Origin of the sequence: Microbacterium sp. B35-04 (assembly GCF_010634885.1) — a bacterium.
GTDB lineage: Bacteria > Actinomycetota > Actinomycetes > Actinomycetales > Microbacteriaceae > Microbacterium.
The window spans coordinates 1-56,291 of record NZ_MWLP01000037.1 but is presented as its reverse complement, the minus strand read 5'-3'; the positions used below and the strand labels follow the sequence as shown (position 1 = coordinate 56,291).

General features: G+C 69.0%; 55 protein-coding genes, 1 tRNA gene and 1 pseudogene. 34 read left to right on the top strand and 23 right to left on the bottom strand.

Annotation, left to right across the window (positions count from 1 at the left end; genetic code table 11):
* Positions 1-585 precede the first annotated feature (585 nt).
* Positions 586-879: an ImmA/IrrE family metallo-endopeptidase gene (locus B1729_RS10455; RefSeq protein WP_204318903.1), complete on the top strand. Its 294-nt coding sequence runs from the start codon at positions 586-588 to the stop codon at positions 877-879.
* A 27-nt stretch (positions 880-906) separates the two neighbouring features.
* On the opposite strand, the gene B1729_RS10450 is transcribed toward B1729_RS10455, so the two are convergent.
* The 5 genes from B1729_RS10450 to B1729_RS10430 form a co-directional block, all read right to left on the bottom strand.
* Complete coding sequence (locus B1729_RS10450; protein ID WP_163632632.1) at positions 907-2,025, bottom strand: FtsX-like permease family protein; 1,119 nt, start codon at positions 2,023-2,025, stop codon at positions 907-909.
* Entirely contained in the window at positions 2,022-2,657 is a 636-nt protein-coding gene (locus B1729_RS10445; RefSeq protein WP_239539591.1) for an ATP-binding cassette domain-containing protein, read from the bottom strand. The genes B1729_RS10450 and B1729_RS10445 overlap by 4 nt, the downstream gene beginning before the upstream one ends.
* A 1-nt stretch (position 2,658) precedes the next feature.
* Complete coding sequence (locus B1729_RS10440; RefSeq protein WP_239539590.1) at positions 2,659-3,741, bottom strand: peptidoglycan-binding domain-containing protein; 1,083 nt, start codon at positions 3,739-3,741, stop codon at positions 2,659-2,661.
* A gap of 173 nt (positions 3,742-3,914) precedes the next feature.
* A complete protein-coding gene (locus B1729_RS10435) occupies positions 3,915-4,517 on the bottom strand; it encodes a hypothetical protein (RefSeq protein WP_163632626.1) in 603 nt (200 codons plus the stop codon).
* Between the two features lie 20 nt (positions 4,518-4,537).
* Positions 4,538-4,867, bottom strand: a complete 330-nt coding sequence (locus B1729_RS10430; RefSeq protein ID WP_163632624.1) for a hypothetical protein — start codon at positions 4,865-4,867, stop codon at positions 4,538-4,540.
* Positions 4,868-5,057: 190 nt separating this feature from the next.
* Here B1729_RS10430 and B1729_RS10425 point away from each other — a divergent pair, with 190 nt between their 5' ends.
* On the top strand, positions 5,058-5,921 hold the full coding sequence (locus B1729_RS10425) for an AfsA-related hotdog domain-containing protein (protein ID WP_163632622.1): 864 nt from the start codon (positions 5,058-5,060) through the stop codon (positions 5,919-5,921).
* On the opposite strand, the gene B1729_RS10420 is transcribed toward B1729_RS10425, so the two are convergent.
* Positions 5,884-6,585, bottom strand: a complete 702-nt coding sequence (locus B1729_RS10420) for a ScbR family autoregulator-binding transcription factor (protein ID WP_163632620.1) — start codon at positions 6,583-6,585, stop codon at positions 5,884-5,886. The genes B1729_RS10425 and B1729_RS10420 overlap by 38 nt on opposite strands.
* Positions 6,586-7,131: 546 nt before the next feature.
* On the opposite strand from B1729_RS10420, the gene B1729_RS20750 reads away from it, so the two are divergent.
* Positions 7,132-7,482 (top strand): hypothetical protein, encoded by a 351-nt coding sequence (locus B1729_RS20750; protein WP_239539589.1) that lies wholly within the window; start codon positions 7,132-7,134, stop codon positions 7,480-7,482.
* 82 nt (positions 7,483-7,564) lie between these two features.
* On the opposite strand, the gene B1729_RS10410 is transcribed toward B1729_RS20750, so the two are convergent.
* Together B1729_RS10410 and B1729_RS10405 are read right to left on the bottom strand one after the other, a co-directional pair.
* Positions 7,565-7,828: a hypothetical protein gene (locus B1729_RS10410; RefSeq protein WP_163632616.1), complete on the bottom strand. Its 264-nt coding sequence runs from the start codon at positions 7,826-7,828 to the stop codon at positions 7,565-7,567.
* 71 nt (positions 7,829-7,899) lie between these two features.
* Positions 7,900-8,496 (bottom strand): hypothetical protein, encoded by a 597-nt coding sequence (locus tag B1729_RS10405; RefSeq protein WP_163632614.1) that lies wholly within the window; start codon positions 8,494-8,496, stop codon positions 7,900-7,902.
* A 617-nt stretch (positions 8,497-9,113) separates the two neighbouring features.
* Between B1729_RS10405 and B1729_RS10400 the strand changes: the two genes are divergently transcribed.
* Together B1729_RS10400 and B1729_RS10395 are read left to right on the top strand one after the other, a co-directional pair.
* Positions 9,114-11,873, top strand: coding sequence for an AAA family ATPase (locus tag B1729_RS10400; RefSeq protein ID WP_163632612.1), 2,760 nt, complete (start codon positions 9,114-9,116; stop codon positions 11,871-11,873).
* 99 nt (positions 11,874-11,972) lie between these two features.
* Positions 11,973-12,629 (top strand): hypothetical protein, encoded by a 657-nt coding sequence (locus tag B1729_RS10395; RefSeq protein WP_163632610.1) that lies wholly within the window; start codon positions 11,973-11,975, stop codon positions 12,627-12,629.
* On the opposite strand, the gene B1729_RS20870 is transcribed toward B1729_RS10395, so the two are convergent.
* Positions 12,616-12,744 carry a hypothetical protein gene (locus B1729_RS20870; RefSeq protein WP_275575842.1) on the bottom strand — a complete coding sequence of 43 codons (129 nt, stop codon included), beginning with the start codon at positions 12,742-12,744 and terminating at the stop codon, positions 12,616-12,618. The two genes, B1729_RS10395 and B1729_RS20870, sit on opposite strands and share 14 nt — an antisense overlap.
* A 21-nt stretch (positions 12,745-12,765) precedes the next feature.
* Here B1729_RS20870 and B1729_RS10390 point away from each other — a divergent pair, with 21 nt between their 5' ends.
* Positions 12,766-13,407, top strand: coding sequence for a nucleotidyl transferase AbiEii/AbiGii toxin family protein (locus B1729_RS10390; protein WP_163632608.1), 642 nt, complete (start codon positions 12,766-12,768; stop codon positions 13,405-13,407).
* 56 nt (positions 13,408-13,463) lie between these two features.
* On the opposite strand, the gene B1729_RS10385 is transcribed toward B1729_RS10390, so the two are convergent.
* On the bottom strand, positions 13,464-13,676 hold the full coding sequence (locus B1729_RS10385; RefSeq protein WP_163632606.1) for a helix-turn-helix domain-containing protein: 213 nt from the start codon (positions 13,674-13,676) through the stop codon (positions 13,464-13,466).
* Positions 13,677-13,771: 95 nt separating this feature from the next.
* On the opposite strand from B1729_RS10385, the gene B1729_RS10380 reads away from it, so the two are divergent.
* From B1729_RS10380 to B1729_RS10370, 3 genes are all read left to right on the top strand, one after another.
* Positions 13,772-14,497: a hypothetical protein gene (locus B1729_RS10380; RefSeq protein ID WP_163632604.1), complete on the top strand. Its 726-nt coding sequence runs from the start codon at positions 13,772-13,774 to the stop codon at positions 14,495-14,497.
* On the top strand, positions 14,484-15,632 hold the full coding sequence (locus tag B1729_RS10375) for a site-specific integrase (RefSeq protein ID WP_163632601.1): 1,149 nt from the start codon (positions 14,484-14,486) through the stop codon (positions 15,630-15,632). Before B1729_RS10380 ends, B1729_RS10375 begins: the two co-directional genes overlap by 14 nt.
* 731 nt (positions 15,633-16,363) lie before the next feature.
* Positions 16,364-16,681: a hypothetical protein gene (locus B1729_RS10370; protein WP_163632599.1), complete on the top strand. Its 318-nt coding sequence runs from the start codon at positions 16,364-16,366 to the stop codon at positions 16,679-16,681.
* Between the two features lie 236 nt (positions 16,682-16,917).
* Here B1729_RS10370 and B1729_RS10365 read toward each other — a convergent pair.
* The 5 genes from B1729_RS10365 to B1729_RS10345 all read right to left on the bottom strand — a co-directional run bounded on the left by B1729_RS10365 (position 16,918) and on the right by B1729_RS10345 (position 21,701).
* Positions 16,918-16,990 (bottom strand) — tRNA-Met (locus B1729_RS10365).
* A gap of 167 nt (positions 16,991-17,157) precedes the next feature.
* Positions 17,158-18,480 carry an FHA domain-containing protein gene (locus B1729_RS10360; protein ID WP_163632598.1) on the bottom strand — a complete coding sequence of 441 codons (1,323 nt, stop codon included), beginning with the start codon at positions 18,478-18,480 and terminating at the stop codon, positions 17,158-17,160.
* Positions 18,481-18,872: 392 nt separating this feature from the next.
* Positions 18,873-19,403, bottom strand: coding sequence for a hypothetical protein (locus tag B1729_RS10355; RefSeq protein WP_163632596.1), 531 nt, complete (start codon positions 19,401-19,403; stop codon positions 18,873-18,875).
* Between the two features lie 2 nt (positions 19,404-19,405).
* Positions 19,406-19,813: a DUF4383 domain-containing protein gene (locus B1729_RS10350; protein WP_163618003.1), complete on the bottom strand. Its 408-nt coding sequence runs from the start codon at positions 19,811-19,813 to the stop codon at positions 19,406-19,408.
* Between the two features lie 280 nt (positions 19,814-20,093).
* Positions 20,094-21,701, bottom strand: coding sequence for an FAD-dependent oxidoreductase (locus tag B1729_RS10345; RefSeq protein ID WP_239539588.1), 1,608 nt, complete (start codon positions 21,699-21,701; stop codon positions 20,094-20,096).
* Positions 21,702-22,005: 304 nt separating this feature from the next.
* On the opposite strand from B1729_RS10345, the gene B1729_RS10340 reads away from it, so the two are divergent.
* The 6 genes from B1729_RS10340 (at position 22,006) to B1729_RS10315 (ending at position 30,567) form a co-directional block, all read left to right on the top strand.
* Positions 22,006-22,644 carry a Rid family hydrolase gene (locus tag B1729_RS10340; protein ID WP_163618002.1) on the top strand — a complete coding sequence of 213 codons (639 nt, stop codon included), beginning with the start codon at positions 22,006-22,008 and terminating at the stop codon, positions 22,642-22,644.
* A gap of 92 nt (positions 22,645-22,736) precedes the next feature.
* The gene (locus tag B1729_RS10335; RefSeq protein WP_163632594.1) at positions 22,737-23,483 is read left to right on the top strand and encodes an EAL domain-containing protein; all 747 of its coding nucleotides are present in this window, start codon (positions 22,737-22,739) and stop codon (positions 23,481-23,483) included.
* 199 nt (positions 23,484-23,682) lie between these two features.
* Positions 23,683-24,672, top strand: coding sequence for an NADP-dependent oxidoreductase (locus B1729_RS10330; RefSeq protein WP_163632592.1), 990 nt, complete (start codon positions 23,683-23,685; stop codon positions 24,670-24,672).
* Between the two features lie 92 nt (positions 24,673-24,764).
* Positions 24,765-25,658, top strand: a complete 894-nt coding sequence (locus B1729_RS10325) for an aldo/keto reductase (protein WP_163632590.1) — start codon at positions 24,765-24,767, stop codon at positions 25,656-25,658.
* A 222-nt stretch (positions 25,659-25,880) separates the two neighbouring features.
* Positions 25,881-26,225, top strand: a complete 345-nt coding sequence (locus B1729_RS10320) for a CU044_2847 family protein (protein ID WP_163617973.1) — start codon at positions 25,881-25,883, stop codon at positions 26,223-26,225.
* Positions 26,212-30,567, top strand: a complete 4,356-nt coding sequence (locus tag B1729_RS10315; protein WP_163632588.1) for a trypsin-like peptidase domain-containing protein — start codon at positions 26,212-26,214, stop codon at positions 30,565-30,567. Before B1729_RS10320 ends, B1729_RS10315 begins: the two co-directional genes overlap by 14 nt.
* A gap of 9 nt (positions 30,568-30,576) precedes the next feature.
* On the opposite strand, the gene B1729_RS20745 is transcribed toward B1729_RS10315, so the two are convergent.
* Positions 30,577-30,957 (bottom strand): heme-binding protein, encoded by a 381-nt coding sequence (locus B1729_RS20745; RefSeq protein ID WP_239525886.1) that lies wholly within the window; start codon positions 30,955-30,957, stop codon positions 30,577-30,579.
* Between the two features lie 66 nt (positions 30,958-31,023).
* Between B1729_RS20745 and B1729_RS20740 the strand changes: the two genes are divergently transcribed.
* Both B1729_RS20740 and B1729_RS10305 read left to right on the top strand, forming a co-directional pair.
* Positions 31,024-31,428 carry a hypothetical protein gene (locus B1729_RS20740; protein WP_239539587.1) on the top strand — a complete coding sequence of 135 codons (405 nt, stop codon included), beginning with the start codon at positions 31,024-31,026 and terminating at the stop codon, positions 31,426-31,428.
* Positions 31,425-32,438, top strand: a complete 1,014-nt coding sequence (locus tag B1729_RS10305; protein WP_239539594.1) for an HNH endonuclease signature motif containing protein — start codon at positions 31,425-31,427, stop codon at positions 32,436-32,438. Before B1729_RS20740 ends, B1729_RS10305 begins: the two co-directional genes overlap by 4 nt.
* Positions 32,439-32,680: 242 nt before the next feature.
* Here the strand turns inward: B1729_RS10305 and B1729_RS10300 are convergent, their stop codons facing one another.
* Positions 32,681-33,703: a YafY family protein gene (locus tag B1729_RS10300; protein WP_163632584.1), complete on the bottom strand. Its 1,023-nt coding sequence runs from the start codon at positions 33,701-33,703 to the stop codon at positions 32,681-32,683.
* A 61-nt stretch (positions 33,704-33,764) separates the two neighbouring features.
* On the opposite strand from B1729_RS10300, the gene B1729_RS10295 reads away from it, so the two are divergent.
* From B1729_RS10295 to B1729_RS10270, 6 genes are all read left to right on the top strand, one after another.
* Complete coding sequence (locus B1729_RS10295; protein WP_163632582.1) at positions 33,765-34,862, top strand: ATP-binding cassette domain-containing protein; 1,098 nt, start codon at positions 33,765-33,767, stop codon at positions 34,860-34,862.
* Positions 34,859-35,653, top strand: coding sequence for an ABC transporter permease (locus tag B1729_RS10290; RefSeq protein ID WP_163632580.1), 795 nt, complete (start codon positions 34,859-34,861; stop codon positions 35,651-35,653). Before B1729_RS10295 ends, B1729_RS10290 begins: the two co-directional genes overlap by 4 nt.
* Positions 35,654-35,937: 284 nt before the next feature.
* Positions 35,938-38,982 (top strand): hypothetical protein, encoded by a 3,045-nt coding sequence (locus B1729_RS10285; protein WP_163632578.1) that lies wholly within the window; start codon positions 35,938-35,940, stop codon positions 38,980-38,982.
* Between the two features lie 90 nt (positions 38,983-39,072).
* Positions 39,073-39,591 carry a hypothetical protein gene (locus tag B1729_RS10280; protein WP_163632576.1) on the top strand — a complete coding sequence of 173 codons (519 nt, stop codon included), beginning with the start codon at positions 39,073-39,075 and terminating at the stop codon, positions 39,589-39,591.
* A gap of 175 nt (positions 39,592-39,766) precedes the next feature.
* On the top strand, positions 39,767-40,225 hold the full coding sequence (locus B1729_RS10275; protein ID WP_163617991.1) for a MarR family transcriptional regulator: 459 nt from the start codon (positions 39,767-39,769) through the stop codon (positions 40,223-40,225).
* Positions 40,226-40,248: 23 nt separating this feature from the next.
* Positions 40,249-40,737 carry a glutathione peroxidase gene (locus B1729_RS10270; protein ID WP_163617990.1) on the top strand — a complete coding sequence of 163 codons (489 nt, stop codon included), beginning with the start codon at positions 40,249-40,251 and terminating at the stop codon, positions 40,735-40,737.
* 9 nt (positions 40,738-40,746) lie between these two features.
* Here B1729_RS10270 and B1729_RS10265 read toward each other — a convergent pair whose 3' ends face one another.
* The 3 genes from B1729_RS10265 to B1729_RS10255 all read right to left on the bottom strand — a co-directional run bounded on the left by B1729_RS10265 (position 40,747) and on the right by B1729_RS10255 (position 43,372).
* Entirely contained in the window at positions 40,747-41,136 is a 390-nt protein-coding gene (locus B1729_RS10265; protein ID WP_163632574.1) for a YccF domain-containing protein, read from the bottom strand.
* A gap of 149 nt (positions 41,137-41,285) precedes the next feature.
* Positions 41,286-41,747, bottom strand: coding sequence for a hypothetical protein (locus B1729_RS20735; protein ID WP_239539586.1), 462 nt, complete (start codon positions 41,745-41,747; stop codon positions 41,286-41,288).
* Positions 41,748-41,755: 8 nt separating this feature from the next.
* Entirely contained in the window at positions 41,756-43,372 is a 1,617-nt protein-coding gene (locus B1729_RS10255; protein ID WP_163632572.1) for a PspC domain-containing protein, read from the bottom strand.
* Between the two features lie 114 nt (positions 43,373-43,486).
* On the opposite strand from B1729_RS10255, the gene B1729_RS10250 reads away from it, so the two are divergent.
* The 4 genes from B1729_RS10250 (at position 43,487) to B1729_RS10235 (ending at position 49,256) form a co-directional block, all read left to right on the top strand.
* Positions 43,487-45,019 carry an ATP-binding protein gene (locus B1729_RS10250; protein WP_163632570.1) on the top strand — a complete coding sequence of 511 codons (1,533 nt, stop codon included), beginning with the start codon at positions 43,487-43,489 and terminating at the stop codon, positions 45,017-45,019.
* Positions 45,012-45,695 carry a response regulator transcription factor gene (locus B1729_RS10245; RefSeq protein WP_163632568.1) on the top strand — a complete coding sequence of 228 codons (684 nt, stop codon included), beginning with the start codon at positions 45,012-45,014 and terminating at the stop codon, positions 45,693-45,695. The genes B1729_RS10250 and B1729_RS10245 overlap by 8 nt, the downstream gene beginning before the upstream one ends.
* 86 nt (positions 45,696-45,781) lie before the next feature.
* A complete protein-coding gene (locus tag B1729_RS10240; protein ID WP_163632566.1) occupies positions 45,782-46,663 on the top strand; it encodes a CHAD domain-containing protein in 882 nt (293 codons plus the stop codon).
* 82 nt (positions 46,664-46,745) lie between these two features.
* Positions 46,746-49,256, top strand: a complete 2,511-nt coding sequence (locus B1729_RS10235; protein WP_163632564.1) for a UvrD-helicase domain-containing protein — start codon at positions 46,746-46,748, stop codon at positions 49,254-49,256.
* 191 nt (positions 49,257-49,447) lie between these two features.
* Here the strand turns inward: B1729_RS10235 and B1729_RS10230 are convergent, their stop codons facing one another.
* On the bottom strand, positions 49,448-50,068 hold the full coding sequence (locus B1729_RS10230) for a MerR family transcriptional regulator (protein ID WP_163632562.1): 621 nt from the start codon (positions 50,066-50,068) through the stop codon (positions 49,448-49,450).
* Between the two features lie 77 nt (positions 50,069-50,145).
* On the opposite strand from B1729_RS10230, the gene B1729_RS10225 reads away from it, so the two are divergent.
* From B1729_RS10225 to ligD, 7 genes are all read left to right on the top strand, one after another.
* Entirely contained in the window at positions 50,146-50,562 is a 417-nt protein-coding gene (locus tag B1729_RS10225) for a hypothetical protein (RefSeq protein ID WP_163617982.1), read from the top strand.
* Between the two features lie 168 nt (positions 50,563-50,730).
* On the top strand, positions 50,731-51,885 hold the full coding sequence (locus B1729_RS10220; RefSeq protein ID WP_163632560.1) for an SseB family protein: 1,155 nt from the start codon (positions 50,731-50,733) through the stop codon (positions 51,883-51,885).
* Positions 51,886-52,102: 217 nt separating this feature from the next.
* A complete protein-coding gene (locus tag B1729_RS10215) occupies positions 52,103-52,480 on the top strand; it encodes a metalloregulator ArsR/SmtB family transcription factor (protein WP_204318902.1) in 378 nt (125 codons plus the stop codon).
* A 37-nt stretch (positions 52,481-52,517) separates the two neighbouring features.
* Positions 52,518-52,994: an SRPBCC family protein gene (locus B1729_RS10210; RefSeq protein ID WP_163632557.1), complete on the top strand. Its 477-nt coding sequence runs from the start codon at positions 52,518-52,520 to the stop codon at positions 52,992-52,994.
* Positions 52,995-52,997: 3 nt separating this feature from the next.
* Complete coding sequence (locus B1729_RS20730; RefSeq protein WP_239539585.1) at positions 52,998-53,174, top strand: hypothetical protein; 177 nt, start codon at positions 52,998-53,000, stop codon at positions 53,172-53,174.
* A gap of 81 nt (positions 53,175-53,255) precedes the next feature.
* Entirely contained in the window at positions 53,256-53,594 is a 339-nt protein-coding gene (locus B1729_RS20725) for a dihydrofolate reductase family protein (protein WP_239539584.1), read from the top strand.
* Between the two features lie 140 nt (positions 53,595-53,734).
* Entirely contained in the window at positions 53,735-54,778 is a 1,044-nt protein-coding gene (gene ligD, locus B1729_RS10200; RefSeq protein WP_163632555.1) for a non-homologous end-joining DNA ligase, read from the top strand.
* 11 nt (positions 54,779-54,789) lie between these two features.
* On the opposite strand, the gene B1729_RS10195 is transcribed toward ligD, so the two are convergent.
* Entirely contained in the window at positions 54,790-55,929 is a 1,140-nt protein-coding gene (locus B1729_RS10195; RefSeq protein WP_163617976.1) for a serine hydrolase, read from the bottom strand.
* A gap of 136 nt (positions 55,930-56,065) precedes the next feature.
* Positions 56,066-56,291, bottom strand: a pseudogene (locus tag B1729_RS10190) (ATP-dependent DNA ligase); the annotation flags it as partial.

Here is a 56,291-nt window from a genome sequence, read left to right as displayed (position 1 = left end):
GTCGATCGGTCATCGCGCAGCCGGCGCCGCTACTTTGGATGACAAGCGGTGGCGCACTTGAGCGGAGAGGGAGACGCTGATGACTGAGTCGGGCCCAAAACCCACGCTTACGCTCTCTTGCGCAGAGGACGCCGAATGGACTCTGCAGATAGAACCATGGGGCAATATTCACACTCTCGCCGCCGACGACCGAGTACTCGTGCAGTCGACCGACATTGCAACCGGCAATGCTGAGGTCAGCTACTGCTCAGGCGGTCTCGCTATCTGGTTCCACTCCGACAACAACCCAGTCCTAACCAATTTGGCGGGGCATCGCCTGGAGCTGTGATCACTCCTCCCGCCTTAGGTCACCAATCCTGGACGTAGCGGGTCGATGAGCGCACGCGTGCCGCCACTGAGGCCACGGGAGTCAGTTGCCGGGTACCGGCTTCGTGCCTCGAATGTGCCCCAGCTGCACCGGGCAGACCTCCGCGGTGGACGCGTACTCTTTCGAGTCCGCGACCCGCCCGGTTGTGTCGCTCAACCTCGTGAAGAGCGACTACTACAGGCAGCGGTTCGACGTCGCTCACGGTCGGACACTTGGTGATGCACCGCGACGCCGAACCCGGCGGCCGCGTTGTGGAGGACCAAGCGAACCGGTTCGCGTCCGAACTGCTCATGCCTGCTCCGGAGATGCGTGACCTTCTGTCGACGTCGATGAACGCCCGCGCGTGGGATGTCCTCGGGACGCTCAAGGAGCAGTGGGGTGTCAGCATCCAGGCGCTTCTCTTCCGGGCACGTCGCCTCGGCACCGGGAGTGACGTGGCGTATGGCAATGTCATTATCACCCTGAGTCAGCGCGAGGCCGTGTTCTTTAATCAGAGCAGAGGTTCTAAGTAAATCGAAGAAAGAAGCGTGGCGCATCGGTCAGGCCACGCGGAGCTCACGGATCGGTTCGCGGGTGCTCGCGAAGACGGCGGGGAGCAGAGCTGCGCCGATGGTGGTCGCGAGGGTGAGCATTGAGATGGCAGCGCCGAAGGAGGGTCCCGGCAGGGGATCTCCGCTTGCGATGAGCGCGATGGTCGACGCGACCATCCCGACGCCGACGCCTGTGAGCGTGAGAACCGCCGTCTGCGTCAGCAGGAGCGCGACGATCAGTCCGCGGGTTGCGCCCAGCGCACGCCGGCGCCCGAAGTCCCTCCGGCGCATCATCACCAGTCCGAAGAGGATCACCGCAACCAGCACCCCGGTCGTCGCGAGGGTGACGAGAACGAGGCCACGTGAGAAGCTCGCGAGCTGACTCTGCACGAGGAGACGAAGCTGTGCGAGCTCCTCTGACGTCTGGATCGTCACCTTCGTGGGGTCGTCGACCGCGAGCACGGACAACACCGCATCCGAGACCGGCCCGACCAACGCCGGATCCTCCGTGATCACCACCAGCGCCGCGACGGCTTCGGAACCTGTTGCGTGGGGTTGCGGGACGAATACGGCGGGCTCGAATCCGCTGAGGAACTCGGGCGGCAAGATCTGGCCCACGACGTCGTAGCTCGAGCCGGTGGTCGTCGTGATGGAGCCGGCGACGTCGGGTAGCCCGAGCAGATCCAGTGCAGCCGGCGACGCGTATGCCACCGCGCCGGGGAGTGGTGAGCCGCGGGGTACTCCGAGCCGCTCGAGGTGCGAGCCGTATGCGAGTCTTGCCGGCACTCGGGCGCCATCGGGAATCACGGTGTTGGTCGCGTCGACCGGCGCCGAGAATGCGGCCGCCCATTCGATGCCGTGGATGTGGGCGATACGGGTCAGCACGTCTGCGGTGAGGCCGGCGTCCGCCTCGGCACGGACTTGCAGCGTGCGAGTTCCCGCGGTGTCGATCGAGGCGAGCACCTTTTGTTCCGCGCCGATCGTCCGTCCCGAGGTGAGCATCACGGTCAGGATCATCCCGATCACCACGAGCACTGTGACGCCCGACGCGACCGGCTGGGCGATGGAGGTCGCCCAGGCCTCACGGGTCAGCGCGATGACCTGAAGTCGGAATCCCGCGACCGTCATAGTTCGATCCGACGGTCGCAGGCGGCCGCGACGTCGGGTGAGTGCGTGACGACGATGACGGTGGCGCCCGTCGCGGCGTGGTCCCTGAGGGCATCGACGACAACCGCCGTCGTGACCGGGTCCAGGTTGCCGGTGGGCTCATCGGCGAGCAGGATCGCCGGCGCGCTGAGCAGAGCCCGGCAGAGCGCGATCCGCTGCGCTTGACCTCCCGATACCTGCCCGGGCTTGCGATTCGACGGCACCTCGACACCGAAGCGGTCCAGCAGCGCACGCCCCCGATGCGCCGCGGCGCTTCGACTCACGCCGCGGTAGAGCGCCGTCTCTGTGACGTTGTCGATGACCGTGCGCGTGGGGTCGAGTGCGGCGTCCTGGAAGACGAAGCCGAACCTCTTCGCGCGGAGGTGCGCCCTGGTCGAGTCATCGGAACGTGACGCCGGCCTTCCGTCGACGAAGATCTCACCCGACGTGGGCCGGAGCATGAGGCCGAGCAGGTACAGCAGTGTGGACTTGCCCCGACCGGAGGGGCCGGTGAGCGCGGTGGTGGTGCCTGCGGTGAACTCCGCGGTCCAGTCCGCGAACGCGGGCTCTGAGGCGTGCGGATAGCCGAACGTCAGATTCTGAGCGCGGAGCACGTCAACGGTCCCTGCCGGGCACGCGCACACGCAATCCCCGTTCGACGCCCTCGATGACAGTCATTCCCCGCGCTGCGGCGACCACGGCGACGGGCATCCGCCTCCCTCCTTCGGTGACGACCTCGATCTGCCCGTGAGCGCCGCTGACCAGGGCGGCGGACGGGACGACCAGCCCATTCACGGTCTCAGCGGTGACGACCCGGGAGGCGAGCAACGACTGCCCGATCACGGGGATCTGGTTGCACTGCTCGCCGCATATCGGCTCGCCGTCAGCTCGCTCCAGGCTGACCGTGATCGTCGACGTCGCCGCTTCGGTGATCTGCCTGGCTGCGGCCCCGACCCATGTCGTCCCGTCCGGCGATGTGATCTCGACCTGGCTTCCCGTCGGGATCATCATCGCCTGGGCCTCGGTGACCGGCATGGAGAACATGGGCGCGGGAGGGAGGCTGTTGACCGCTTCCTCGTCTCCGGCCAGGGTGGCGCCGCGGAAGATGATCGCATCGTCCAGGCTGACGCGAGTCGGAAGGATGGGGACGAAGATGACATCCCCCGTTTCGACGACCCCCGTGGCCGGGATCCCCAGCTGCTGCTGCCACCTCTTGATCGCGGCGACGGTGCTGCCTCCGACCTTGCCGTCGAGCGCTCCGGAGTAATGACCGCGGGCTGCGAGCATCTGCTGCAACTGCGTGACGTCGGCGCCTTCCGTGCCGGTGGTGAGAGATCGGAACGCTGGTACCTCGCCCTGCGCGACGACCACTGGACGCAGGTCGACGCTGTAGAGCACGGATCCCTGCCCGACCTCGTCGCCGGAGTCGGTGTCAACCCCGGTGACCACGCCGACGGCACGATTCGTCCCCGCCGGCTCGGGCTTCCATTCGGCGACAGTGTTCAACTGGATGCTCGCCCCGACCTCGCCGCTCTCGACGGAGACGAAGGTGTACCGGTCGGAATCCAATCCATCGTCGACGGGGGTGAGCACGACGGTGAGCGCCCACCCTACGGCGGCGCCCACGGCCAAGCAGAGTCCAGCCAGCGCCAGCCACAGCCCGACGCGCCGCGTCAGGCCGTTCCGCGTCCTGCTCACGTCTTGTTCCCGCTCCCCGGGCGTCGCCGTGGCTCCCGCGTTCCGGTTGTGGTGGCCGGGAGGATCCTCACCGCCGACGCCCACCGGGAGCCGACTCCGGTGCGGCTCGATCACACGACTGGCAGCCCTCGAGGACGCGGGACCACGTCGGGTGTTCCCGGCTGGCTTCGCGCTCACTGTTCGTAGAGGTCTGCCGGCACCTGAGGGCAGGCTTCGATCACGCGCTTGAGGTCGCCGTCGTCGATCGCCACGCCCTCGTACGGCGACCATTGACCGCCGTCCTCGACGAAGACCTCCTGGCTCGGCGGCTTGCTGGGGACTGTGTATCCCTGGTCTTCCATACACGCCACGAGCTCACCGGCGCGGTATTGGTAGAGGTCCTCGAGCTGGACCGTCGTGAGCGGCGTCATGTACTTCGGGTCGACGGGGTATTTCATCTCGCAGGTGTAGATGGCGAGGTTCCGGTTCTTCGTCACCGCCGTATCGGTCGCTGGTGGATACGTCAGCCCCTCGCCGTCGGCCGTGAGCTGCACATCGAAGCCCGCCTCCCGCAGACACTCGCGCTGCGTGTCAGCCCACTCGTCGAGTTCGATGAGGCGGATCATCTCGACATCGGGAGGGTCTTGGATGCCGTAAGAGCTCGCTAGGGCGGTCGCGTTGGACTCCAGGTATGCCCGGATCGAGGTGTCGCTCGGATCGCCGGCGGTGCCTGCAATACTCTGCGGTCCCGTTCCGCACCCGGCGACCGCGAGTGCGGCGCCGACGCAGAGCGCCATCGCGAAGGGCCGAGAACTCGTCAGAAGCCGCAGTAGGCCGTTCCTGTCTGGATGTCGCCCCCCACACCGGTCAGGAAGGTCTTCCAGTCGGGCACGCTCTTGCCGTGGTTGGTCCACCGCCACTGATACGTCGAGCCGTTGTTCCACGAACCGTAGACGGTCACGCCGGACTGGTGGTTCACGCGTCCCGTGGCCTTCGACTGCACGTTCACGTAGGGCAGGGGTACGGAGCACGTCTTGGCGCCTCCACTGAACGACGGCGCTGCTACCGCGGCTGATCCGATTCCAAGGGTGAGTCCAGCGGTCAGGACTGCGGCTGCGGCAATGCCGACGACACGGGTAGTTCGCATCTTTGCTCGTTTCTTCGTTGGCCGGAGCAGACCACTTCGGCCGTCCGGCGGGGTTATCCACAACCACCGTATCCATAGAAACGTAGTAACTACAATCTTCCCCATGAATGGACTGATGCAGCTCCCCGACGCTGCTGCGCTGCACGCCCGACCGGGACCGTCCGGCCCGAGAACCCGGCCGGATTGGCAGATGGTTCATCGTTCGCTGGTGCACAAGGAGGCGAGGGGGCAGATGCTGCTGCGGCGGGTTCGCCGCAGCTCGGAGGACGTGCTCGAGTTCGACCTCGGCGGTCCACGCGGGGGGATGTCGAGCGCGTTGAGCGATGCGAGCTTCGTCGCCGAGGCTCTTCGACAGGCGACCATCGCGTCTGCCCACCTCCTGCACTCCACAGCGCTGGACTGGGCCTTCATCATGGACCGCATGGTCTTCGATCTGGAGGCGTGTTCGCTGCGATCGCATCCTCCGGACCGGCTTCTGATCGGTGCTCGCGACGTGACGGCGCGAGCGGGTGCGCTGTCCTCGCTGACCAGTGAGATGACGCTGCTGTCGGGCGGTGCGCGCGTGGCCTCAGGTCAGGGGTACCTCAGAGTCGTCGCAGCCAACGTCTACGCCCGGCTCAGATCGAACATCCCTCCACGCGAGCCGGTGCCATCCACCCGCCGCAAGGCCGAGCCGATCACCCTCCGCAATGTCGCCGTCCACCCGCCCGACCGCTCTCGTTGGCGGGTCGAGGTCGACGAATCCGACCCGCTCTTCTTCGACCACGCGGTCGACCACCTACCGGGGATGGTGATCTTCGAAGCAGCCTGCATCGGCGCCGCGACGGCATCCGTGGTCCATGGTCCGCGCATCCAACATTTCGACGGAAGCTTCCACCGCTACGTGGAGTTCGATGAGCGACTGGAATTGGTTGTCGCGTCGAGGGAGGCGCAAGGTCCGGGGGAGCGCATCCGCATCCAGGCTCTGACCGGTGACGACGACGCCATGGCGATGTCGGCGACCGTCCGCGTGGCCCCTACCCGGGCGTGCCTTCCCGCGCATTGTCCCGGATGAGTGCGTCGGCGGAGGAGATGGCGGGATGCCCGGGGTCACGCGCGATTCCAGCGAGGAGGAGGGGCCACATGCGTCCCAGGCGGTCGATGAGGTCGGCGCTGCCGGCGACAGCGGCCGACACGAACTGCGTCCCGGTGAAGGACGCGATCACCAACTCGGCTGCGGCGTCGAGGTCCAGGTCTGCGCGTGTGTCGCCGGCGTCGCGGGCGCGTTCGAGCAGGGCGCGGCAAGCGCTTATCCAGTCGCGGTACGGTGCCTCGGATGCGCCGGCGAGTTCGTCGGCGGACTCGGTGCTCAAACGTAGCCCGGCCTGCACGATCGGTTCGGTCAGGATCTGGTTCGCCAGTCGTCCGGAGAGGCGCACCACGCTCGCGAGCCCTGATTCGCTCGAGATCAGGAACGGCGTACCGATCTCGCTGGACATCTCGTGCTGTCGCCGGATGACCTCTTCGGCGAGCTCGCGTTTGGACTCGAAGTGGAAATAGAGTGCGCCCTGGGTGACGCCGGCTTCCTTGGTGATGTCCCTCAAGGTCGTGGCGCGATAGCCCTGTCGACCGAAGACCGTGGCGGCGGCGTTGACAAGGGTCTCTCGGGTTTCAGCAGCGCGCTGCTGTTGGACCATGACTGCCCCCTTCCATAAGAGCGTAGTGCCTACCTTTTTCATCTCCCGGAATGTGACATGCAATCTCGAACGCTCATCACCGGTGCGACCGGCTTCGTCGGGACCGCGGTATCCCGCGTGGCACGATCACGCTCACTGCGGCTGACCTCTCGCAGCGGTGGCGGCGACGGGTCCGTCGATGCTGTCGACGTCACGCAGTTGTCCGAGGTGCTCGACGCCGCTCGCGGGGTCGACTCGATAGTCCATTGTGTCTCGTATGTCGGAACCGACTCGGCGCTCGCGTGGCATGTCAACGACGGCGGCACGCGTGTGCTCCTTCAGGCGGCGACGCGGCTGGGTATCTCCAACATCACCTATGTGAGCACGACGGGCGTGTACGGTCGGGGAGCGTTCTCGGGCGCGGATGAGTCGACTCCGACTGCGCCGTCGTCGGCGGCGAGTCACAGTCGCCTGTCCGCGGAGCGCCGGATCATCGCCGCCGGGGGTTCGGTGATTCGCCCTCACCTGGTCTACGGCCGAGGGGATCGATGGTTCATTCCGGGACTGCTCCACGTCGCCGCGCGAGTGGGCGGCCTACCGAGTGCGTCCATGATCTCGACGATCAGCGTCGAGAGCCTCGCGTCGCAGGTCTGGGCGCTGCATGAGGGTGCGAGCGCTGTGGTGAACGCTGTCCACGACCTGCCGAGTTCACCTCTCGCGATCCTCTGGGCAACCACCGCGCGACTCGGGCTCGGCCGGACTAGTCCGGCCCAGCCGCTCAAGATCCGCGAACGCCTCGCCGAGGCGGGTCTCTCCGACCACCAGATCGACATGCTGACGCAGCCGAACTGGTTCTCTTCTCAGGGTCAGCGGGGTGCCCTGGCCGGCTTCTCGTCGAGGCCGTTTCGGCTGCAGTCGGACGCGATCGAATGGTACCGAGCGCAATACGGCAAACGGTGACTCACCGACTGCCCGTGGTGGCACGGGGTGGGCGAAGGGTGATGGCGGTGGCCGGTGCGCCGGCGACCGGTGCACCATTCCGTCAGGGTTGGAGCGCCGCGATGAGGATCGCAGCGAACAGAAGCCCATTCAACGTCACGACCACGGCCGGGCCGATCTGCAGACCGCGCTGGGAGATCATGTAGAGCCCTCTCGCGGCGGACACCACTGCAAATGCTGCGGCGATCAGCATCGCCCACGGTGCGAACACGGCACCGACGATCACCGCGAGCACCGTGCCTGCAGCGAGGGCGAGTGCCAGGGCTGACGAATCGAGTGCTGTCGGTGTATCGCGCTCCGCCTGCATAGTTGCCCTTCCTGGTGGTCCGGGGCTGGTGCGGTCGGTACATCGTAACGCCGCACCAGCCCCAGTCGCGGTCAGAGTCCGCAGACGAAATCGCCGAAGTCGGCGCCGCCGGTGTGAACCGTGCGCGCGCAGTAGGTCGGCTGCTGGACATCGACGCCGGCGATGTTCAGCTTGAAGGTGTAGGCGCCGTAGACCTTGCCCACGTTGGAGGAGATGCCCTTGCCTGTCGTCCTGCCGTCGTAGCGCCAGCCGAGCGCGCTCGTCTTTCCACCGCCATCGAGGAAGCTGACGCTGCTCACGGTGCTACCCGTACGGCAGGCCTGTCCCGTCGTCCAGAAGTCCCCGAGCTTCCCTCCGAGGCTGTTGTAGAACGCGCCACGGTACGTGTAGGAGGAGCACGCAGCGGCGGCAACGGCGGCGAGGCTCACGGAGTCCGTCGAGACCGACGGGGCGGCGTTGGTGATGGGCGCGGGGGAGACGGACTTCGACACCTCGACCTTGCCGACCGAGGTCCACGCGTCGAACAGCGCACGATCACCCGTCGACAGGGTGGAGAGCGTCGCCGCCGGGTCCTCGGCGTAATAGACCTTCTCGAAGACCGCTTCCGCCTGCTTGCTCTTGGAGCTGTCGCCTGCGGAACCGGTCGCGGCCTGTGCAGGCGCCGCCATCCCGAAGCAGAGAACCGCTGCTGCTGCCGATGCCAGGACCGCACTCATCACGCCGCGTGCTCGCTTCGGCGTCGCTTGATCAATCATGAAAACCCCTGCCTGAATCTGGTTTTCGGCTCCGCCTAGCGGAGACCGAGAGGTCTGCGGAGACCTCGCTCGAACATGATCGTGCGCTCTACTATGTTTCAAGAACCAATCCGAGCGCATTCGCGACGCGTCGGTTCGGACACGAAGCGCACGGATCTGGAGCAGGTGGGTCGTCAGCGCGGTGCTCGGCCACCCTGCCGCCGTGGTCCCCGTCCGTCGACTGGCCCGTTCAGCCTCTGCTGCTCGATCGGGCAGTCGTTTTGAGGTGCGAGGGTGGCGTGGTGGTCGTCTCGTCCATTCGACGCGAAGCTTGCCTCTGGGCAACCGGCCGGTTGAGGCGAGGGTTCCGCCCGAATAGCCCGCCCGATGAACATGCCCGCCAAGGCGCCTCAAACGCACGCCGACCGTCTCCGGCTCACGCTGAAGCTTCTGCCGCGAAGACACCGGCAGCTCGACTGGAACCGAGCCAAGACGAAGACCAAGAAAAGCAATGCACGTAGGCACCATGCCTGGTGGTGACACAGCTACGCATGTATTCTGTCGTCATGCGGGGAGGCCTGCGGAGCTGGAAGCGGGGAGTGGACTCCCGCGGCATCCGTAATGCCATCTCGTACGCGTTCGACGGAACCTGTGACGCGCATCACCGCGAACCCCTGGGCGCTGCGGCGGCCGCGCGCTACGGAGGTCGCGACGAGGCGACCGTCACCCGCTACACCGTCGTCGCTGGCGCGATTGCCCGCGATGAACTCGACGCTCCCGCGCTGCGCCGCTGGATCCAAGGGGAGAATCCCGCCACCGGCGAGCCGCGCGGACTGGTGCACCGCGCCGAGAACTCGGACCTAATGCTTGACGGCACCATCAACTTCCCGAAGTCTTACAGCATCGCCGCCTTGCTCGACCCGGAGCTCGCCGCCGAGTTCGAAACCCTGCAAGACCGCATGCGCGACCGGACCATCACGCTCTGGCAGCGCGAACTCAACGCTCGCCGCGGGCATGGCGGCAGCATCCGCGAAGACATCGCCAGGCTCGAGGTCGTCGAGCTGCGGCACCGCCGGTCGCGTGCGCTCGACCCGCACATCCACCGGCACCTGTGGCTGAGCATGAAGGTCCAGGGCGTCGACGGCAAGTGGTCGAGCCTCGACTCGCGGGTGGCGATGAAGTTCCACACCGTGGTCAACGCCGAGGGTGAGCTCGCTGCGCGCACAGACCCGCAATGGATCGCCGCTCTCGCGGCCCACGGTTACACGCTCGACGAGGACGGCGAGATCGGGCAGCTCGCGCACATCGTCCGTCCGCTGTCACGCCGCTCGAACAAGATCGAGACCAACCGGGCGCGCCTGATCGCAGCCTGGCGAGGCGAGCACCCCGGTCGCGAGCCGCGCGCCGAAGACCTGCACCACATCGACGAGCTCGCGTGGGCGCAGGGACGCCCGGGCAAGCCGGCGCACCTCGACGAAGCCGAGTGGCAACGGCGGGTGCGCGCCGAGCTCGCCGACATCGACCCGCTCCTGCTCGGACACCGCAGCCCTGCCCGGCTCGAGCCGACGTCGCTCGCCGATCTCGACCGTGACCTGCTCGTGCAGATGGCGATCGTGGATGCCGATGCTCGATCGGTCTCGAGCAGCGGCCGCTTCTCGTCATGGGACATCCGCGCGGGAGCCATCCGCGCCGTCTCGCGAAGCGGGGTGAGCGCCGATCGCGCGACGCTCGACGAACTGATCGACGACGTGATCGCGCGCGCACTCGACGACACGCTCGACCTCGTGCCCGACGATTCGAGCAAGCCACCGCACATCAAGGCGCTCATGGCGTCGCAGACCGTGCTGCTCAAGCTCCGCGTCGGCAACCGCTTCGCACGCCTCGCCGCGCCCGGCGCGCTGCCGCAACAAGAGCAGATGCGCGAGCTCGCGCGCCGGCAGGGCAGCATGCTCGACGAGGCGCAACTGGCCGCGGCGTCCGCTATTGCCGGCACCGGCCGACTCGTCTCGATCACCGGCCCGGCCGGATCGGGAAAGACGACGCTGCTTCGCGTCGCACGCGACGCGCTCGCCCTGCAACGCCGAGCCGTGGTCTTCGTTGCACCCACGAAGAAGGCCGCCGTCGTCGCCGAGCGCGAAGTGGGCGCCGCGGCCTCGAGTCTGCACGCACTGCTCGCGGACTACGGATGGCGCTGGGGCGACGACGCGGCGGGCGGCCAAGTGTGGTCCCGCCTGACCCTTGGGGCGATCGACGACGCGACCGGCCGCCCCTATCTCGGACCGCAGCGTTTCGTGCTGCGCCGCGGCGATCGCGTGGTCGTCGACGAGGCCGGCATGGTCGACCTGCAGTCCGCGGACGCCTTCGGAGCCGTGCTCGAGGAGACGGGCGCGGGAATCGCGATGATCGGCGATCCCCGCCAGGCCGCACCGGTCGGCCATGCCGGAGCGATGGCGTTGCTCACGCGCCACGCGAACCAGGTGGTCGAGCTCCGCTCCGTGCATCGCTTCGCTGATCCGGCGTACGGCGATCTCACGCTGCGGCTGCGCGACGTGTCGACATCCGCCGACGCGCTTGCGGTTGCGGAGGAGCTCCAGGCCCGCGGTCACGTGGCACGAGTCGCAAGCACGGATGCCGCGCACGATGCGATGGTCGGCGTGTGGTTCGACCGGGTCGGTCGGGGCGAACGTGTCGCGCTCGTCGTCGCAACGAACGACGACGCCGACGCGATCAGCGAGGCGATCCAGCAGCGCCGGCTCGAGGCTGGGGAACTCGGAACGGATGCTGTCGCGCTCGGCCGTGGCGGGCAGCGAATGCTCGTCGGCGACATCATCCAGACGCGGCGCAACGATCGCGCCACCGACGTGCAGAACCGTGCAACGTGGACCATTACCGGCATCGACGATGATCGGATCGCGCTCACGAACCTCGCCGACTCGACGGAGCGGCGCACGATCCGCACCGAGTACGCGGCCGAGCACGCGCATCTCGCCTACGCCTCGACCGTTCACGGCATCCAGGGTGAGACGGTCGACGCGTCAATCGTCGGTCCAGGAGTCGACGCCGCCGGCCTCTATGTCGGCCTCACGCGCGGGCGTCGATGGAACGAGGCGATCGTGGTCGCCGGATCCGCGGATGCTACGCGCGCTGAGCTTGCGGTCGCGATGCGTCGCGGCATCCCGGAGCCGACGATCGAGGACTCGCGCCGAGCCGCTCAGATCGACCTCAGCCGGGCCGCGCGGCGCGTCGTGGCACCCGACTGGACAGGACCGACGGTGCACCCCGCGGCGACCCGTGGCGGGCTGGGGTTCTAAGCGCGAACCTCGTCGCCACGTAGCGCGCTGCCCAATCACCACACAGAAATAGACGCACGGAGTATATTTCTATGTGGTCCCGCTCTGGAGGTGAATGCAGTGGCTGAGGACGTCGATCTGCTGCGAGCCGTCGAACGAGCCCCTTTGCGCACTGCGCGGCTCAAGGATCTCGATGGTTTCACCGCCCTCCCATGGCGCGTGGTGAATCAGCTCGTCGAGCGCGGCGCGCTCGCCCGTTTGACCCACGGCATCTACACCGCTCCCCCCGATGGTGAGGACGGCCGCACCTGGATGCCGCCGCTCGAACCAGCAGGTCTCGCTGTGGCGGCGGCGCGGTTCGGCCATCGAAACGTCGCACTCACCGGGATCGGCGCGGCCCGTCACTGGGCGGCGATTCCGCGTGCGATCGGCGTCACGACTGTCGCTGTCGAGGGCCGCAACTACGTGCCGGTCACCCTCGACGCCGGCGGCATCGTGCACCTCGTCGGGCGCGACCTCGATCGACTCGACCTCGTCCTCGACCGCACGGCACTGGGCCCGGGGCTCGTCACCACGCCGCCCCAAACGCTCTACGACCTCCTGATGCGGCCGGCTCAAGGCGGAGTGCCCGATGAAGCGGCCGCTGCCGCCACCAATCTGGCAGCTCGCGTTCAATTCGATGAACTCGCGCGCGTGGCGGAAACCGCCGGCCGGGCAAACAATGCCGTGCGAGAGATGATCGCCGAACTGAAGGAGCGAAGTGTCACCCCGCGATGACGCGAGGCGCGAGCGGCCCATACCAGGGGTGCTCGACCCGAGTGAACGTCGGAAGGTCGAAGCCAGGTTTGGAGTCGGTGCCGAGCAGGTCGCCCGCGACCACGTCATCTCCCATGCGCTCTCCGCGATCGCGAAGATGGGGACTGACGACATCGTCTTCTTCGGTGGGACCGCGCTCTCACGAACCCACCTCACCGACCTCCGTCTCTCTGAGGACATCGACCTCATCGCCGTAGGAGACCGCCGGGAGATCGGCGATCGACTCGAGTCGGAGATCGGGCGGCAACTGCAGCGGACGCTCGGCGCGGTCACCTTCACACCCCGACTCCGACAGGCGCGGCACTCTGAGCCAACCGTGATGCAGGTCGGCGACGTCCGGGTGCAGATCCAGCTGCTCTCGGCGGAGGGGTATCCCCCGTGGCCGACCGAGGTGGTCGAGATCGATCAGAGGTACAGCGACGCGCCGCCTGCCGAGCTGAGAGTGCTCACCCGTGCAGCGTTCGTCGCGTCGAAGCTGTCCGCATGGAGCGATCGCGGTGCACCGCGCGACTTGTACGACCTCTGGGGAATGGCTGAGGCAGGCATGATCGACGGTGACGCCGTCGAGCTCTTCGGTCGCCTGGGGGTGCACACGAGCGCCGGGAAGGTGTCCTTCGCGCGTATCCCGTCTGATGCGGAGTGGCGAGTCGCACTCGGGCATCAGGGGATCATCCGGGTTGGTCCGCGGGATGCTGCGGACGCGGTCCGCGCTGCGCTCGAGGCCGCCCCCTCGCGGTAATCGAGCGCCCGTCGCATGGAGATGACATGTCGCGATCGCGTCGCGTGCGTCGCGGACTATCTGGGCGCCAGCACGTCGTCCGTCCGCGTACAGGCGCGACTCTCCATCCAGTCGACCACCTCGGACCTCTTGTAGAGAATCGTCTTCCTCGACAGCCGGTAGAACTGCGGGCCGACGCCTCGGTACCGAAGCTGTGCGAGGGCGGCTTTCGTCATGAACATGAGCGTCGCGGCCTGCGGGAGTGTGAGCCACTCATCATCGGCATCCATGTCAATCTCCTTGCGTCACTGTGTCACCGATACGCACAAGCTAGACCGATTGCGTACCCATGTCAATAGCACGCATCTTGTGGCATCATGTGCGCATGGAGAAGAACGCCGTCAAGGCATCCGGCAAAGGCATCCTCGTTCCGCCGGGGATTGCTGTGCGGCCTGTGGTGCGCGGAGACCTCGATCTGCGGAGCGAGGACGCTGCTGCGCTCGAACCCGGCCAGGAAATCCGCGTGACCTTCCGGCTCGAGTACTCGCAGTCCAAAGGCTGGTTCGAGGTCGCTGCGTTCGGTATCGACCGATTGGATGCCGACCTTGAGGTGTCCGGCGCCTTCCTGCGAACGGTGCGCGTGCACGCGATTACGAAGCTCGGGATCCTGGCCGCCGTGCCGGAGTGGGCGTTCCAACTCGCGCAGCTTCGGAATCTTCGCGAGCGCGGGGGGCTGCGGAGCTTTCCTGAGTTCGCCCCGAGCGACGATGACGCGCTGCTTCTGACCGCGCTGATCTACCGCATCGCCGAGATCTCGGGGGAGAATCCCGCGTTGGCCGTTGCGGAGTCGATCGGCCTGAAGCAGCGCACGGCGACGAACTGGATCCAGCGGGCTCGCGGTGCCGGGTACATGACGAGCACTGAGCACAGTGCGTCGGTTCGCCGGGTTGCCGAATCCATCAAGCCGTTCTGGAGCACTCACATCGAGGAGGATCTCGATGCCATGTTCCAGCGAAACAACCTCTCCAGGGAGGATGTGCGGGCGTTGGTCGAGCGCGAGCTTGCGGAGCGGGACCAGCCGGACGGGGAGGCGTCTCATGGGAACGATTGAGGCGTACGAGACTGCGCGCGGCAAGCGGTACCGCGTGCGCTACCGCACGCCCGACCACCGGCAGACGGACAAGCGCGGCTTCCGCACGAAGCGAGAGGCGGATCTCTTCCTCGCCACGATCGAGGTGTCGAAAGCGACGGGCGAGTACATCGAGCCGTCTCGAGCCCGCACCACGATCGCGGAACTTGGTCCGGGATGGCTCGAGGCCAAGCGAGCGCGGCTGAAGCCTTCGAGCTATCGCGCGATCGAGGATGCGTGGCGCGTCTATGTCATGCCCCGGTGGGGCGCGACGCCCGTGTCGGCGATCACACACAGCGACGTCCGCACCTGGGTCTCGCAGCTCGCCGCCGGCACGGCGAAGACGAATCGGCGCGACAGCGTCCGCACTCGCGGCCAGGCCACCCGCAAGAAGAGCGCGACCGTTGTGATCCGGGCGCACGGGGTGCTGGCATCCGTCCTCGACATCGCGGTCAGGGACCGTCGAATCTCCCACAACCCGGCGCGCGGGGTCGACAACCTGCCGCGCAAGCACCGCAAGGCGCATCAGTACCTCAGCCATGAGGAAGTGGAGCGGCTCGCGGTCGCGGCCGGTGAGTACTCGACACTCGTGTACCTCGCCGCCTACACAGGGCTGCGCTGGGGAGAGCTGACGGCGCTTCGCATCCGCGACGTCGATGCGCTGCGCCGGCGTCTCGCCGTGAACGAGAACGCCGTGCGCGTCGGCGCGGAGATCCACGTCGGCTCGCCCAAGACGCACGAGCTGAGGTCGGTGCCCTACCCGGAATTCCTCGCGCTGCCCATCGCGAAGCTCTGCGAGGGTAAGGGGCGCGACGGGCTGCTGTTCGGCGCTGGGCACGAGTACTTGGGTCGTCCGCGTTCCTCAGGCAGTTCGCGGTCGTGGTTCATGACAGCACTGGATGCCGCGGGCCTCGAGCGCATGACGGTGCACGACCTGCGGCACACCGCCGCCTCGCTGGCGATCAGCTCGGGAGCGAACGTGAAGGCTATACAGCGGATGCTGGGCCACGCCTCCGCGGCAATGACGCTGGACGTCTACGCCGACCTGTTCGACGACGACCTGGACACGGTGTCGGTGGCGCTGAACGAGGCGCGGAGCGCGGCGATCGCGCGCTGAAGATCGGCTTCGCCGCTGGTTGCAGTTCGGCCCAGTCGCCTTGCAATGCACTGTTCGAAAAGAAGGCTGCGACCTATTGCTCGCCAGAACGGGGGCGTTGGTCGCCACGCCACGTCGCGGCTGTCGTCCGGCCCGATCGAGAGCGAGAGACCTTCACTGGACTCCGTCTGCACCCTGGTGGTTGTTAGGCGGGACTAGCGACAGTTGGTATAATTCCTCTCAAACCCGGGCCGTATGTCCACGCGACCGGGGTTGTGGACCTCCTAAGAGAAGACATTTCGAGTACCAGGGCCAGGGGGCTAGTGACGCCCCTTGCCTTCATGCGGAAAGTTCTGTCCCAGCATCTCCTCTTAGGTGCGCGCCCCACACGCGCTCCAGAGATGCTGCCAGGGAGCTCCGACCGAGGAGTCCTACCCGCCCCGCCAATGTGCGGGGCTTTCTTGCGTTCTATCGGCGACCCCGGTGGACGCACCGAACGCTTTCGCAGGACGACAACTGAATTGCCAACCAACAAGTAGAACGGATGTGATCCACGTGTCCCAGCCCTCGCCGCACCGTTGCGGAAAGGTCCGCTTCCGCGACCACCGTGAAGCGGTTTCAGCCCTCCACAATGTCGCCACACTCCGCCAGCGCGCGGAGGAGGCCATGCTCCCCACGCGACGGCGAGAGGTGCGCTCGTATGAGTGCCCGCGTTGCCAAGGCCACCACCTCACCAGCAAGGCGGCGGCCTGATGGTTATGAGTTACGTCGGCCCGCGGGAAATCGGACCATACGACGACTGGGACGTCGAACGGCTGCGCGCACTTGCAACTCCGCGCGGTGATCGGGCTGTGGCATTCACGATCAGACAGAACGGTCGCGTCGACAGCACGGGGCGCTACGGCCCCGCTTGGCTCTACGACGACCTGAGGAACGAATCCGACCTGCTGGATGAGATCTCCGAGGTTTTCCGGCTCTGGCGCCCGGAAGGCGGACGGTGTGAGGTCGTTGGGCGTGAGATTCGCTTCTCACGGAACGGGCATGTTTTCGCAGTGATCGGCGAGTGGTGAGTTCTCGTCCTAGGCGTCGAGCTCGCCGCCCGCGGCCGTAGCCGTCGTCGGGCCGTCCACGAAGCTCGGACTGGTCGCCGATGCCGCGACATGCGAGGTGCCACCGATGTCCTGAGACATCACACGCTGCCTCACGCCCTGAAAGTGTGGGCAAAGTGTGGGCAAACCCATGTCACAGGTAGGCAACGCGACCTGCGATCCTTGGGAACACTGGGATCGCGACCCGTACGAATTAGACGCGACGGCGGGAGTCGAACCCGCAACGCTGCCGGGTATGAACCGGAGCCCGGGACCGCCCGGATCGCCGCGATGACACCACGGTATGCGCGCAGCGCATGGATCGCCTGTGAGAGTCGGAGCGCGTCCGAAAGTGACAAGTTGTGACGCGACCCGGACGTAGCAGTTGCCGCGTCGACCCGTCCGCTACCCCGGAGCGATGAGGCGGAAATGCGCCGTCATGGGTCGCCTACGCAGGCTCAGCCCTCCGCAGGAAAGACCAGCGATCGCTCGTCGATTGTGGTTCCGTCGCCATGGGCAAGCCTCACATTCGCCTGGTAGGGGGCGGGGGAGATCAGGTCCGGCACCCAGATCGTCACACTCCCGCGGTCCCGATCCGTCGTCGCGTGCAGGGTGTAAGCGAGCTTCTCTTCGCGCCAGACCTCAGGCACGCTCTCCCCAGCCAAGTACCAGGTGATGATGAGGTCTTCGTCGGCGAGCCCCTCCACCGCGATCCCAACGGCCAATGTGGAACCCATGAAATCGGACCCCTCGGTCGTCGACACCGGCTCGACCCAGCTCATGGCCTCGAGGAAGGTGGTCTCCTCGGTGGTGGCCGGTTGGGTAGGTACTTCGCCCGGCTCGGCGGTCACGATGGGGACGGGCTCCCGTGTGACGTTCTTGTCCTCGTCGCGCAGGAGCGTGTCGTCGGGTGGGATGCTGGGCACGCTCTCTGGGGCGGGCACATCTGTGCTGTCTTCGTCATCGTCCGAGCTTGTGTTGTCCTCAGGTGGGAGCGTGGGGACGACCCCCGGGCCCGGCGTACGCACAAGGGTCGGCTGAGGGGTCGGAGACGACCGGAGATCGGTCGGTTCTGGCTCTGGCGCGAGTTCCGACGTGTCAGTGGGACCGGAATGGTCAGCTGGTGCGGATGTCGCCGCCGCGAGAGCGAACATCGGTTGATCGCCGAATGCCGTCGGGCCGGGACTCAACTCCACCGTCGACCCCAGTCGGTCGGTGGAGAATTCACTGAGGCGCGTGTCGCCGAGGTCCTCGATCGAGATCTCGCCGAAATCCTCGACATCGGGAGGCATGAGCGTGGTCCCCAGGACGATCACGGCGGTGATCGACCCGGCGATGGCGCCGGCTCCGATGATCAGCGACTTGCCTCGCACATACCAGGGCTTGCCCGTTCCACCGTTAGCGTCGCCCGGTGATACCTGCCGGGATGCTTCGGCGCCTCGAGTGCTCGCGAGGATTGTGGTCGTGCCCACGCGGATGCTGTCATCCGGTGAAAGGCGCCGCGGCGCGACGATGTGGGCGCCGTTCACCGCGGTTCCGTTCGCGGAATCGGCGTCCTCCAGCCACACACCGTCCAAGGTGTTGTGTACGACGGCATGGAGTCTGCTCACATCCGCGTCGGCGATGACGAGATCGCAGGTAGCGGACCTGCCGATCGCTGAGTCACCGTCAGGGACGATCCAGAATCGTGGCGGCGTCGACCCGTCCAGCACCACGAATGAGCGAATCCGTGATGCTTGTTCGTGCGTCATCTGCGTCTCCGATCTCGGGAGCAGAGCCACGGCCGAAGCTTTTCGCGTAAGCGCAACAGGGCGTCTTCGCCCTAGCGTCTGGGTGCACCGGGGACACCGTGCCCGTGGTTCTTAGACGTGATACTGCGAGGAGCCGCAAGCGGCCGCGCTGATACAGGTCGCGAGAGCTTGGCGTGGCTACCGCCATCACGTTCAGGCGTCGTCGCAGCCGGCCGAGATGAACTACCGGTCGTATGACGTGAGCGACGGGCTGAGGGGCCGAGAACACACCCATGACCGCAAGCGGAAACCGCCCCGATCGCCGCCATGAGCCCACACTGAACTCGAATCGCAGGGGCCGCCCGTGAGTTGCTGAGCGTGTCTTATGGTGACGACGGGTAACGCGACCGCGTGCCGCGAAGGGGCGGCGGCTGCGGCATCCGTCAATGTCCGTCGTGGGTGACGACCGGGAGCACGGTGCCGTCGGCGTCGAGGAGTGCGGCCCCCTGGCACGCGCCGAGCGCGGGAACGACGAGCACTGTCACGACAGCGGCCGCAGCGATCATGCCCCAGAGGCTCGTTCGCCTCGAAGGACGCCGGCGGCCGCGCAGGATCCCGCAGGCCACGACAACTCCGAGGGCGATCACCAAAGCGATCGCGAGGACGCTCGCTCGGCCCGGCGCGGTTGCGAGCAACGCCAGCGCCACGAGCGCCCCCACGGACACGCCGGCAACCGCCCCCCGCGGTGCCGGCGTGCGCTCGAGGGCGAGGCTCGCAGCCCCCCACGCCAGGGCGCCGAGGCCCAGGACGACGGAGAGCACGCCGAGCACTCGCGAGAAGGTGTCGGCCTGGATCGCCACGATGGCGGTGGCGCCGAGCGCCGCACTGACCAGGCCGAGACCCCACGCGGCAACGGGCACCCACGACGGCGCGCGGTCGATGCCGCGCTCCGTCGTGGGTGCCTCGCGCCGCACGATCACGCGGTCGCGACCCGCGACGACCGCTCGGCGCCCAGGCCGACACCGAGCAGGACGAGAGCGCTGGCGAGGTGCAGGAAGTGGTCGGGGGTGTTCAGCGCGAGGATGTTCGCCGCGGTTCCGACGAGGAAGAAGCCCACCACGCCGAGGAGCAGGTACGCCGCGCCGACGGTGATGTTCACGATCTTCGCGGGGCGGACTCCGCGCAGACCGGCGATGAGCAGCGCTCCACCGATCAGGAGGTGCGCGATGTTGTGCAGCGGGTTCACCTCGAAGATGCCCAGCAGCAGTCCGCCCTCGGTGGCGATGAAGCTGACACCACCCGTGAACGCGAACCCGAGCAGGCCGACGAGCAGATAGACGGCGCCGAAGACCGTGGCGACGATGCGGTTCGGTGACGAGCCCATGGGAGACCTCTCTTTCTCAGCGGCGATCTGCCGCGCTGTGAAAGGTCTTCGGTGTGGGTGGCAAATCGGATGGGATGCTGCGGCCTGAGGGTTGATCGTGGGCTCGGGGCGTTTCGTCTCGCTCGCTGGCGCTCGCTCGCTCAACGACCGCGGCAGAAGCGCCTCAGCATCGGAACCCCGTCGCGCGGGTTGCTACCGCCGCTCAGTCCTCCGGCTGAGGACGCTCAGTGGGGACTCGGATGATCGAACGTCGAGTCCCCACTGGCGCACTCGGGTGCTCTCAGCCCGCCATGACCCGGGCGTGAAGGGCCTGCACGGCGTAACGCGCCGACCAGAATGCTCCGTGCTGCCACGCGGAGATCTCCGACATCCAGTCGCCGGCGAAGTACACGTTGCCGGAGCCGGTCTGGAGCTTCTTGAACCCCGCTGAGGCGGTGTTCGGGAACGCCCACGCGCCCTCGATGTAGGGCACCCGGTGCCACGCGATGGAGAACGACTGCTCGAGCTCGGTGCGGTACTTCTCGCCGTGGATCTTCACACCCTGTGCCACCGCGCGGGCCTCGCGGTCGCGCGGGCTCAGCGCTGCGTAGGTGCGAGCGGCGTTGCCGGTGTTGTAGTAGCCGACGACGAGGCCCTTCTTCTCGCCGTACCCGGACGACGGGTACCAGATGTGCTGCAGGTCCATGTCGGTCTCGGTGATCCCGCCGTAGATGCGGTGATCGTTCTCCCACCACCGCGAGCGGTACTGCAGGCCGATCTTGCCCGCCGGCGACGCCGCCGAGAACTCGCCGAGCGCAGCGTCGATCTCGGTTCCCCAATTCGTGCTCCACTTGCGCATGAGATGCGCCGGCGCGGTGACGATCGCGAAGTCGGCATCGATGACGCGTGCGGGCCCGTTGGGCGGGCTGTACGTCACGGACACGCCCGACGGCGTGTTCTCGATGCCGGTGACCGGAGACTGCAGGTGCACGTTCTGCCGGCCTATCGCCTTCACGAAGTAGTCGTAGATCGTGTCCATGCCTCCCTTGGGCTGGAACATCAGCATCGCCTGCTCCCAGTTGATCTCGAACGGGAAGTAGTTGCCCATCCTCGTTCCGAGAACCTCGGATATCGTGCCGGGGCCGGGAAGTGGAGTCCCGTGCTCGTTCCAGGCGGACGGGTAGACGGAATAGCCGCGGTTGGAGCCGCCCTTGTACGTGCCGTCGGCCTGCAGCGAGCCCCACCGGCTGAGGAAGTCGCGCAGCCGCTCTTTGTCGGTCGCCGTGAGCTTCTGGTCGAGCGCACCCTGATCCGTGGCATGCCTGAGGAGCTCGGAGGTGTAGCCGAACCAGTCGGCTTTGGCGGTGCGGTAGCGGGTCGGATTTCCCGGCGTCGAACCGGAGTTCTCGTTGTAGAGGTAGGCGTCGGCGTTCGCGTTGGTGAAGACCTCGTACGGCACACCGAGCTCGCGGAGGTAGTCCATGGTGACCATCCACTGCGCGATGCGTCCGGCGCCGGCATTCATGTAGACGCCGTTGTCCCACTTCGCGGTCTGGGTGTGGCCGTCGAGGTCGGTCTCCTTGTCACCTGGCCGGATGGTGAGGGTTCGGCCGCCGGCACGGTGGCGCGCCTCGAGAACCGTGACGTGGTAGCCCGCCTTCTGCAGTTCGTACGCGGATGCAAGGCCTGCGGGGCCGCCGCCGACGATGACGACCTTCTTCGAAGAGCGTCCCGTGAGGGAGAAATCGCTGCCGCTGGGCGGCGTCCACGACAGTGAGGCGGCGTCCGCCTCGGTCGGCGCGAGGCCGAGTGCTCCCATCGTCGCGAAGAGCACGCCGGCGGTGGAGCCTGCGCCCACAGCATGAAGGAAGCTGCGGCGCGAAACGCTCGCGGGTGTTTGAGTTGCCACGTATTAACCCTCTCGATCTCAACGCATCACCCTGCGAGGCGACCGCCGCCCGCGAGGCATGATCAGTGCGTCACGCGCACATATGGGCAATATGCCAGTGCGGGAAATCGACCATATTTCCTCCGCTTTGCGGGGATGTAAACCCGTTTGAGTCCGGAATGTCACCAGGCAGCCCGGAGAGCTCAGTTCGCGTCACAGCCGGGACTCAGCGATGACCTCAACGGGAAACATTCGAATGGGAGGCTTCATGCGCCATGACGCATGCACCAGCACGGCTGGTGTCTCGCCCGGAACGAGGAGACCCATGAAGACCCGCTACAAGATCGCGCTCGCCGTCGCCATCACCGCTGGAATCGCCGTCCCGAGCACCGCGGTTGCCGCTGACGCGCTGTTCCGCCCGAAGCCCACGGAGGCCGTCCCCTTCGTCACCGGTGACACCCCGTCGATCGCCGATGGGGTGGCCCTCGGCAAGAACGTCGCCTGGTACAAGTCCTCGGGCCTCGGGCCCTCCGCTCTCAACACCACGCCGGGTATCTCGGCCGAGGCTCGCTACATTCCTACCGACGTTTTCCCCGGCGGCGCACTGCCTGCGGGTGTCACGATCACCGAGGCGCAGTCGATCAACGCTCTGATGAGGATCGGTGAGAACCTGAAGAAGGCGGGCCTGTCCTACGAGGACGTGACCTCGATGCGAGTGTTCCTGCAGAACCCCGCCGGCGACCAGGCGGCGGATTTCGCCGGCTGGAACCGCGGCTACCGGCAGTTCTTCGCGAACACGAACCTGGCCACCGGCGAGACCATGCAGGTGCAGCTGGGATCCGTGGCCGGCGCGCCGGAGGTTGTGAACCCCGCGCGTCCGTCCCGGTTCACGATCGAGGTCGAGAACCTGCCCGTGAACGGATGGCTGGTCGAGGTGGAGGTCGACGCCGTCTACCCCGAGTAGGCAGACGGCGCTGCGGGGGCGGACTGTAGCCGATAGCCGACCCTCGCATCGCCGGTTTGCAACGGCATGGCCGGACGGGGTGAACTTGACCAATGCCCACGACCGACGACCTCGCCGACGAGCTGGCGATCGCCGTCGGCGGGGCCGACATCTTCGCCGTCTATCAACCGCAGGTGTCTTTGGAGAGCGGGTCGATCGTCGCCGCCGAGGCACTATGCCGCTGGCGGCATCCACGGCTCGGCGACATCGATCCCTTGACGATGATCGGTGTCGCGGAACGCAGCGGCGTGATCCATGCGCTCGGCCGAAGGATGCTCGATGAGTGCCTCGACGCGCTCGCCGGGTGGCGCGAGACAGGCCGCGACTGGGCCGTCGCCGTCAACGTCTCGCCGCTGCAGTTCGAGGACGATTCCTTCGCCCATGATGTCGCCACCGAGTTCGAGCAACGCGCGTTCCCGCCTGGGTCGCTCGTTCTCGAACTGACGCAGGACGTCGAGTCGGTCGGTGAGCCCGTCGTGCTGCCGCAACTGCACATGCTCCGCGAGGTCGGAGTGGAGATCTCCCTGGCGGGATACGGCGTCAACGCGTCCTCGCTGGATGGACTTGAGGGTGTGCCGCTCGCCGAAGTGAAGCTTCCAGGGGACCTGGTGCGGTCGACAGGGGGACCCGCGTTGGTCTCACTGCGCGACAAAGTGGAGATCGCGCACGCACACGGGCTGCGAGTGGTCGCCGAAGGGGTCGAGACTCTCACCCATCTCGACATCGCGGTGCAGCTGGGCTGCGATCGTGCGCAGGGCTTTCTCATCCGGCATCCGGATTCGGACATCGGGTTCCCGTAGACAGTCGCGAGCTCGAGCGCGACGAGTGCAGCAACCGGAATCGGATGGGATGCCGCGGGTCGGCGTTGCGCTTCGGCTCGGCGCGTTTCGTCTCGCTTCGCTCGCTCAGCGACCGGGGGTGCATCCGTGCCGGCTGTTCCGACGGAATAGTTCTTCGAGGCCAGCGCCGGCCTCGAGGGGAACTGGAGGAGGAATCGCCATGCGAGCACCGATTGAGGCATTCGCCTACCGCTACGCCGATTACGGCGACGCCGACGTCCTCCACCGCCATCAATACCCGCTGCCTGCTCCAGGGCCGGGCGAGGTGCTGGTCGAAGTGATCTCGACGGCGATCAACCACATGGACGCCTTCCTGCGCAACGGCAAAGAAAACACCTGGCACGACGACCCGTGGCCGCGGTTCTCCGGCAGCGACTTCGCGGGCATCGTCCGGGGCTGTGGCCCGGGCGTGACCAGGCTGCGAGTCGGCGCGAGCGTCGTCGGGCACACCAGGACCGGCGCCCACGCGAGCCACGTCATCGTGCCGGCCGACCAGCTCGTGGGCAAGCACCGGAGCATCGAATGGGAGGTCGCCGGCGGTCTCTTCCTGGCCGGAGCCACCGCGTTGGAGACCCTCGATGACCTTCGCATCGGCTCCTCCGACACGGTGGTCGTCTCCGCGGCGGCGGGCGGCGTCGGCAGCATCGAGGCGCAGGTGGCGAAGCACCGCGGCGCCCGCGTAATCGGCACGTGCGGCGAGCGCAACTTCGACTACCTGCGGCAGTTGCACATCACCCCCGTGAAGTACGGCGAGGGGATGGCGGAGCGGATCCAGCGGGTCGCGGGCGGACCGGTCACCGCCTACATCGACAACTACGGCAAGGACGGCCGCGAGGTCGCGGAAGCCCTCGAGGTTCCTCCCGAGCGCTATCGCTCCAGCGCGGACAGGCGGGAGCTCGAGCTGCGGCTGCTCCGCGACGACGCCGAGTCCGTCTCGCATGCGACGCAGGTGCTGCAACGCGTGGTCGACCTGGCCGGCGTGGGAGCGTTCCGCCTACTTGTGTCGGGCCTCTACCCCATCGAGGACATCGCGGATGCCTTCGAAGACCTGGCCAAGCTGCACTCGCGCGGCAAGATCGTCCTGGCCACTCATCCGGTCACCCGCACGCGCTCGCTGCGCGCCCGGGAGATCTTCGAACGGATGCCGTAGCCCGGGCTTTACGGCCTCGGCGCAGGGTTGTCCAGTCCCTGCTTCGTGTCGCACAGCCCTGGCAGGCTGGGCGCATGCGAGAAGGAAATGCGATGAAGCAGCGCACGCTGGCGGGACGACAGGTTTCGGCGATCGGGCTCGGAGCCATGCCGCTGTCGATGAACAACGACAAGGAATATCCGTCGTTCGAGGATGCCGTGGCCACCGTGCACGCCGCGCTCGACGCCGGCGTCACCCTCATCGACACCGCCGACATCTACGCCCCGGACGGCGAGGAGATGGGGCACAACGAGCGCATCGTCGCGGAGGCGCTGCGCACCTGGGACGGCGACGCGTCGAGCATCTTTGTCGCGACGAAGGGCGGCATCAAGCTGGGCGAAGGTGGCGCCAAGGTGCGCGACGGGTCGGAGGCGTACCTGCGCTCGGCGGTCGAGAAGTCGCTCGGCATCCTCGGCGTCGACCAGATCGAGCTGTACCAGTACCACCGCCCCGACCGCTCGCTCGTGTACGGCGACATCATCGCGGGTTTGAAGGCACTGCAGGGCGACGGCCTCGTGCGCGCGGTCGGCATCTCGAACGCGAGCGTCGAAGAGATCCAGATCGCGATCGACGTGCTCGGCGAGGGCAACCTCGCCAGCGTGCAGAACGAGTTCTCGCCGAAGCATCCGGGAAGCATCGACGAGCTGCGCTTCTGCGGAGAGCGCGACATCGCGTTCCTGCCGTGGAGTCCGCTGGGCGGCACCGGCGGGGGAGCACGCCGGGTCGGCGATCGGTTCTCAATGTTCCGCGAGGTGGGCGAGGCGCACGGCGTCAGCCCGCAGCAGGCGGTGCTCGCGTGGGAGCTGGCGCTGGGATCGCACGTCATCCCGATTCCGGGTGCGCGGCGCGCGGCATCCATCATCGACTCGGCTCAGGCGTCGGAGCTCGAGCTCAGCGCGGACGAGGTCACACGGTTGTCGGAGTCGGTGGGGATCTTCGACGACTGAGTCAGAAGATCGATGCTGCGAGTCACCGACGCCGCGACGGTGAGCCGTGCGGAGGTGCGCGCGGGAGGGCCCGTCGGGGCGCGTGGATGTATCTCCAGATGCCGCGCGACCTCTTGGCCAGCAGGGCGATAGGACCGCAGCGGGGTGCCCGATGTCCATGGCGCAAATGCGCGGAACGCGGGACGATGAGTGCCTAGCTTCGTGGAGCGCGAAGGAGACGGCATGGCCGAGGTTGTGGGATTCGCCATGGTCGGTGGCGAAGGCGAGGTCTACGTCGAGGTCAAGGACGACGACGTCGGGGTCGCGCGGGCATCCCGCGGCGGCGAGCTCTTACACAGCGCCGTCGACGTCGGGGCCGCGCTCGGCAAGGTGGAGGAGTTCACGACCGGCGTGCTGGAGAGGTTCCGGAGCCTGCCGCGGCCACCGGACTCGGTCGACCTGGAGTTCGGCATCAAGCTCAGCGCCGCAGCGGGAGTCGTCATCGCCCAGACCGGCGCGGAGGGGCATCTGACCGTGAAGCTGAGCTGGACCAAGCCGGCCAAGGGACAGGACGATGCCGACACCTGAGGCCCGGCCGTGGCAGGTCCGGCTGCTCGATTCGACCGGCTCGCCGATGGGTGGTGGCGTCCTCGTCGACGAGCGCCACGTGGTCACATGCGCTCACGTGGTCCGAGAGGCGCTCGGCGTGGATGACCCCGCCGTGCAGGCGCCGGCCGACGTCGTGCGGGTCGACTTCGTGCGCTCCGAATCCGCGCCCGTCGAAGCGACGGTCGAGGCCTGGGCGGATGTCGCCGAAGACGGCCGAGCCGACGTTGCGGTGCTTGCGCTGTCAGAGCCGGCACCTGCGGGTTCACAGCCGGCACCCGTCCGCCGCTCCGAAGGCGTGCTCGGCCATGACTTCGACGTGCTCGGCTTCCCGCGCGGGTACGACGAGGGCCTGAGCGCATCGGGGACGATCCGCAGACCAGCGGGGGGTGGCGGGGACTGGGTCGAGCTCTCTGTCCGGACGGGCACACTCGTTGCCCGTGGCTTCAGCGGTTCCCCGGTCTTCGACGAGGAGCTGGGTGCCGTGGTGGGCATCATCGTGGGCGCCGACAAGGATCGGGAGAACCGCGCCGCCTGGATGATCCCGGTGAGCAGGCTCAGTCGTTACTGGCCGGCTCTGGACGATGTCGTACGCCACTGGTCGATGTATTCGCCCAACGAGTTCGTCAGTCACTGGTCGCCGCGGTCCCGCGGCGTCGAGCGGCACAGCAGCCGCGGCTCGTTCTTCACCGGTCGGCGACAGGCGATGAAGGAGCTGTCCGACTGGCTCGCGAACGGCCCAGCCGACGGTCGGGTGCGCGCAGTGACCGGCGGACCTGGTTCAGGCAAGTCGGCGGTTCTCGCCCGGCTCGCGGTGTTGGCCGACCCGCTGGTCCGTCCGCTGCTGCCCAATCGTCCAGACGAACCGGCGCCGTTCATCGATGTTGCGGTCCACGCCCGCGGAAAGAGCGCCGCCGACATCGTTACCGCGATCGCATCGGCTATCGGGATGCCGCCGTCGTCGTCCGAGACCTGGGTCGACGATCTCGTTTCGCGGGGACGCCCGTTGACCGTGTTGGTCGATGCGCTCGATGAGTCCGCAGAACCTATGGAGGCGGCGACCCTGCTCCGGCGGACCGCGGCCGTGGGAGCGGAATGCCAGGTCAAGGTACTCGTGGGCACCCGCCTCGGGTACGAGGAGGAGCTCCGTCACCAGTTGGGTGCCCGTACCGTCGTGCTCGACTTGGACGTCGAACCCTATCTGAACCGCGCCGACCTGGTCGACTACGTCCACAGTCGGCTCACCAGCGGCGGGGCCGCGTATGAAGGAGCTGGGGAGCCCGCCAGGCAGGTCGCAGAGGTCATCGCCGCGCGCTCCTACCCCTCGTTCCTGCTCGCCCAACTGTCGACGAGTGCCTTGGCGGTCGAGGGCCGCGTCGACCTCCATGTCGACGGATGGGAGTCACGCTTCGCGGAGAGCGTCGCCGATGGCTGGCACGACTATCTGGACCGGTTCGGCGACCGGCGTCGTCAGGTGCAGGACTTGCTGATGCCGCTGGCGTACGCGCAGGGCACGGGTCTGGCGACCGACGATGACCTCTGGCCGAGCCTGGCTTCGGCGCTCAGCGGGCGGCGCTACGAGGCGCGGGACGTCGAGTGGCTGCTCGAGCATGCCGCCGCCTACCTGGTCCAGGAACTCATCCAGCACGACAGGGCGGTCTACCGGCTGTACCACCAGACCCTGGTCGAGCATCTGCGGCGGGTATCCAGAGAGCCCGAGATATGGCGGCGGTTCGCGCGCCATCTCATCGACGAGGTGCCGCGTCGGCTGGATGGACTCCATGACTGGACCCGCGCGCGACCGTACGCCCTCGCCCACCTGCCGACCCACGCCGCGGAGGCAGGGTTGCTGGGTGAGCTCGTGTCCGATCCGTTGTTCCTCGCCAGCGCGGACTCCGATCAGCTCGCCCGCGTGCTGCGCGCAGCGTCAGACGAGGAGTCCCTGTCCATCGTGCCGGCCTACCTCGCCGCACTGCCCGAATTGGGGCCTTCGGTCGACGACAACCTCAACCACTTGGCACTGGCCGCCCACCTGATCGGTCCCCGGGAGCTTGTAGAGCGCATCGATCGTCTCGGGCCGAAGGTTCCACTGCGGGTTCTGTGGGCCACCCCCACCTCGACCGTCCGCAGCCACTACCTCGCCGGAGCGGCGGGTGGTGTGGCCGCGGTCGCGCCGGTTGTAATAGATCGTCGTTCATGCCTCGCGGTCTGCGCGCTCGACGGCACGATCCGGATCTGGGATGCCGACGGCTATGCCCCGCGCGGTCCTGAGCTGGCGATGCCCGGGCACTACGGCTCTCCATTCCTGGCTGCCGCGACGATAGGAGGGCGGTCGGTGGTCGTGACCGGGCGTCAGGACACGATCTACGTGGTCGACCTGCTCGTCGCGGGTCGCGACACCATTACGCCTGAGGTGGTCGCCTCGCTATCGTTCGAAGGGGTGAGCGTCACCGCCGCCGCTGTCTCTCTCTTCGAGGGCGTCGCCACGGTGGCTGTCGGCTTCCACGACGGCGTTGTGCAGTTGCGCCACCTCGACCACCTCGAAGAGGAGCTCGCGACCTGGCAGGTTCACGAGGGGCCCGTGCTCTCGGTCCAGCTCGCCGGGGACGAGGTCGTGACCGCCGGGGCCGACGGCGGTGTCTCCTGGCTGACGGTCAACCCGGACTTCGAGATCTCTCAGTCCTCCTCCAGCGGGATGGACGATGCGACGTGGGTCAACGAAGCTCGCCGCATCGCCACATCCGAGGGTGGCGCCGTGCTGACGGTCGGGTTCGCCGACGGGACCCTGGGCTGGTGGCGTGACGGCGCAGCGAACCCGTCCAGCCGCGTGGTGGCTTCACCGCCGGAGTCCGGAACATACGTGGAGGCGTTCGACGGCGGGCTGATCACCACCACCACGACCGGTTCCGACATGAGGACGCTCAAAGCTGCACAGGAGATGGAGCGGCGACGTCGACGCGAGGCGAGGGAGCGAGAATCGATCGGGATCGGCGACCAGGACGAGGACGTCGTGTCGGAACCCGCGGCCGACCCGCCGCTCGTCGACGAGGACGACGACGACTTCAGGATCCTGGCCCTGCGGGCGGGGGTGACCACGGTCGACGCCACGACGATTCAGTCCCGGCTGTGGCTGGCAGCCGGGGGTTACGACGGCAGAGTCGTACTGGTCGATGATGGCGGGGAGCTGCACGAGCTGCAGTCCAGCGGCCCGCCGGTCTCCACGGTGCGCTTCGTCGACAGTGGCGGCCGGCATCTGGTCGTCGCGTCCGATCGTGGTGCCGGAGGCGGAGTGCACGGGTGGCAACTGACCCCGGAAGGCGTGCCGGTGTCGGGCGACGTCGGCGCGCTCGGCGCCCTTCCGGAGGTGATGTGGACAGTCGAGAGCCCCTCCGGGGACCACGGCGTACTGACCTGGGGTGTGGGACAAGACGTTGCCGTGAGGAACGTGCGCACCGGAGCCGCGCGGATGCTGGGCACGGATCTCGCTGAGCGCGCGGTCGTCGACGTCGTCGTCGGACGCTCCGACGAGGAGGTTGTGGCAGTAGCGCTGATCGAGGAGGGCGAAACCATCGGGCTGGTCCGCGCCTGGTCGGTGGAAACCGGCAGGCTGGTGGCTGACCAACGCCTTTCCGGCCTCGCCGGGGTGACGAGCCCGTACTTGGGCGACGGCCGATTGGTCGCACAGACATACGAGGACGAGTCGCAGGTCGTGACCTGGGGCTTGGGGGAAGAGCACCCGACGCCCGAGGTCCTCACCCTCCGTCGAGAAGGCGCTTCCGTCTGGGGATCGGATGAGGTGCCAGAGCTCCAAGGCGGATTCCGTCGCGTTCCGGGTGGCCCTCCGCAGCTCGTATTCGTTGTCGGCGACACGTGGAAGGCAGCTGTGCTGGTCGACCTCGACCAGGGCACCGCGCGATGCCTGAACGACGAGTTCAGTTCCTCCGAAGCCGCGACAGCCACCATGCTCGGCGGACGGACGGTGGTGCTGGATGCGTCGGGTGATGTCATCGAGGTGTCTGCGCCGACCGACGATCCTTTCGCCCCCGAGCGGATCGCGGCGCTCAGCGGAGTCCAGAGCGAGGCCGTGACCGTGCTTCGCGCCCTCCCCGAGGCGACGCTCGTCGTGTCCGGCGGTGTCGACGGCTCGGTGCGCGTGTGGCACGACCTCTCACCGGAGCCAGACGTTCTCGCTCTGCACTCCCCGGTTCGCGACCTCGAGATCGCCGAAGACCACACCATCATCGTGCTCTGCAACCGAGGGCTTGTCGCCCTCCACCCGACACCCTCGAGAGACGTGGAAGTCTCGCAGCAAGGCGCCGCCTGAACTCGCTCGCTACGAGTCCGAAGGCGAGATGTCTGCGATCCACGCGCGCAGCTGTTCGACGACGAACGCATGGTCGTCGGCCTGCGGCAGGCCTGAGACCCCGACCGTACCTACGACCCCGACGCCCGCGATCGTGAGCGGGAAGACGCCGCCGTGCGCTGCATACTCGGTGGTGTCGAGGCGCGCATCGGTGTCGAAGTCCCCGCCGGCGGCGCGGAAGGACAGGCGCTCCGTCGCGCGACGCCGCGCTCGCAGGATCGTGCAGCGCTCGGGCGGAAGACCGAGCAGGCGGTGGTCGAGCGGAAGGTCTCGGGTGATCGCGGCATAGCGGCGCTGGGCCGCGATTCCTCCCGAGGTGGGGGTTTCGTCGGCTGATTCGAGGTTATCCACAGAAGCGGTGCTGATCGGGTCTTTTGAGGTGGTCCCGATGTCGGAACCCCTCGCCAGACTGGGGGTATGAACTTCCCGCTCGCCGACCTCAGGGGCATCGCCGATCTGCTCGGCGACACCCTCAGCTCGGCGCTCGGTGGCGAGGCGCAACGGGCCATGTCGCACCGCGAGCTGGTCGATGCGCTGGGTGTCGTCGAACGGCTCGGACGGATCACGGATGCTGCGCGCCTCGCGCTCGCCGGTGAGGTCGGGCGACGCGCCGACTCCGAGTTCGGAGGCGATGTCATCACTGCGCAGTTCGGGTGCGGGTCGGCGCAGGAACTCGTGGAGCGGACGACGCTCGTGTCAGCAGCGACGGTGCGGGCACGGCTGCGGGATGCGAAGGCGATCACCGGCCGCGTGACGCTGACCGGGCAGACGCGCCGGCACCGCTCGAGCATGCGCGTGCGGCGCTCGCGGCGGGGCGACTGAGTGCCGATGCGCTGACCACGATCGTCGACGCACTGCGGCCGCTGCAGGGGCGGTGCTCGGTCGACGAGCTCGAGGCTGCCGAGTTCGAGCTCGTGTTGGCGGCAGTGGGCGATGCCGGGGCGCCGGCGTGCGGCATCCATGAATTGAAGGTCATGGCGACCACGTGGGCGTTGTTCCTCGACCCGGATGGCGCGCTCCCCGACGAGGCGTACTCGGAGCGGATGCGGGGGATCCGCGTCAGCCGACGGTCGCGACGTGGGCTGCGGCGGATCTACGGCGACGTCACGGAAGACGTCGCGGCGCAGTTCGACCGGCTCCTGGACGCGCACCTCAACCCGCGCGTGCAGGACCGTGGGCCGCGGTTCGTGGATGCTGAGGCTGAAGGCGCGCCGGACGACTGCGTGCCGGATCCGCGCACCATCGACCAGAAGCGGCACGATGCGTTCGCGTCCATCCTGTCTGCTGCAGCCGGCGCGGCCGAGACTCCCACGTTGGGCGGTGCCGCTCCAACCCTGATCGTCACGACGACCGAGGAAGACCTGGCCGCGCCGAACGGTGTCGCGTTCGTCGAGAGCGCCGCCGGGCCGGCGCCGGTTCCGGCGTCGTTCGCCCGGCACGTCGGCTGCCACGGAACGATCCACCGCGTGACTCTTGCAGCGAACGGCGCGATCAAGGCGCTCCGTGTCGAAGACCGCGTGTTCAACCACTGGCAGCGCAAGGCGATCGGCGCCCGCGACGGTGGCTGCGTCATCCCGGGCTGCACCGTACCCGCCGCCTGGTGCGAGGTGCACCATGTCAACGACTGGGCGAAGGGCGGGCCGACCTCCGTCGACAACGGCGTCCTGCTCTGCTGGCACCACCATCACGGCATCGAGACCAGCGGGTGGGAGATCCGCATGGTCGACGGCATGCCTCAAGTGCGACCACCTGGCTGGGTCGACCCGCAACGACGATGGCGAGAGCCCAACCGGCTCCTGCTCAACGAATTGAGACGCGCGAGGTCCGCGTGACCGCCCAGCTCGTTCGGGACCCCTGTGCCCCGACTCGCAGGAACTCAGATGCGGGGATGGATGCCGCGGCACGAGTCGCCTGCCGGGTTGAGGCGTTTCGTTTCGACCGGGGGCCCAGCCTGCCGCTGGTCGTTGAGCGGAGGGCGCTCTGGCGCACGAAGACGAAACGCCTCGACTTCTGCGGAACGCCGCGGGTGTTGCGCCTCGGTCGCTGGCGCCCCCTCGCCCGACGACCGGCGAACTCAGGCGGGCAGCTGCCGCTCGCGCTCCTTCGCGCGCTGCGGCGGCAGCGGCGGCGCGGGCGCGTCGAGGGCGCGCAGCATCCGCTCCAGCGTCTCGCGCAGCTGCTCGCGGGCGGGCGAGGCGAGGTCGGTCGTGTACTCGACGCCCTCCGGGATCCACGACAGGCCGTACATCGTCTCGCGGAAGTCCCCGCCGCCGACCGGCCACCGGGTCCGGCCATCGCCCTCATCCGAAGCGCCCTGACCCCACTGGCCGAAGTATTCGCGCATCGTCTCGAGGGGCAGCTCCATCACCGCGTCGGCCTCGACCGCCTGGCGCACCCACGACCGCGCAACGAAGATGAACTCCTCGATCTGCTCGGGCGTGAGCGGCTTCGGCTCGAACAGCACCCGGGTGTGCTCGACATCGGCGAGCCGGTCGACGCGGAAAGTGCGCCAGTCCGCTTTCTCGAGATCCCAGCAGAGCAGGTACCAATGCCGGTCGGCGGGTGCGAGCGCGTGCGGCTCGACACGGCGATGAGTGACTTCGCCGGATGCCGCGGTGTACGTGAACCGCACCCGCTCGTGGTCGCGCGTGGCCAGGGCGAGTTCGCCGAGCACCTCGCCCGAGACGGCCGCACCGGCGTTGAGGCCGGCCGGCTGCACCGCCTCGGCCAGCGCGGCGACCCGGCGGCGCAGGGGAGCGGGGAGCACCTGCTCGAGCTTCGCGAGCGCGGTGATGGTCGTCTCGGGACCACTGACGAGCCGCTGGGATGCCGCGACCCGCAGTCCGATCGCCATGGCCACGGCCTCTTCGTCGGTGAGCAGCAGCGGGGGCACCGCGCTGCCGGCCTCGAGGCGGTAGCCGCCTGCGGCGCCCGGCGACGACTCGATGCGATAGCCGAGGTCGCGCAGCCGCTCCACGTCGCGCCGGACGGTGCGCTCGGTGACACCCAGGCGATCCGCCAGCTCGGAGCCGGGCCAGTGACGGTGCGTCTGCAGCAGGTTCAGGAGCGAGAGCGCTCGCGTCGTCGTATCGGACATGACTCCAGATTGCCCTACATTGCGGACCGTAACTGTCCGCATTGGTTCCTAACCTGAGGTCATGGCGAACGAATCGATCATCCAAGCGCAGGGACTCACCAAGCGCTTCACCGTGAAAGGCAAGACCGTCGAGGCCGTCACCGACCTCACGTTCGAGGTGGCGCGCGGCGAGCTCGTCGCGTTCCTCGGACCCAACGGCGCCGGCAAGTCGACGAGCCTGCGCATGCTCACCACCCTGATTCCGCCCACCGCGGGCACGGCGAAGGTCGTCGGCTTCGACATCCTGAAGCAGCCCGCCGACGTCCGTGCCCGCATCGGGTACGTCGGCCAGCTCACGAGCGGCAGCTTCTCGCAGCGCGCCCGCGACGAGCTGCTGAGCCAGGGCGCGTTCTACGGCATGTCGAAGGCCGCGGCGCGCACGCGGGCCGACGAGCTCATCGAGTCGCTGGACCTCGCCGGGTTCGCGACGCGGGCGGTGCAGCAGCTTTCGGGCGGGCAGAAGCGCCGGCTCGACATCGCGCTGGGCCTCATGCACGCGCCGCCGCTGCTCTTCCTCGACGAGCCGTCGACCGGACTCGACCCGCAGAGCCGCGCCAACCTGTGGCAGCACATCATCGACCTGCGCGCCCAGCACGGCACGACGGTCTTCCTCACCACGCACTACCTCGAGGAGGCCGACCGCTACGCAGAGCGCGTCATGGTCATGGACCGCGGCCGCGTGATCGCCGACGACACCGCGGCGCGACTCAAGGCCGAGCTCGCGGGTGACCTGCTCACGTTCGGCTTCACGACCGAGACGGATGCCGCAGCCGCCGTCGCGGTCGTGCAGAGGCTGACCGACCGGGAGGTCCGCCGGACCGGGGGAGAGGCAGCCGCCGGCGGCGCGGCGCAGACCTTCGTGACCGTCACAGCGCCCGAGGGAGACGCGCTGCTCCCCGCGGCCGTGCGCGCGCTCGACGCCGCGGGTCTCGCCGTCCGCACCGCGACCGGCGTTCCGCCGACGCTGGACGACGTGTTCCTGGCGCTCACCGGCCGCACCTTGCGCGAGGCGGGCGAGGGAGAGAGCGAGCCCGAAGAAGCAGATGACAAGACGGATGCCTCGGCCGAGGCATCCGGAACCGCCGACCTGGCGGCCGAGAAGACAGGAGCGAACCGATGACCGCCCAGATCCAGACCCGGCCCGACACCGCGGTGCGGGCGAACCCGGCCCGCGACACCTGGAACGTGCTGACGCGCGAGCTGAAGCCGGCGATGCGCGACCCGTTCACGTTGATCTTCAGCCTCGTGCAGCCGCTGGTGTTCCTCGGGCTGTTCGCGCCGCTGCTCGTCGGCTCGTCGGGCCAGCCGGTCGGCGAGACGCTGCAGTGGTTCGTGCCCGGCGTGCTCGTGATGATCGTGCTGTTCGGCACCGGCGCGACCGGGTCGAACCTGCAGTACGAGATGATGACGGGCTCGCACGAGCGCACTCTTGTGGCGCCGCTCGCGCGGTCGTCGCTGCTGGTCGGCCGGGCGCTCAAGGAGATCGTGCCGATCATCGTGCAGGCGCTCATCATCGTGCTCATCGCCTGGCCGTTCGGCTTCACGATCAATGTGCCGGGGCTGGTGATCGGCCTCGCGCTGCTGGCGGTGTTCGGGATCGGGCTCGGCGCGCTCTCCTACACGCTGGCGCTCAAGACCAAGGACCGCGAGTGGCTCTTCTGGGGCGTGCAGCAGACGCTGATCTTCCCGCTGCTGATCCTGTCGGGCATGCTGCTGCCGCTCGACGAGGCACCGGCGTGGATGCGCGCGATCTCCACTGTGAACCCCATCAACTGGGTCGTGCAGGCCGAGCGCGCGCTGTTCGCCGGCGACCTCGGGAACATCACCGTGCTGTGGGGCTGGGTGGCGGCGATCGTGCTCGCGGTGGTCGGCCTGGCGGTCGGCATCCGCGCGATGCGCAAGAGCAGCTAGGACGGCGGGGACGGATGCCTCGGACCGATGTGGGCTGTCGGTCCGGGGCGTTTCGTCTCTGCGTTTCGACTCGCAAGATCGCTCGACGACCACGCTCCTCGCTCGCTCAACGACCGGGGGTGGCGTGCGGTCGTTGAGCGAAGGGCGCCCGACGACGAAACGCCTCGCTTCACTCACTCAACGATCGGCCTGGAGCGGGTCATTGAGGCAAAGGGCCCACAACAGGTGTACAACGTCCCAGGGCGACGGTCAGGGGCGCGGCGAGGCACACCTAGGATCAGAGGATGACGACGGCGCGACGGCGAGGCATCCTCGCTGCCGTCACGGCTATCGTGCTGCTGGCCATGGGTGCAGGCGTCGCGTTCGTGGTCGGGGATGCGCTCGGCATCCGCACCGAGCCGGCTGCGCAGATGCAGTCGGCTGCCCCCGCGGTCGCAGAGGCGACGGATGCCGCAGCCCCGCCCGAGATCGCGACGCTCACCGTGCCTGACACTGAGCGTGTCGGGGTCGCGATGGACGAGCTGCTCGACGCGGTCGCGGACGCACCCGCACGCGCGGGGACGGCATCCCTCACCGTCGAGATGCTCGACGCGGACGCCGGTGACGGGGCTGACGGCTACACGCTGGACGGCGACGCCACGGCGCTGCGCATCCGGGCCGACACCGAGGCGGGCGCCACGCGGGCGATCTACGACCTCGCCGGCCAGGTGCGGGCCGCACAGCCTCTCACCGACCTGATCGGCGCGCATGCGGCATCCCGTCTGTCGCTGCGGATGAGCGACCTCGGAGCCGTCGGCGTCACGCCCGACCCGGCCGCATGGGAGTCGGGCGACGACTACTCACACGCGTCCAAGGCGTTCGCCGCCGTCATGCAGCCCGAGGCGCCGTACATCGACGACACCGCGCTCGCCGCGGCGTATGAGGACTTCGACGGGTTCCTGCGCCACTCGCTCGCGAACGGCATCAACGCCGTGGCCTTCCCCGGGTTCGTCGAGTTCGTCACGTTCGACGGTGCGCCGGACGGCGCGGTCTACCCCGACGGCGATGACCACCGCGACAAGGCCCTCGCCCTCCGCGAGGCGTTCGCGCCGTTCTGGGAGCGCGCCGACGAGCTCGGCGTGAAGGTCTTCCTGCGCACCGACATGCTCGCCCTCACCGGACCGCTCGAGGACTACTTGATCGACCGGTTCGGGTCGCTCGACACCGAGAACCCCGAGTTCTGGGACGTCTACGCCGCCGGCCTGGATGAGCTGTACGAGGCGGTTCCCGCGCTCGACGGCGTGCTGATCCGCATCGGCGAGGCGGGGCCCGTCTACGACGTGGGCGGCTGGGACTACTACTCCGCGCTCGAAGTGACCACCGTCGACGCGGTGCGGACGATGCTCGGGGCGTTCACGGCGCAGGCCGAGGCATCCGATCGCGAGGTCATCTTCCGCACGTGGAGCGTCGGCGTCGGCGCCGTCGGCGACATGCATACGAACGACGCGTCGTACGAGGCGGTGCTCGACGGCATCGACTCGCCCGCGCTCATCGTGTCGACGAAGTACACCCTCGGCGACTTCTACACCTGGCTGCCCCTGAACCACACCCTCGAGGGGGGCGATCAGCGACGCATCGTGGAGTTCCAGAGCCGCCGCGAGTTCGAGAACTTCGGCGCGTTCCCCAACGACCTCGGCCCGCAGTACCAGGCGGCGCTGCAGCAGCTGCTCGCCGCGAACGACCGCGTCGAGGGCGTCTGGGTGTGGACGCAGGACGGCGGTCCCTGGCGTGCCGGACCCATGTCGCTCTACCTCAAGTCGGGCTTCTGGCAGCTCTACGAGCTGAACACCCAGGTCGCCGCCGCGCTCGCGCAGGACCCCGACACCGACGTCGCCGAGGTGACAGCCGACTGGGCGCGGGAGTGGTTCTCGGACGACCCCGCCACGGTGCAGGCGATCACCGAGGCGATGGCCCTCTCGCGCGACGCCATCGCGCAGGGGATGTACATCGAGCAGTTCGCCGACAAGCGGGTGTTCGCCATCGGGCTCGAGCCTCCGCCCATGATGTGGATCTTCGAGTGGGACATCCTCACCGGCGACTCCGCCGTTCTCGATGTGCTCTACGCGATCGTGCGCGACAGTGCCGAAGGTGCCGGCGGAGTCGACGCGGCGATCGCGGGGGGTGCGCAGGCGGTCGCGGACGTCGAGCGGATGCGCGACCTCGTGACGGGGACGGATGCCGCGACCTGGCGCTCGCCCGACATGCGTGACGCCTTCGTGGACACCCTGGACTACGAGCTCGACACCCTGAGGCTGCTCCAGGCGTATCGGGCGATGATCCTCCACCAGGGGGAGTGGCACGACACCCTCTCGCCTGACGCGTACGCCCAGTGGGATGCCGACCGCGCCGAGTATGAGGCACTCGCCGCCACGCACCTCGAGCGGTACGAAGGCGACCTCGACTACCCCGCGTTCAATCTCACGGCCGCACAGCTGGGCGTGGACCGCGCGGAGCGCGACCTCACGATGGCGTGGCTCGCCCGCGGCCTGCTGCTGCTCGCGATCGCGTGGGTGGTGATCGGCATGCTCGCCGCGCGCACGCGACTGGTCGCCCGGCCGGGCGCCGCTGCCGCGCGCGCGACCTGGATCGCCTCGACCCGCCCGTGGCGGGCGCGCGAGTCGACGCTCGGCCTGCTCGAGCTCGACCGCTGGCTGCTGCTGATCGTGCCGGCCGGGCTGCTGGTCGCCACACGGGCGGTGCAGACGTCGTTCCTGTCATGGACCCATGTGGCCGTCACGATCGGCACCTGGGCCGTGTTCGCCCTCGTCGTGCGGCTGTTCGTCTGGCGCCGGTCGCCCTGGCCGGTCATCGCCGCGGTCGGCGGTGTGGTGACACTTCGGTGCATCGTCACGCTGTTCGCGCTGTCGTTCACGGGACCGGGCGGCTACTGGTTTGCGTTCTGGACCGATCCGGTGCTGCGCACCGCCTATATCGCGGTCGCCTTCGCGCTGTTCGTCTGGGTGTTCGTCGCGGCCGGGTGGGCGCTGGCGGCGCAGGTGCGCGCCCGCCGCGCCACCGGGTACGTGCTGGCCGCGGTCGGTGCGGGTCTGCTGGTGCCGTCGATCGTCGTGGGGCTGGTCGGGCTCGAGGCGGCGCTCACGCTGTGGAACGACGAGATGGGGCTCCTGCCGTGGGGACTCGCCCGCATCCTCGGCATCACGACCTACCTCGAAATCCCGGATGCGACGCCCTGGGCCGCGGCCGCCTTCGCCGCGGTGCTGCTCGTCGTGGGCACCGCGCTGGCGCTGCCATGGCGGCGCCGCAAGGCGGCGGCGAAAGCCTCTTCCTGAAGGAGGGGAGTCGAGCGGAGTGGTCGGACCACACGGGTCGAAGGGGTATTTTAGAAGCATCCCCCGAATCGATTCGAAGAGGTAATCAGCATGCGCTCAAGAAGCACATCACTCCTGTCCATCGCTGCCGTCTCCGCCCTGCTTCTCGCGGGCTGCGCATCGACCGCCGCGTCTGAGCCCACCGAGACGGCGCCCGCCGCCGAGATCGTGGAGTCGTCGGTCAGCGAGCCGGCCGCGGTCGGCGAGCGGGTCGGCGCCGACGGTGCCCAGCTCGAGGTGTGGAGCGGAATCGTGCCCGACGAGACCGCAGCCGGCGCCCTCGGCGACGCTGAGGCCGGTACCCAGTGGGTCACCGCCAACGTCGCCCAGTGGGTGACCGACGAGGATCTCACCGGAGCCGACGTTGCTCCCGTGTTCCGCTCGACGGCTGACGACTCGTTCTCTGCCGAAGCCGTGGCCCAGCAGTCGGTCGACGTCGTCATGGCGCCCGGCAAGTCGTACAGCTACGTGTGGAGCTTCCAGGTTCCCGACGCGCTCGTCGACGCCGCGACCCTCGTGGTCTGCGTCGGCGAGGGTGACGAAGGCTGCAGCAGCCTCGTCGCCGAGTGATCCCACCCCGGCGCTGCCGCTGCGCGGCGGTGCCGGATCCACCGCGTTCGCGCCGTGTGCCCTCGGGTGCACGGCGCGAACGCGTGTGCGGCGCGGTTCTCCGCGATCGGCGCGGACGGCGGCGGCGGTATCCGTTTCTCTTGTATGCCAATAGTTTGTATGCAAAGCTTTGCCCATGACGACGACCGGGACCCCGCTCGAATCGTCGGTGTGCTTCGCGCTGTACACATCGATGCAGGCGACCCTGCAGCTCTACCGCGACCTGCTCGAGCCGTGGGGGCTGACCTATCAGCAGCTCATGCTGCTCGCGGTCGTGTGGGAGCGTGACGAGGTATCGCCGGGCGAGTTGGCCGAGGCGCTGTCGCTCGACGCAAGCAGTGTCTCGGGACTCGTCGGGCGGCTCGAGCGCATGGGTTATCTGCACCGCGAGCACCGGTCCACCGACCGCCGCTCGGTGCGGATCACCGCCACCGCGCACGCCCTGGCAGTGCGCGGCGAACTCGGCCATATCGAGCGCTGCGTCGCGGAGGCCATGCAGGTCACGCCCGCCGACGCCGAGTCGGTCATCGGAACGCTCCGGTCGCTGCGCAGCTCGATGCGCGGCTACGACGCACGCGCGGCATCCGTCGCCTGATGAACGGCAAGGAAGGGAAACGCATGACCCTCGAAGAGATCCCCGTCACCACGATCCACGGAGACAGCACCACCTTCGGCGAGCTCGCCGACGGACGGCTCGCCCTCGTCGTCAACGTCGCGTCGCGATGCGGACTGTCGCCGCAGTACGAACAGCTCGAGGCGCTGCAGAAGGCGTATGCCGACCGCGGCTTCACGGTGATCGGCTTTCCGAGCAATCAGTTCCTGCAGGAGCTCTCGACCGAAGAAGCGGTCGCGGAGTACTGCTCGACCACGTGGGGCGTCACCTTCCCGATGGCCGAGAAGGTGCGGGTCAACGGTCGCCACGCTCACCCGCTCTACCAGGAGCTGACCGGAACGCCCGACGTCGACGGCAAGAAGGGCCGCATCACGTGGAACTTCGAGAAGTTCCTGGTGAGCCCCTCGGGCGAGGTCAAGCGGTTCGCGCCGCAGACCAAGCCCGATGCTCCCGAGGTCGTCGAGGCGATCGAGGCCTGGCTGCCGGGGGAGTAGACCCGCCGCTCAGGCGGCGCGGACCAGATCGGCGGGGACGATGTTCTTGCCGAGCGGCATGAGCGAGATCGGCACGAGCTTGAAGCTCGCGATGCCCAGCGGGATGCCGATGATCGTGATGCACAGCGCGACGCCCGTCACGATGTGGCCGATCGCGAGCCACCAGCCGGCGAGGATCACCCACACCACGTTGCCGAGGAACGATCCGACGCCGGCGCCCGGCTTGTCGACGATGGTGCGGCCGAACGGCCACAGTGCGTAGAGGCCGATGCGGAACGAGGCGATGCCCCACGGGATCGTGAAGATCAGGATGCACAGCAGCACCCCCGCCAGCAGGTAGCCGAGGAACATCCAGAAGCCCGACAGCACGAGCCAGATGATGTTGAGGAGGGTGCGCACGGGTCGATTCTCTCGATCGGATGCCGCGAACCCGCTGTGAGGCGGGGGTGCCGGGCTGTTGTCGCTCCGTTCAACAGGTCAACCGGCCTTCCACAGGAGGTTGGTTCGTTTCAACCTCCTGTGGAAGCGCGGTTGACCTGTTCGGGAGGTCAGGTTCGGGCGGGAGCGGATGCCGCGCGCCGGCGCTCGAGGCCGCGCTGGGCGCGGCGGGCGATGCCGACGATGCCGGTGATGAGCGCGAACATGCCCAGGAGGAGCACGGCGATGGCGATCGCCGTCGCCGGGTTCAGGCCCACCAGCCACGACGTGAGCACGGCCTGTCGTGCCGGGTCGAGGAGGATCCACAGCGCGGCGGCGGCGATCGCGGCGAGGACGAGCCCCCACACGATCCCCGCCCAGCGGATGCGCGGGCCGGTGAGGTCCACGGATGCCGCGGTCGGGGCCGCCGCGGTCGGAGCCGTCGCGACCGGCGCCTCCCAGGCGGGTGGCCGGGTGTCGACGTAGGGCGGCGGGAGGACGGCGGTGGCCGCTGTGTCCGCGGGGTCGGTGTGGGCGGGCTGGGTGCGGGCCTCGGCGCCGGGGGCGGCATCCGGAATCTCAGAAGTGCTCATGGCGAGGCTCATTTCTCGTAGATCGTGACGCGGACCGAGCCGGTGCGCTGGTCGAGGGTGATGTGCTGCGTCGTGACGGCATCGGTGGAGGGATCGTCGTTGCTGATGCGCCAGTCGACGGTGCCGTCGCCACCGGGCTTCACCGTGCCCGACTCGACATCGCCGCCGCCGGATCCGGGCAGTCGTTCGAAGACCACGGATCCGTCGCCGAGAGTCGCGTCGAGTTCGAGCACGGTGCCGGGAAAGACCTCGATGTCGGTGCCTCCGATGCCCTTGGTGAGAACGACGCCGCCGGCACGGACGTCTTCCGAGTCCGACAGCGGGCCGACCGAGATGAACGTGCTGCCGAACGGCTGGACGAGCGCCTGCTCGTAGGTGGCAGTGCCGAGGTTGACATTGCCCACGGCGAAGCGGTCGGGACCGGATGCCGCAGCCACCGATCCTCCGATCACCAGGAGCACGATCGTGACGGCGGTGAGGAAGCCGCTGCGACGGCGCGCGAAGCCGGCGACGACCATGGCGAGAGCCGTGACCAGAGCGGCGGTGAACACGCCGATGGCTCCGGCGAACGACGTGGACGCGGTGGCGAGCACCGCGAGGGCACCCGCCACGACCGCGGCGCCCAGCGCGGTCAGGACGAACACGAAGCTCGTGCGCGGCCGTGTGGAGTGACGGATCTGACGGCGCTCCTCGGCTTCGCGGGCGAAGGCGGTGCCGGCGGCTTCGCGTTCGCGGCGCGCCTGCTCGCGCGCCGCACGGCCCGCGTCCTGCTGGCTGCGCTGCCACTCCTGGTTCTGCGCACGCCATGCCTCCTGTCGCGCGCGCCAGTCGGCGACCTGCGCGTCGTTGGCCGGTGCGCCGGCCACGCTGGTGGGGTCGGCAGCGAGCGTTGCCGCCGCGAGGGTCGCGGCATCCGTCGCCGCATCTCCCGTTACGGACCCGGCCGGCGCCCGACCGGCCGGGTCCGTGACCCCTGCAGCAGTCGCCGCGAAGGGAGAGGTCGCGCCGTCACCCGAATGGGGCGCGACCGGGGGGACGGGCGGCACGGAAGCCGTCTGCGCCGCCGCCCACGGGGACCGGTCGGCGCGTGCCGACCGGACGATGAGGAACACGAGTCCGCCGATGAGGGCGACGCCCAGCAGGAAGCCGAGAACATCGAGGGCCGAGACGCCCGCGGCGCCGCCGTCCCATGCCCACGGCGCGAAGCCGGTGAGCGCCCACACGGGCCAGAGCAGCACGTTACGCAGCCACGGCACGACCGGCACGAACCCGACGGCCGCGAGGATGAAGACGCCGGTCATCGCCTGGTCGTAGCGGCCGTGGAAGAGTTCGCGCAGGTGGATGCGGCCATCCGTGTCGGGCAGCAGCGCCCAGGCGATCGCGTAGACGAGAAGGGCGGGGAAGCCGAGCAGCGCGACCACGACGAAGATGCCGCGCACGATGATGGGGTCGATCCGCAGGCGTGCCGCGAGCCCGCCGCACACGCCGCCGAGCCAGGCGTCGCCCCGGGCGATGCCCAGCCCCCGCACCCAGTCGAAGAACCGGTCCGATGCGTGCGGCGCCTCGGATGGCGCGGGCGGCGGCGGTCCCGGGTCGGCGGGGGGAGCGGAGGTGGTGTCGGTCATGGTTCCACCCTGGCCGCCGCCGGCAGGCGCCCGCTATGGGGTGATCCCCTGACGCTTCCCTGATCCTGGCGCCGGGGTGTGGTCGGGGGCGGAGGGCGGTGATTGGATGGCGGCATGCCTTCGAACGCGCCCGCTGCGGTCCCCGCGACCCCGCCGCCGAGCGCGGGCGCGGCAGGCGGAGCAGCGGCCGGGGAGGCGGCTGTCGCTGCCGGCGGCGCCGCGGCGGGCGGCGGACCGACGGTGGCACTCGAGCGGCCACCGCTGCGGCGGACCCGGGAATGCGTGGTGTCGGGCGTCTCAGCCGGCCTCGCACGCCACCTGGGGTGGCCCGTCTGGATCGTGCGCACGAGCTTCGTCGCGCTGACGCTCGTCTCGGGTGCGGGCGTGCTGCTGTACGCGTGGCTCTGGCTCTTCATGCCCTGGGACGACGTCGAGCCCGGCACCGGGCCGGACGCCGCGACGGCGGGCGGGGCAGCTGCGCCGGGCGGTGCGGATCACCCGGTGCACGACCCCGCGTTCGACCCGGCGCACGACCCCGCGCGCGACCCCGCGCGCAGCGCCGTGCTCGGCGGATCCCCGGTGCGCGTGCCGACGCGGCGCGCGCCGGTGGCGTGGATCCTCGCCGGCGCGGCGATCGCCGCCACGGTGGCGACGGTGGCGGCCATCGCGCTGTTCTCGGGGAACGGCATGGTGCAGACGTCGATGCCCGGGTGGACGGGCGGCGTGTTCGCCGCGACTGCGCTCGCCGTCGCGGCGGGCGCCTGGGCGACGCTGGTCGATCGTCGCGATCCCGCGCGCGGGCCGCGGCACGAGGCGGTCGTGCGCATCGTCGTGACCGTGGTGCTGCTCGTGCTGCTGCTCGCCCAGCTGACGACCCTGCAGCAGGTCGGGGTGGCGGGCTTCGTCTATGCGCTGATGCCGATCTTCGGAATCGTGCTCGTGTACTCGTCGATGCTGATCGACAAATGGCGGGAGCTGTCGGGGGAGCGCGTGCGGCGCATCCGCGAGGAGCAGCGCGCCGAGATGGCCGCGCATCTGCACGACTCGGTGCTGCAGACGCTCGCACTCATCCAGAATCGCGCAGGCGCCTCGAGCGAGGTGGCGCGCCTCGCCCGCGCGCAGGAGCGGGAGCTGCGGGCGTGGCTCTACGACGGCGATGCCGCCGCCGACAGCGATCTCTCGACCGACCTCCGCGACTACGCTGCCGCTCTCGAACTGGACTACCCGGTGCGCATCGACGTCGTCTCGGCCGGGCTTCCGGCCGAGCGAGCCAGCGGCGAGGTGGCGGCGGCCTCCCGCGAGGCGATGCTGAACGCCGCGCGCCACGCGGGCGGCGACGTGTCGGTGTACATCGAGGGCAACGCGAACGCCGTCGATGTGTACGTGCGCGACCGCGGCCCCGGGTTCGACCTGCAGGATGTGCCGGACGACAGGCTCGGCATCCGTCAATCGATCCTCGGCCGCATGCGCCGCGCCGGAGGATCTGCCACTGTGCGTCGGGGTGCGAGCGGCGGCACCGAGGTGCACCTGCGGTTCGGGGCGGCCCCGACGTCTGCTTCCGCGGGCGCATCCGGCGGTTCCGGCCGCCTGAACCCCACCGCTTCGGGCTCTGCGCCGAGCGCCGCATCGGAGGTGCGCCGTGGCTGATGACCGGGTTCGCGTCGTGATCGTCGACGACCACTCCATCTTCCGGTCCGGACTGCGCGCCGACCTCGACGCGTCGATCGACGTCGTCGGCGAGGCCGCCGACGCGACTGCCGCCGTCGCCGTCATCGAGGCCACGCGTCCCGACGTCGTGCTGCTCGACGTGCACCTGCCGTCGGGGCAAGGGGCGGCCGCGACCGGCCCCGAGGCGGCCGGTGGGGAAGCGGTGATCCGTGCGGCCGGCCCGATGGTGCCGACGACGCGATTCCTCGCGCTGAGCGTCTCGGACGCCGCGGAGGACGTCGTGCGCGTCATCCGTGCCGGTGCCAGGGGCTACATCACGAAGGGCTCGTCGGGTGCAGAGGTGAGCCAGGCGGTGCACGCCGTCGCGGGCGGGGACGCGGTGTTCTCGCCGCGTCTCGCCGGCTTCGTGCTCGATGCCTTCGGCGCGGCGGTCGGCGAGACGGCGGCGACCAGCGACGAGCTCGATCGCCTGTCGGCGCGCGAGCAGGAGGTGATGCGGCTCATCGCCCGCGGCTATGCCTACAAGGAGGTCGCCGCCGAGCTGTTCATCTCGATGAAGACGGTCGAGTCGCACGTGTCCGCGGTACTGCGGAAGCTGCAGCTGTCGTCGCGCTACGAGCTGACGGCCTGGGCCTCGGCGCGCCGCCTGCTCTGAGCCGCTACCGCGGCCTTCGGGGCGTGCTCGCCTTCCCGGAGAAGGTGAGGATCGCGTGACGTGGCCGGCATCTCTAAGCTCGGGACGTGCGAAGGCCGCAGGGGAGCCCGACGCTCGGCGAGGTGCTCGGCGAGATCGTGCGCCGCGCCGCGGACGAGGTCGAGGCGACTCTGCCGGCCGCGGTCGCCGACGAGCCGGACGGTGTGCATCAGCACCGCGTGCGGGTGAGGCGCCTGCGCAGCGTGCTCCGAGGCTTCCGAGACGCGCTGGACGCCCGCGCGGCCGAGCGCGTGCGCGTGGCCTACGTGGAGTGGGGGCGGGAACTCGGCGTCGTGCGCGACATCGAGGTGCGCGCCGATGTCGCGGCCGAGATGCTGGCGCGGGCGGGGATCGACGACGCGGACGTGCAACGGCGGCTCGTCGGCAGGGAGCAGGAGGCCTACTCGGTGGCTCATGAGCGGCTGGTGGAGCTCGCGAGCTCGCCGCGCGCCGAGGAGCGCGCGCGGCTGCTGCGTGAGTTCGTCGATGCGGCGATTCCCGTCGAGCCCGATCGCGAGGCCGCGGAGGTGCTGGCCGCGGCGGTGGCGAGACAGGCGCGTCGCGTGGAGAAGGCCGATTCCCGGCTCGACGGCACGGATGCGCGCTACCACGCCCTCCGCAAGGCCGCACGTCGCATGCGGTATGTGGCGGAGTCCGTCACGGAAGCCGCTCCCGGGCTGCGCACGAAGGAGATGGAGGCGCTTGTGGAGGCCGGCGACGACATCCACGATGCGCTCGGCGCACACCGTGACGCCATGGTGCTCGCGCAGCGGGTGGATCATGAGGCAGCCCTCGCCGGGCGCGCGGGGGAGCTGTCGCACGCGTACGACAGGATCGCCGAGGTGGCCCGGGACGAGGCGGCGGAACGCCTCGACGAGGTCCCGCAGGCGATGCGGCGGCTGGAGGCCGCAGCATCCCGTCTTTCGTGAGAGTCGGCGTGCCCGCGTCCGCGGATGCGAGGGCGGCATGCGCCCGGCCGGTGTCGGCGCGGCGACCTAGACTTGGTGGGACATGACCGACGCCATTCCGACCGCGCCGGGCGCGGGTACCGTTCGTCCGATCGTCCTCGACGCCGCCCACCCGCTGGGCGCTGCGCCGCACGTGGGCGCGCGTTCCGACGAAGACCTTCTCGAAGGTTTGAACCCGCAGCAGCGCGAGGCCGTGACGTACCGCGGACAGGCGCTGCTGATCGTCGCCGGCGCCGGCTCGGGAAAGACCAGCGTGCTCACGCGCCGCATCGCGTCGCTGCTGCGCAACCGCGAGGCGTGGCCGAGCCAGATCCTCGCGATCACCTTCACCAACAAGGCCGCGGGCGAGATGCGCGAGCGCGTCGAGCATCTGGTGGGCGATTCGGCGCGCGGCATGTGGATCTCGACGTTCCACTCAGCATGTGTGCGCATCCTCCGCCGCGAGGCCGAGCAGTTCGGGTTCACCAAGTCGTTCACGATCTACGACTCGGGCGACTCGCGTGCGCTCATCAAGCGGCTCGTCAAAGAGCACGAGGCCGATGCGTTCGGGCTCACTCCCGCGGCCACGCAGTCGAAGATCTCGAAGCTCAAGAACGAGCTGGCGGATGCCGAGTCCTACGCGCGCTCGGCCAACATGAGCGATCCCGCCGAACGTGTCTTCGTCGAGCTGTTCGGCGCGTACCAGCGCGAGCTGCAGCGGGCGAACGCCTTCGACTTCGACGACCTCATCGGCCAGACGGTGTTCCTGTTCCGCGCGTTCCCGCAGGTGGCGGACGTGTACCGCCGGCGTTTCCGTCACGTGCTCGTCGACGAGTACCAGGACACCAACCACGCGCAGTACGCGCTGATCCATGAGCTGACGCGTCCGCCCGGATCGGATGCCGCGCCCCTGGCCGGATCCGGCGGTATGATGATCTTCGAGGCCCCTTCCACGGGCGCAGGGACCGGTGAAGATGCCGGCGCATCGCTCACCGTCGTCGGCGACTCGGATCAGTCGATCTACGCCTTCCGCGGCGCCGACATCCGCAACATCAGCGAGTTCGAGAAGGACTACCCGGGCGCCAAAGTCGTGCTGCTCGAGCAGAACTACCGGTCGACCCAGAACATCCTGTCGGCCGCGAACGCCGTCATCGGCCACAACTTCGACCGCAAAGACAAGCGCCTGTGGACCGACGTCGGCGAGGGCGAGAAGATCATCGGCTTCACCGGCTACTCGCAGCACGACGAGGCGCAGTTCGTCGCCGACGAGATCGAGGCGCTGCGGCGGGCGGGCGTCGACTACTCGCAGGTGGCGGTGTTCTACCGCACCAACTCGCAGTCCCGTGCGCTGGAAGAGATCTTCATCCGCTCCGCCCTGCCCTACAAGATCATGGGCGGCACGAAGTTCTACGAGCGCGCCGAGATCAAGGATGCCCTGGCCTACCTCGTGGCGGTGGCGAACCCCGCCGACGAGATGGCGATGCGCCGCATCATCAACCGGCCGCGTCGCGGCATCGGCGACGTGACGATCGAGACGATCTCCCGCTACGCGGTGGACCAGCAGATCACGTTCCGCGACGCGCTGGCGAACTCGTCGGCGCTGGGTGTCGGGCCCAAGATCCAGGCGGCCATCGCGCATCTGGACGCGGTGCTGGCCGAGGCATCCGAGATCATGCTTCCCGCCTCGGGAGAGCTCGCGCCCCCGACCGCGGTCGCCGACGGTCTGCAGCTGCTGCTCAACAAGAGCGGCTACTACGACGCGCTGCGGGCCAGCAAGGACGCGCAGGACGAGGCGCGCATCGAGAACCTCGATGAGATGGTGGCCGTAGCCCGCGAGTTCGCGCGCAACAACCCCGAGGGGACCCTCCTCGACTTCCTCACCGAGGTGGCGCTGGTGTCCGACGCCGACGACCTCGAGGACGCCTCGGGTTCGGTCTCGCTCATGACCTTGCACACCGCGAAGGGCCTGGAGTACGACGCGGTGTTCGTCACCGGCGTCGAGGAGGACCTCATCCCGCACCGCATCTCGGCGGGCGAGCCGGGCGGTCCGCAAGAGGAGCGGCGCCTCTTCTACGTCGGCATCACGCGTGCCCGCAAGCGCCTGTACCTCTCACTGGCGATGACGCGCGCGCAGTTCGGCGAGGTGACGGTGGCGATGCCGAGCCGCTTCCTGCAGGAGATCCCGAACGAGCTGCTGCACTGGCGGCAGTCGCCCGGCGACGTCAATTCCCGCGGCGGCACCCAGTCGCGGGCGCTCAACGCGCGGCGCGGCTCGGGCTCGGGCTCCGGACTCGGCGGCTCGGGAGGGCGCCGCTACGGCGACGACCTGGTGCCGCTCGCGCGTCGCGAGCCGGCCGGCAACCTCGAGCGCTTCGCGAACAAGATCCCCTCCAAGGTGCGCGACAACGGCGACATGGAGCTGGCGCCGGGCGACCGCATCCGTCACGACGACTTCGGTGAGGGACGAGTGGATGCCGTCACCGGCGAAGGCGCGAAGCGCGTGGCGCACGTGCGGTTCGACGCGGCGGGTCCGAAGAAGCTGCTGATCAAGATCGCGCCGATCTCGAAGCTCTGACGCAGCGGCTCGCGCCGACGGGGCAGCCGTCGATCTGGAGCGGGGTGAGTTGCCGGCGTTTCGTCTCGCTTCGCTCGCTCAACGACCGGTACTCCTCGGTCGGTCGTTGAGCGAGCGAGGAACGAGCGAGACGAAACGCGCGCACCTGGCGCACACGAGTGGCTCGACGCGTCGCGACGCGCTTCACTCGCTCAACGAACCGGGTCGTGCGCGGTTCGCTCCGCGAGCAGGTGGTGGTGCGCCAGGCGGCGAAGCGCGAGCATGACCGGCTCGTACATCGCTGTCCCGAGCACCGCGTACGCCACAGCGTCGGGGGGTGACATGGCGCCCATCGGGGCGACCTCGTCCGCCGCGACCTGCCGCATCGCGGCGCCGTAGCGGGTGAGTGCGGCGGGGGAGGCATCCAACCCCGCCGCGTCGAGCGCGCGCAGTGCCTCGTCGAGCTGAGCCACCGCGGTGAAGTCAGCGTCGTAGGTCAGACCGAGTTCGGCGATCGCCTCCCGTGCGCGCGGGTAGTCGTCTCTTCCGCCGTCGACGTAAGGGGGGAGGGCGCCGACGGCGCGCCCGAGGGTCTCCATCGGATCGTCGAGCGGAGCGTCGATCAGGGCGAGCACCTCACGGACGCGCGCCAGCGGCAGGCCACGCACATCGGCCAGCGCCGCGATCAACCGCAGCCGGCTGAGGTGCTCCTCGCCGTACTCGGCCCGCGTGGCCGAGAGGGCCTCGCCGCGGGCCAGCATGCCTTCGCGGATGTAGAACTTCACGGTGGCGACCGGGACGCCGCTGAGCTCTGACAGTTCCGAGATCTTCACGGCGGCCCTCCGGGGTCTTGTGCTGGATAGTATACCTATCCAATACTGGAGAGCGTAACTATCCAATGGAGGTCATCATGGACCCGGTCCTCACGATCGTCGCCGGTGCGACGATCCTCACCGTCATCGGCGTGATGTCGGGCGGCACCTTCCTACTTCGTATCGCGTCGCACGGTCTGCCGTTCAACGATCTGCAGAAGACCTTCTTCCGCGCCGGCCACGCCCACGCCGGGGTGCTCGTGCTGCTGGGACTGGTGAGTCTGCTCCTGACCTCGGCGGCGGGGGCGGCGCTCCCGTGGCAATGGGCGTCGGTCGGCGTGCTGGCGAGCGCGATCCTGATCCCGGGCGGGTTCTTCCTCTCCGTGCTGGGCCGCGACCCGCAGCGGCCGGGTCGGGCGATCGCACTGCTGTGGGCGGGAGTCGTCGTGCTTGCGGCATCCCTTCTCGCCGTCGGCATCGGCGTGATCGCTGCGGGGGTTGCGGCGCTGGGGTGACGGCCCTCGCTCTGTTCGCAACTCAGGCGGGCGGAGTCGTCGCGGAGCGCCCGACCGCGGGATTCCGGGGTCACGCCGCCCGGCCACACGCACCCCTCCTGAGTTGTGAACGGGAGAGCGCTGACGCGACCGGATCGGCAGATCAGGGCGGCGGGTTAGGCTCGCACAATGGCCTTGTTCTCGCGCCGTCCGAAGAAGCCCGCCGAGCAGTCGACGCCCTCGCCCGAGTCGTCTCCGGCTGAGGCGCCGACGCCGGACGCCGACCCCGCCCCCGCGGCTCCGGCAGCGAGCGAGGCGGCGCCCGCGGGTGCGGCCGAGGGTGAGGGTGTGGTCGACGCCGATGCCGGCACTCCTGCGGGGGATTCCGACGCGGATGCCGCGGCCGGCGTGTCGATCTCGGTCTCGTCGTTCGGGGGGCTCGGTGTGTCACCCGCGCCGGCTGCGGGGGCCGAGGGCGCGGCGCAGGGCGACGAGCCGATGCCGCCGGGGCCTCGACCGCGGATGGGAACGCGCGAGTGGATGCGCACGGCGCCCGAGCAGACCGAAACGGTGCCCGGGCTGCGCGACAACGCTCTGCTGCGGGCGGCGCTCGGCCGCGTCGGCGACGCGCCGCAATCGCAGGCGCTGCTGGACGTCGCGCGACAGCTGATGCAGGGCCACGTCTTCCTGCGCGTGAAGGGCGACGCCCGCACCCTGCTCGCCGAGGGCAAGGGTCTGCCGCTCGCCGTCGCCAACGCGGGCGACCGCACGTTCGCGCTCGTGTTCTCGAGCGGAGCGGCGCTGCAGGCGAGCCTCAAGGCCGACGGCGACGCCGACACGTCCGCGATGGGCCAGCCGGTGCTCACCGTGCTGCGGCACGTGCTGGGAAGTTCGTACGACGGGATCATCATCGACCCGGCGTCGGCGCCGTCGCGCGCCGTCCTGCCCAAGGAGCTTCTGGAGCGCGCCGTCGAGAAAGCCGACCAGCAGCTCACCGTCAAGACGCTGCTCGCCGCCGAGCGCACGCCCGACATCGGTGCCAAGGTCGCCGAGGCGCTCACCCGCGTGCCACTCTGGGTCGCCGTCGGCACCGCGGACAATGGGGCGCCGGGTCTCGCCGAGGGCCGCGACGGAAGCGGTGCACGCTACCTCGAGATCTACTCGCACCCGCTCGAGGTCGCCGTCATGGGCCGCGGCGACAACGCGGCGCCGATCACCGCCGCCCAGCTGTCGCGCGCGCTGACCAGCGACGAGGGGATCACCGGCGTCGTGGTGGATCCCGCGGGCCCGTGGATCCGCCTCACGCGCGACGACCTCGGCCCGGTGCTGTCGCTCACAGGCTGAACGCGTCACCAGGTCGCGCCGGGTGCGGGCGTTTCGTCTCGCTCGTTCCTCGCTCGCTCAACGACCGGGGGTGAGGTCGCGCGCCGGGTGCGGGCGTTTCGTCTCGCTCGTTCCTCGCTCGCTCAACGACCGGGGCTCCGCAGTGATCGAGTGTTGACATTCGCCGACGTGCGCGTACTCTATTCAACATAGATGTTGATAAAGGATGCTGTTGAGTATGAACGATCAGGAGCTGGACCGGGCGTTCGTCGCGCTGGGCGACCCGGTGCGCCGCGCGATCATCGCACGCCTGAGCCGCGGCCCGGCGGCAGTGGGTGAGCTCGCCGAGCCCTTCGAGATCACGATGCAGGCCGTGTCGCGCCACATCAAGGTGCTCGAAGACGCCGGCCTCGTCACCCGGTCTCGAGACGCGCAGCGTCGGCCGGTCCATCTCGACGCCGCAGCGCTGGAGCAGCTCACCGCCTGGATCGACCGCTATCGACTGGATGCCGAGCGCGCGTACCGCCGACTGGACACGCTGCTCGCGACCTCGACCTCCACCGCGGCTGCGGGCACGCCGGGGGTCTCGCCCGCCGCCACCGCTCAACAGCCTTGAGGACCCCTCGCACGACCGACACGAAGGAGAAGGAATCATGAGCAACCCCCTCATCATCGAAGCCGTTCCGGGTACGTCGTACGCCGACATCACGCGCGAATTCGACGCGCCCGTCGAGGCGCTGTTCCGCGCTCACGCCGACCCCGAGCTGTTCGGGCAGTGGATCGGCCCCGGCGAGGAGCGCACCGAGATCACGCACTGGGACTTCCGGACCGGCGGTGGCTACCGCTTCGTCCAGCGCGACGCCAACGGCGAGTACGCGTTCCGCGGGGTGTTCCACACCGTGCGCGAGAACGAACTGATCATCCAGACGTTCGAGTACGAAGGCTGGCCCGATGAGGTCAGCATCGACGTCATCCGCTTCGAGACGCTCGAGGGCGGCCGCTCGCGGATCGCCGACCGCAGCGTGTTCTCGAGCATCGAGGTGCTCGAGAACATGCAGTCCGAGGGCATGGAGCGCGGCATGCGCGAGGGCTACGACAAGCTCGAGAAGATGCTCTCCGGGGAGAGCTGAGCCATGGGCAAGGTCGTGGCCTCAGCATCCATGTCACTCGACGGTTTCGTCGCCCACGAGAACAACGACCCGGGACGGCTGTTCGACTGGTACGAGGCCGGCGACGTCGAGGTCGTCACCGCGAGCGAGCCCGCGTCGTTCCACCTGACGCCCGCGAGCGCCGACTACTGGCGTGAGTGAGTCGGCGAGATCGGCTGTCTCGTCGTCGGACGGCTGCTGTTCGACATCACCGACGGCTGGAAGGGCGAGCACCCGCTGGGTGTGCCCTTCGTCGTGCTGACGCACGACGCACCGACGGCGTGGGCACATGCCCACACCGGCAACGCCCACTTCGTGACCGAAGGCATCGAGGCCGCCGTCGCGCGTGCGCAGGAGATCGCCGGGGATCGGACGGTCGCGCTCGCCGCCGGCACGGTCACGGGTCAGGCGCTCGCCGCCGGGCTCGTCGACGAGGTTGCAGTGGACCTGGTGCCGGTGGTGCTCGGCAGCGGCCACCGCTACTTCGCCGACGTCGACCCGGCAGCGGTGCGGCTGGGCGATCCGACCACGATCATCCCGAGCACGCGGGTGACGCACATGGTGTTCCCCGTCGAACGGTGAGGGCGATCGCCGGGTCCGTCGAAAGTTCAGGAGACACGCCGGCGCCACCGGGGAGCACGGATGCCGCGGCGGCGCGTCTCCTGAATCTCGCGCACCGCGGGCGGGTGGCCTCTGTCGGGGCTGCCCGCTAGCGTCGGACCATGGCGTCGGAGCGCATCACCCTCACCGTGCCCGGTCCGGACGGCGATCGCGAGGTCGGGATCTCGAATCCCCGCCGCGAGATCTGGCCCGAACTGGGAATCACGAAACAAGAACTCGCCGAGTACCTCATCGCGGTGGAGGGGCCCTTCCTCGCCGCCAACGGCGACCGGCCGGTGTCGCTCGAGCGCTTCCCCGACGGCGTGGGCGGCGAGCGGTTCTACTCCAAGAACCCGCCGAAGGGGGCGCCGGCGTTCGTCGAAGCCCAGACCGTCACGTACAACAGCGGGCGACGGCATCCGCAGATCATCCTCACCGAGATCGCCGCGGCGGTGTGGGCCGTGCAGATGAACACCATCGTCTTCCACCCCTGGGCGTCGCTGACGGCGAACACCGACAACCCCGTCGAGCTGCGCATCGACCTCGATCCGCAGCCGGGAACCGATTTCGCGGATGCCGCAGCCGTCGCCCCCGCGTTGCGCGACGTGCTCGCCGAGGCGGGTCTGACGGCGTTCGTCAAGACGAGCGGCAACCGCGGCATCCACGTGTTCTGCCCCATTGAGCCGGAGTGGGAGTTCCTCGATGTGCGCCACGCGGTCATCGCGGCCGGGCGCGAGCTCGAGCGGCGCCTGCCCGACAAGGTCACGATGAACTGGTGGAAGGAAGAGCGCGGCGAGCGCATCTTCATCGATTTCAACCAGGCGAATCGGGATCGCACGATGGCAGGCGCCTACAGCCCGCGGGCTCTGCCGACGGCGACCGTCTCCACACCGCTCACCTGGGACGAGCTCGAGGCGGGTGTCGATCCCGCCATGTTCACGGTGCGGACCGTGCCGAAGCGGCTCGCCGAGATCGGCGACCCGTGGGCCGACCTGCTCGCGAAGCCCGGGCGCATCGACACGCTGCTCGAGTGGTGGCAGCGCGACCTCGACGACGGCCTCGGTGAGCTGCCCTTCCCGCCGGACTTCCCGAAGATGCCCGGAGAGCCGCCGCGCGTGCAGCCGAGTCGCATCAACCCCGAGAACTGGCCGAAGGACGAGGGGTGACCCAGGTTCGATCACTCCGAGGGGTCGGGCAGGTTCCGGATCAGCGCGATCGCGAGACCGGCCGCCGTCGCCGGTGTGAGCCCCATCGTGCCGCGGGGGTCGTCGGCGGTGACTTCCGATACGACGACGGCCACGGCATCCCTCGACCGATCGACGACGAGTGCCGTGCCGCCGTCGCCCTGCGCGTAGTAGACCTCGCGTGGCCGGTCGACCCACCACTGATAGCCGTAGCTCGTCGTGCCGATGTCTCTCGTGGCGACCAGGGCGGAGGTGGCCTCGACGGCCCAGGTCGGCGACACCACCTGCGTGTCATCCCAGGCGCCTTCGTCGAGGTACAGCTCACCGATCCGGAGCAGATCCGAGGGGCGTAGTCGCAGATGCGACCAGCCCAGGGTGACGCCTTGGGGGTCGGCCGGCCACGCGATCTCGGCGTCGTCGTACGAGGGAACCAGCGCCGGGAGATCGGCCACGGACGCCAGGCGCTGTTCCCACAGCGGATCGGTGTCGATGCCCAGCGGATCGAAGAGCGCCTGCTGCGCGAACTGCAGCAGCGACATCCCGGTCGCCTGGGTGATCACCGCGGAGAGGATGTGGGCGCCCGCGTCCGACGGCAGCACCCGGCCGCCCACGGGGTCGCGGGCCGTTCGCTCGGCGAGGATCGCGGCGATCCAGTCCGGCGCGGCCGCGGCGGACGCGCCGACTCTGAGCGGAAGACCCGCGGTGTGCGTGAGCACCGACTTCAGCGGGATGGCAGCCGTCTCGGGCGTGAGAATCCCGGCATACGCGGGGAGCAGCTCGCCGAGCGTCGCGTCGACCCCGCGGATGAGGCCGCGATCGATCGCGATGCCGACGAGGGTCGATGTCACGATCCTGGTGACGCCGCGCACGTCCCACGTGTCGTCGGGAGCGGAGTCGACGTACCACTCGTACACGGGCTCGCCGTGCTGCTGGATGATAACGGCGCGCACCGTCTCCTCGCCGTAGACGACGTCGAACACCGACGCCAGCTCCTCACCCATGACCTCCGTGAGCGAGCGCGAGGGAGCCACGGCGCAACCCGTCGCGATCAGCAGCGCGCCGAGCGCCGCGCCGGCGAGAGCGCGCCGCACTCCGGCCCGGCGTCGCGGTGCCCGGTGGTGGGACTCGGCCATGGAAGCCTCCGTCAGCGGTGACTCTGGCCGCACGGTACACCCGCGTTGATCGACCGAACAGGGGGTCCCGCCGCGCAGCACCGGCGCCCGCTGCCGAGGCGCGGGTGGGCTGCGAGAGGGCGCGTGGGGGCTGAGTTCAGACCAGGACGTCCGCGAGGTCGTAGGCAGCGACGACCTCGAGCTGCTCGTATGTGCAGGATGACGGGTCGCGATCGGGGCGCCAGCGCTCGAACTGCACCGTGTGCCGGAACCGCCAGCCCTCCAGCTGGTCGTATCGCACCTCGAGCACGCGCTCCGGGCGCAGCCTCACGAACGAGGAGTCGGCCCGGCCGGCCTGGAAGCGCGACTTCTCGCCCTCGCCC

Bases quoted from the DNA above. Each gene is read 5' to 3' on its own strand.
- B1729_RS10455 (WP_204318903.1), top strand. From the start codon at position 586: ATGCACCGCGACGCCGAACCCGGCGGCCGCGTTGTGGAGGACCAAGCG.
- B1729_RS10450 (WP_163632632.1), bottom strand. From the start codon at position 2,025: ATGACGGTCGCGGGATTCCGACTTCAGGTCATCGCGCTGACCCGTGAG.
- B1729_RS10435 (WP_163632626.1), bottom strand. From the start codon at position 4,517: ATGGCGCTCTGCGTCGGCGCCGCACTCGCGGTCGCCGGGTGCGGAACG.
- B1729_RS10430 (WP_163632624.1), bottom strand. From the start codon at position 4,867: ATGCGAACTACCCGTGTCGTCGGCATTGCCGCAGCCGCAGTCCTGACC.
- B1729_RS10425 (WP_163632622.1), top strand. From the start codon at position 5,058: ATGGTTCATCGTTCGCTGGTGCACAAGGAGGCGAGGGGGCAGATGCTG.
- B1729_RS10420 (WP_163632620.1), bottom strand. From the start codon at position 6,585: ATGAAAAAGGTAGGCACTACGCTCTTATGGAAGGGGGCAGTCATGGTC.
- B1729_RS20750 (WP_239539589.1), top strand. From the start codon at position 7,132: ATGATCTCGACGATCAGCGTCGAGAGCCTCGCGTCGCAGGTCTGGGCG.
- B1729_RS10410 (WP_163632616.1), bottom strand. From the start codon at position 7,828: ATGCAGGCGGAGCGCGATACACCGACAGCACTCGATTCGTCAGCCCTG.
- B1729_RS10405 (WP_163632614.1), bottom strand. From the start codon at position 8,496: ATGGCGGCGCCTGCACAGGCCGCGACCGGTTCCGCAGGCGACAGCTCC.
- B1729_RS10400 (WP_163632612.1), top strand. From the start codon at position 9,114: ATGTATTCTGTCGTCATGCGGGGAGGCCTGCGGAGCTGGAAGCGGGGA.
- B1729_RS20870 (WP_275575842.1), bottom strand. From the start codon at position 12,744: ATGGGAGATGACGTGGTCGCGGGCGACCTGCTCGGCACCGACTCCAAA.
- B1729_RS10390 (WP_163632608.1), top strand. From the start codon at position 12,766: ATGGGGACTGACGACATCGTCTTCTTCGGTGGGACCGCGCTCTCACGA.
- B1729_RS10385 (WP_163632606.1), bottom strand. From the start codon at position 13,676: ATGGATGCCGATGATGAGTGGCTCACACTCCCGCAGGCCGCGACGCTC.
- B1729_RS10380 (WP_163632604.1), top strand. From the start codon at position 13,772: ATGGAGAAGAACGCCGTCAAGGCATCCGGCAAAGGCATCCTCGTTCCG.
- B1729_RS10375 (WP_163632601.1), top strand. From the start codon at position 14,484: ATGGGAACGATTGAGGCGTACGAGACTGCGCGCGGCAAGCGGTACCGC.
- B1729_RS10370 (WP_163632599.1), top strand. From the start codon at position 16,364: ATGGTTATGAGTTACGTCGGCCCGCGGGAAATCGGACCATACGACGAC.
- B1729_RS10350 (WP_163618003.1), bottom strand. From the start codon at position 19,813: ATGGGCTCGTCACCGAACCGCATCGTCGCCACGGTCTTCGGCGCCGTC.
- B1729_RS10340 (WP_163618002.1), top strand. From the start codon at position 22,006: ATGAAGACCCGCTACAAGATCGCGCTCGCCGTCGCCATCACCGCTGGA.
- B1729_RS10335 (WP_163632594.1), top strand. From the start codon at position 22,737: ATGCCCACGACCGACGACCTCGCCGACGAGCTGGCGATCGCCGTCGGC.
- B1729_RS10330 (WP_163632592.1), top strand. From the start codon at position 23,683: ATGCGAGCACCGATTGAGGCATTCGCCTACCGCTACGCCGATTACGGC.
- B1729_RS10325 (WP_163632590.1), top strand. From the start codon at position 24,765: ATGAAGCAGCGCACGCTGGCGGGACGACAGGTTTCGGCGATCGGGCTC.
- B1729_RS10320 (WP_163617973.1), top strand. From the start codon at position 25,881: ATGGCCGAGGTTGTGGGATTCGCCATGGTCGGTGGCGAAGGCGAGGTC.
- B1729_RS10315 (WP_163632588.1), top strand. From the start codon at position 26,212: ATGCCGACACCTGAGGCCCGGCCGTGGCAGGTCCGGCTGCTCGATTCG.
- B1729_RS20740 (WP_239539587.1), top strand. From the start codon at position 31,024: ATGAACTTCCCGCTCGCCGACCTCAGGGGCATCGCCGATCTGCTCGGC.
- B1729_RS10300 (WP_163632584.1), bottom strand. From the start codon at position 33,703: ATGTCCGATACGACGACGCGAGCGCTCTCGCTCCTGAACCTGCTGCAG.
- B1729_RS10295 (WP_163632582.1), top strand. From the start codon at position 33,765: ATGGCGAACGAATCGATCATCCAAGCGCAGGGACTCACCAAGCGCTTC.
- B1729_RS10290 (WP_163632580.1), top strand. From the start codon at position 34,859: ATGACCGCCCAGATCCAGACCCGGCCCGACACCGCGGTGCGGGCGAAC.
- B1729_RS10285 (WP_163632578.1), top strand. From the start codon at position 35,938: ATGACGACGGCGCGACGGCGAGGCATCCTCGCTGCCGTCACGGCTATC.
- B1729_RS10280 (WP_163632576.1), top strand. From the start codon at position 39,073: ATGCGCTCAAGAAGCACATCACTCCTGTCCATCGCTGCCGTCTCCGCC.
- B1729_RS10275 (WP_163617991.1), top strand. From the start codon at position 39,767: ATGACGACGACCGGGACCCCGCTCGAATCGTCGGTGTGCTTCGCGCTG.
- B1729_RS10270 (WP_163617990.1), top strand. From the start codon at position 40,249: ATGACCCTCGAAGAGATCCCCGTCACCACGATCCACGGAGACAGCACC.
- B1729_RS20735 (WP_239539586.1), bottom strand. From the start codon at position 41,747: ATGAGCACTTCTGAGATTCCGGATGCCGCCCCCGGCGCCGAGGCCCGC.
- B1729_RS10255 (WP_163632572.1), bottom strand. From the start codon at position 43,372: ATGACCGACACCACCTCCGCTCCCCCCGCCGACCCGGGACCGCCGCCG.
- B1729_RS10250 (WP_163632570.1), top strand. From the start codon at position 43,487: ATGCCTTCGAACGCGCCCGCTGCGGTCCCCGCGACCCCGCCGCCGAGC.
- B1729_RS10235 (WP_163632564.1), top strand. From the start codon at position 46,746: ATGACCGACGCCATTCCGACCGCGCCGGGCGCGGGTACCGTTCGTCCG.
- B1729_RS10225 (WP_163617982.1), top strand. From the start codon at position 50,146: ATGGACCCGGTCCTCACGATCGTCGCCGGTGCGACGATCCTCACCGTC.
- B1729_RS10220 (WP_163632560.1), top strand. From the start codon at position 50,731: ATGGCCTTGTTCTCGCGCCGTCCGAAGAAGCCCGCCGAGCAGTCGACG.
- B1729_RS10215 (WP_204318902.1), top strand. From the start codon at position 52,103: ATGAACGATCAGGAGCTGGACCGGGCGTTCGTCGCGCTGGGCGACCCG.
- B1729_RS10210 (WP_163632557.1), top strand. From the start codon at position 52,518: ATGAGCAACCCCCTCATCATCGAAGCCGTTCCGGGTACGTCGTACGCC.
- B1729_RS20730 (WP_239539585.1), top strand. From the start codon at position 52,998: ATGGGCAAGGTCGTGGCCTCAGCATCCATGTCACTCGACGGTTTCGTC.
- ligD (WP_163632555.1), top strand. From the start codon at position 53,735: ATGGCGTCGGAGCGCATCACCCTCACCGTGCCCGGTCCGGACGGCGAT.
- B1729_RS10195 (WP_163617976.1), bottom strand. From the start codon at position 55,929: ATGGCCGAGTCCCACCACCGGGCACCGCGACGCCGGGCCGGAGTGCGG.